The 55537-nt window shown below is 69.4% G+C and carries 55 protein-coding genes (1 of these 55 cut by a window edge); 24 read left to right on the top strand and 31 right to left on the bottom strand.

Annotated elements, in window-relative coordinates:
- Nucleotides 1-426: the 3' portion of an isocitrate lyase/phosphoenolpyruvate mutase family protein gene (locus tag AB0B01_RS18510; protein WP_361719699.1), read on the top strand. It extends 384 nt beyond the left edge of the window; 426 of the gene's 810 nt are visible here — the last part of the coding sequence; its start codon lies off the left edge, out of view; its stop codon occupies nt 424-426.
- A gap of 15 nt (nt 427-441) precedes the next feature.
- Here AB0B01_RS18510 and AB0B01_RS18505 read toward each other — a convergent pair whose 3' ends face one another.
- The 4 genes from AB0B01_RS18505 to AB0B01_RS18490 form a co-directional block, all read right to left on the bottom strand.
- Nucleotides 442-1239 (bottom strand): trypsin-like peptidase domain-containing protein, encoded by a 798-nt coding sequence (locus AB0B01_RS18505; protein ID WP_361719696.1) that lies wholly within the window; start codon nt 1237-1239, stop codon nt 442-444.
- A complete protein-coding gene (locus AB0B01_RS18500; RefSeq protein WP_361719693.1) occupies nt 1236-2351 on the bottom strand; it encodes an alpha/beta hydrolase-fold protein in 1116 nt (371 codons plus the stop codon). The genes AB0B01_RS18505 and AB0B01_RS18500 overlap by 4 nt, the downstream gene beginning before the upstream one ends.
- A gap of 177 nt (nt 2352-2528) precedes the next feature.
- The gene (locus AB0B01_RS18495; RefSeq protein ID WP_361719690.1) at nt 2529-3641 is read right to left on the bottom strand and encodes an alpha/beta hydrolase-fold protein; all 1113 of its coding nucleotides are present in this window, start codon (nt 3639-3641) and stop codon (nt 2529-2531) included.
- A 166-nt stretch (nt 3642-3807) separates the two neighbouring features.
- Nucleotides 3808-4245, bottom strand: a complete 438-nt coding sequence (locus AB0B01_RS18490) for a MarR family transcriptional regulator (RefSeq protein ID WP_361719687.1) — start codon at nt 4243-4245, stop codon at nt 3808-3810.
- A gap of 48 nt (nt 4246-4293) precedes the next feature.
- Between AB0B01_RS18490 and AB0B01_RS18485 the strand changes: the two genes are divergently transcribed.
- Nucleotides 4294-5307, top strand: a complete 1014-nt coding sequence (locus tag AB0B01_RS18485) for an SMP-30/gluconolactonase/LRE family protein (RefSeq protein ID WP_361719684.1) — start codon at nt 4294-4296, stop codon at nt 5305-5307.
- Nucleotides 5308-5324: 17 nt separating this feature from the next.
- Here the strand turns inward: AB0B01_RS18485 and AB0B01_RS18480 are convergent, their stop codons facing one another.
- On the bottom strand, nt 5325-5777 hold the full coding sequence (locus AB0B01_RS18480) for a cupredoxin domain-containing protein (RefSeq protein ID WP_361719681.1): 453 nt from the start codon (nt 5775-5777) through the stop codon (nt 5325-5327).
- Nucleotides 5778-5913: 136 nt separating this feature from the next.
- Between AB0B01_RS18480 and AB0B01_RS18475 the strand changes: the two genes are divergently transcribed.
- Both AB0B01_RS18475 and AB0B01_RS18470 read left to right on the top strand, forming a co-directional pair.
- On the top strand, nt 5914-6483 hold the full coding sequence (locus AB0B01_RS18475) for a sigma-70 family RNA polymerase sigma factor (protein WP_361719678.1): 570 nt from the start codon (nt 5914-5916) through the stop codon (nt 6481-6483).
- Nucleotides 6480-7157 (top strand): hypothetical protein, encoded by a 678-nt coding sequence (locus AB0B01_RS18470; protein WP_361719675.1) that lies wholly within the window; start codon nt 6480-6482, stop codon nt 7155-7157. Before AB0B01_RS18475 ends, AB0B01_RS18470 begins: the two co-directional genes overlap by 4 nt.
- Before the next feature lie 24 nt (nt 7158-7181).
- Here the strand turns inward: AB0B01_RS18470 and AB0B01_RS18465 are convergent, their stop codons facing one another.
- Complete coding sequence (locus tag AB0B01_RS18465) at nt 7182-7382, bottom strand: DUF5988 family protein (RefSeq protein WP_356845375.1); 201 nt, start codon at nt 7380-7382, stop codon at nt 7182-7184.
- A gap of 151 nt (nt 7383-7533) precedes the next feature.
- Here AB0B01_RS18465 and AB0B01_RS18460 point away from each other — a divergent pair, with 151 nt between their 5' ends.
- Both AB0B01_RS18460 and AB0B01_RS18455 read left to right on the top strand, forming a co-directional pair.
- The gene (locus AB0B01_RS18460) at nt 7534-7803 is read left to right on the top strand and encodes a type II toxin-antitoxin system Phd/YefM family antitoxin (protein WP_361719672.1); all 270 of its coding nucleotides are present in this window, start codon (nt 7534-7536) and stop codon (nt 7801-7803) included.
- Nucleotides 7796-8059, top strand: coding sequence for a type II toxin-antitoxin system RelE/ParE family toxin (locus AB0B01_RS18455; RefSeq protein WP_361719669.1), 264 nt, complete (start codon nt 7796-7798; stop codon nt 8057-8059). The genes AB0B01_RS18460 and AB0B01_RS18455 overlap by 8 nt, the downstream gene beginning before the upstream one ends.
- A 679-nt stretch (nt 8060-8738) precedes the next feature.
- On the opposite strand, the gene AB0B01_RS18450 is transcribed toward AB0B01_RS18455, so the two are convergent.
- The 5 genes from AB0B01_RS18450 to AB0B01_RS18430 form a co-directional block, all read right to left on the bottom strand.
- Nucleotides 8739-10733, bottom strand: a complete 1995-nt coding sequence (locus tag AB0B01_RS18450; protein ID WP_361719666.1) for an ATP-binding protein — start codon at nt 10731-10733, stop codon at nt 8739-8741.
- A gap of 209 nt (nt 10734-10942) precedes the next feature.
- A complete protein-coding gene (locus AB0B01_RS18445) occupies nt 10943-11671 on the bottom strand; it encodes a SprT family zinc-dependent metalloprotease (RefSeq protein ID WP_361719663.1) in 729 nt (242 codons plus the stop codon).
- On the bottom strand, nt 11658-14732 hold the full coding sequence (locus tag AB0B01_RS18440; protein WP_361719660.1) for an HsdR family type I site-specific deoxyribonuclease: 3075 nt from the start codon (nt 14730-14732) through the stop codon (nt 11658-11660). The genes AB0B01_RS18445 and AB0B01_RS18440 overlap by 14 nt, the downstream gene beginning before the upstream one ends.
- Nucleotides 14733-14746: 14 nt before the next feature.
- On the bottom strand, nt 14747-15934 hold the full coding sequence (locus AB0B01_RS18435; RefSeq protein WP_361719657.1) for a restriction endonuclease subunit S: 1188 nt from the start codon (nt 15932-15934) through the stop codon (nt 14747-14749).
- Nucleotides 15931-18435 (bottom strand): type I restriction-modification system subunit M, encoded by a 2505-nt coding sequence (locus AB0B01_RS18430; RefSeq protein ID WP_361719654.1) that lies wholly within the window; start codon nt 18433-18435, stop codon nt 15931-15933. The genes AB0B01_RS18435 and AB0B01_RS18430 overlap by 4 nt, the downstream gene beginning before the upstream one ends.
- A gap of 300 nt (nt 18436-18735) precedes the next feature.
- On the opposite strand from AB0B01_RS18430, the gene AB0B01_RS18425 reads away from it, so the two are divergent.
- Together AB0B01_RS18425 and AB0B01_RS18420 are read left to right on the top strand one after the other, a co-directional pair.
- Entirely contained in the window at nt 18736-19200 is a 465-nt protein-coding gene (locus AB0B01_RS18425) for a hypothetical protein (RefSeq protein WP_361719651.1), read from the top strand.
- 252 nt (nt 19201-19452) lie between these two features.
- Nucleotides 19453-19725: a hypothetical protein gene (locus tag AB0B01_RS18420; RefSeq protein ID WP_361719648.1), complete on the top strand. Its 273-nt coding sequence runs from the start codon at nt 19453-19455 to the stop codon at nt 19723-19725.
- 47 nt (nt 19726-19772) lie between these two features.
- Here AB0B01_RS18420 and AB0B01_RS18415 read toward each other — a convergent pair whose 3' ends face one another.
- From AB0B01_RS18415 to ychF, 7 genes are all read right to left on the bottom strand, one after another.
- Complete coding sequence (locus AB0B01_RS18415) at nt 19773-19967, bottom strand: hypothetical protein (RefSeq protein ID WP_361719645.1); 195 nt, start codon at nt 19965-19967, stop codon at nt 19773-19775.
- Nucleotides 19968-20105: 138 nt separating this feature from the next.
- A complete protein-coding gene (locus AB0B01_RS18410; protein ID WP_361719642.1) occupies nt 20106-20327 on the bottom strand; it encodes a hypothetical protein in 222 nt (73 codons plus the stop codon).
- Complete coding sequence (locus AB0B01_RS18405; protein WP_361719639.1) at nt 20327-20539, bottom strand: hypothetical protein; 213 nt, start codon at nt 20537-20539, stop codon at nt 20327-20329. Before AB0B01_RS18405 ends, AB0B01_RS18410 begins: the two co-directional genes overlap by 1 nt.
- A 94-nt stretch (nt 20540-20633) precedes the next feature.
- Nucleotides 20634-21467 carry a helix-turn-helix transcriptional regulator gene (locus tag AB0B01_RS18400; RefSeq protein ID WP_361719636.1) on the bottom strand — a complete coding sequence of 278 codons (834 nt, stop codon included), beginning with the start codon at nt 21465-21467 and terminating at the stop codon, nt 20634-20636.
- Entirely contained in the window at nt 21464-21976 is a 513-nt protein-coding gene (locus AB0B01_RS18395) for a DUF6879 family protein (protein WP_361719633.1), read from the bottom strand. Before AB0B01_RS18395 ends, AB0B01_RS18400 begins: the two co-directional genes overlap by 4 nt.
- Entirely contained in the window at nt 21960-22160 is a 201-nt protein-coding gene (locus AB0B01_RS18390) for a hypothetical protein (protein ID WP_106973255.1), read from the bottom strand. The genes AB0B01_RS18395 and AB0B01_RS18390 overlap by 17 nt, the downstream gene beginning before the upstream one ends.
- Before the next feature lie 395 nt (nt 22161-22555).
- On the bottom strand, nt 22556-23644 hold the full coding sequence (ychF, locus tag AB0B01_RS18385; protein ID WP_356845373.1) for a redox-regulated ATPase YchF: 1089 nt from the start codon (nt 23642-23644) through the stop codon (nt 22556-22558).
- Nucleotides 23645-23905: 261 nt separating this feature from the next.
- Between ychF and AB0B01_RS18380 the strand changes: the two genes are divergently transcribed.
- Nucleotides 23906-24295: a DUF6542 domain-containing protein gene (locus AB0B01_RS18380; RefSeq protein ID WP_361719768.1), complete on the top strand. Its 390-nt coding sequence runs from the start codon at nt 23906-23908 to the stop codon at nt 24293-24295.
- 104 nt (nt 24296-24399) lie between these two features.
- On the opposite strand, the gene ppgK is transcribed toward AB0B01_RS18380, so the two are convergent.
- Nucleotides 24400-25164, bottom strand: coding sequence for a polyphosphate--glucose phosphotransferase (gene ppgK / locus AB0B01_RS18375; RefSeq protein WP_361719630.1), 765 nt, complete (start codon nt 25162-25164; stop codon nt 24400-24402).
- A gap of 25 nt (nt 25165-25189) precedes the next feature.
- The gene (locus tag AB0B01_RS18370; RefSeq protein ID WP_361719627.1) at nt 25190-26194 is read right to left on the bottom strand and encodes a 4-hydroxy-3-methylbut-2-enyl diphosphate reductase; all 1005 of its coding nucleotides are present in this window, start codon (nt 26192-26194) and stop codon (nt 25190-25192) included.
- Nucleotides 26195-26285: 91 nt separating this feature from the next.
- Between AB0B01_RS18370 and AB0B01_RS18365 the strand changes: the two genes are divergently transcribed.
- From AB0B01_RS18365 to AB0B01_RS18350, 4 genes are all read left to right on the top strand, one after another.
- The gene (locus AB0B01_RS18365; RefSeq protein WP_361719624.1) at nt 26286-27671 is read left to right on the top strand and encodes an APC family permease; all 1386 of its coding nucleotides are present in this window, start codon (nt 26286-26288) and stop codon (nt 27669-27671) included.
- Between the two features lie 32 nt (nt 27672-27703).
- Nucleotides 27704-28912, top strand: coding sequence for an exodeoxyribonuclease VII large subunit (gene xseA / locus AB0B01_RS18360; RefSeq protein ID WP_361719621.1), 1209 nt, complete (start codon nt 27704-27706; stop codon nt 28910-28912).
- Nucleotides 28913-28985: 73 nt separating this feature from the next.
- Nucleotides 28986-29231, top strand: a complete 246-nt coding sequence (locus tag AB0B01_RS18355; protein WP_361719618.1) for an exodeoxyribonuclease VII small subunit — start codon at nt 28986-28988, stop codon at nt 29229-29231.
- Between the two features lie 124 nt (nt 29232-29355).
- A complete protein-coding gene (locus tag AB0B01_RS18350; RefSeq protein WP_361719615.1) occupies nt 29356-29946 on the top strand; it encodes a malonic semialdehyde reductase in 591 nt (196 codons plus the stop codon).
- Between the two features lie 72 nt (nt 29947-30018).
- Here AB0B01_RS18350 and AB0B01_RS18345 read toward each other — a convergent pair whose 3' ends face one another.
- The gene (locus tag AB0B01_RS18345; protein ID WP_361719765.1) at nt 30019-30537 is read right to left on the bottom strand and encodes a DUF4245 domain-containing protein; all 519 of its coding nucleotides are present in this window, start codon (nt 30535-30537) and stop codon (nt 30019-30021) included.
- A 252-nt stretch (nt 30538-30789) separates the two neighbouring features.
- Here AB0B01_RS18345 and glpX point away from each other — a divergent pair, with 252 nt between their 5' ends.
- The gene (glpX, locus tag AB0B01_RS18340; RefSeq protein ID WP_356845365.1) at nt 30790-31821 is read left to right on the top strand and encodes a class II fructose-bisphosphatase; all 1032 of its coding nucleotides are present in this window, start codon (nt 30790-30792) and stop codon (nt 31819-31821) included.
- A gap of 180 nt (nt 31822-32001) precedes the next feature.
- Here the strand turns inward: glpX and AB0B01_RS18335 are convergent, their stop codons facing one another.
- Both AB0B01_RS18335 and AB0B01_RS18330 read right to left on the bottom strand, forming a co-directional pair.
- Entirely contained in the window at nt 32002-32400 is a 399-nt protein-coding gene (locus AB0B01_RS18335; RefSeq protein WP_361719612.1) for a WhiB family transcriptional regulator, read from the bottom strand.
- 174 nt (nt 32401-32574) lie between these two features.
- Nucleotides 32575-33267, bottom strand: a complete 693-nt coding sequence (locus tag AB0B01_RS18330) for a DUF1707 domain-containing protein (protein ID WP_361719609.1) — start codon at nt 33265-33267, stop codon at nt 32575-32577.
- 149 nt (nt 33268-33416) lie between these two features.
- On the opposite strand from AB0B01_RS18330, the gene AB0B01_RS18325 reads away from it, so the two are divergent.
- Together AB0B01_RS18325 and AB0B01_RS18320 are read left to right on the top strand one after the other, a co-directional pair.
- Nucleotides 33417-35084 (top strand): fumarate hydratase, encoded by a 1668-nt coding sequence (locus AB0B01_RS18325; protein WP_361719606.1) that lies wholly within the window; start codon nt 33417-33419, stop codon nt 35082-35084.
- Between the two features lie 122 nt (nt 35085-35206).
- Nucleotides 35207-35971, top strand: a complete 765-nt coding sequence (locus AB0B01_RS18320) for a glycerophosphodiester phosphodiesterase family protein (RefSeq protein ID WP_361719603.1) — start codon at nt 35207-35209, stop codon at nt 35969-35971.
- A 107-nt stretch (nt 35972-36078) separates the two neighbouring features.
- On the opposite strand, the gene AB0B01_RS18315 is transcribed toward AB0B01_RS18320, so the two are convergent.
- The gene (locus AB0B01_RS18315) at nt 36079-37605 is read right to left on the bottom strand and encodes a ricin-type beta-trefoil lectin domain protein (protein WP_361719600.1); all 1527 of its coding nucleotides are present in this window, start codon (nt 37603-37605) and stop codon (nt 36079-36081) included.
- Nucleotides 37606-37712: 107 nt separating this feature from the next.
- Between AB0B01_RS18315 and AB0B01_RS18310 the strand changes: the two genes are divergently transcribed.
- The 3 genes from AB0B01_RS18310 to AB0B01_RS18300 all read left to right on the top strand — a co-directional run bounded on the left by AB0B01_RS18310 (nt 37713) and on the right by AB0B01_RS18300 (nt 42667).
- The gene (locus AB0B01_RS18310; RefSeq protein ID WP_361719597.1) at nt 37713-39116 is read left to right on the top strand and encodes a class II fumarate hydratase; all 1404 of its coding nucleotides are present in this window, start codon (nt 37713-37715) and stop codon (nt 39114-39116) included.
- Nucleotides 39117-39219: 103 nt separating this feature from the next.
- Nucleotides 39220-39915 carry a DUF402 domain-containing protein gene (locus AB0B01_RS18305; protein WP_361719594.1) on the top strand — a complete coding sequence of 232 codons (696 nt, stop codon included), beginning with the start codon at nt 39220-39222 and terminating at the stop codon, nt 39913-39915.
- Between the two features lie 799 nt (nt 39916-40714).
- On the top strand, nt 40715-42667 hold the full coding sequence (locus AB0B01_RS18300; protein ID WP_361719762.1) for a SpoIIE family protein phosphatase: 1953 nt from the start codon (nt 40715-40717) through the stop codon (nt 42665-42667).
- A gap of 71 nt (nt 42668-42738) precedes the next feature.
- On the opposite strand, the gene AB0B01_RS18295 is transcribed toward AB0B01_RS18300, so the two are convergent.
- Nucleotides 42739-44994: a transglycosylase domain-containing protein gene (locus tag AB0B01_RS18295; protein WP_361719591.1), complete on the bottom strand. Its 2256-nt coding sequence runs from the start codon at nt 44992-44994 to the stop codon at nt 42739-42741.
- Nucleotides 44995-45226: 232 nt separating this feature from the next.
- Between AB0B01_RS18295 and AB0B01_RS18290 the strand changes: the two genes are divergently transcribed.
- Nucleotides 45227-46144: an SPFH domain-containing protein gene (locus tag AB0B01_RS18290; protein WP_361719588.1), complete on the top strand. Its 918-nt coding sequence runs from the start codon at nt 45227-45229 to the stop codon at nt 46142-46144.
- Nucleotides 46141-46392, top strand: a complete 252-nt coding sequence (locus tag AB0B01_RS18285; protein ID WP_361719585.1) for a hypothetical protein — start codon at nt 46141-46143, stop codon at nt 46390-46392. Before AB0B01_RS18290 ends, AB0B01_RS18285 begins: the two co-directional genes overlap by 4 nt.
- A gap of 31 nt (nt 46393-46423) precedes the next feature.
- Here AB0B01_RS18285 and AB0B01_RS18280 read toward each other — a convergent pair whose 3' ends face one another.
- The gene (locus tag AB0B01_RS18280; protein ID WP_361719582.1) at nt 46424-47923 is read right to left on the bottom strand and encodes a DUF2079 domain-containing protein; all 1500 of its coding nucleotides are present in this window, start codon (nt 47921-47923) and stop codon (nt 46424-46426) included.
- A 201-nt stretch (nt 47924-48124) separates the two neighbouring features.
- Nucleotides 48125-49072 (bottom strand): LysR substrate-binding domain-containing protein, encoded by a 948-nt coding sequence (locus AB0B01_RS18275; RefSeq protein WP_361719579.1) that lies wholly within the window; start codon nt 49070-49072, stop codon nt 48125-48127.
- 135 nt (nt 49073-49207) lie between these two features.
- Between AB0B01_RS18275 and AB0B01_RS18270 the strand changes: the two genes are divergently transcribed.
- The 3 genes from AB0B01_RS18270 to AB0B01_RS18260 all read left to right on the top strand — a co-directional run bounded on the left by AB0B01_RS18270 (nt 49208) and on the right by AB0B01_RS18260 (nt 50587).
- Nucleotides 49208-49762 carry a peroxiredoxin gene (locus AB0B01_RS18270; protein WP_356845352.1) on the top strand — a complete coding sequence of 185 codons (555 nt, stop codon included), beginning with the start codon at nt 49208-49210 and terminating at the stop codon, nt 49760-49762.
- A gap of 3 nt (nt 49763-49765) precedes the next feature.
- Nucleotides 49766-50305 carry an alkyl hydroperoxide reductase gene (locus AB0B01_RS18265; protein WP_361719575.1) on the top strand — a complete coding sequence of 180 codons (540 nt, stop codon included), beginning with the start codon at nt 49766-49768 and terminating at the stop codon, nt 50303-50305.
- A 72-nt stretch (nt 50306-50377) separates the two neighbouring features.
- Nucleotides 50378-50587, top strand: a complete 210-nt coding sequence (locus AB0B01_RS18260; protein ID WP_361719572.1) for a hypothetical protein — start codon at nt 50378-50380, stop codon at nt 50585-50587.
- A gap of 21 nt (nt 50588-50608) precedes the next feature.
- On the opposite strand, the gene AB0B01_RS18255 is transcribed toward AB0B01_RS18260, so the two are convergent.
- From AB0B01_RS18255 to AB0B01_RS18240, 4 genes are all read right to left on the bottom strand, one after another.
- A complete protein-coding gene (locus AB0B01_RS18255; RefSeq protein ID WP_361719569.1) occupies nt 50609-51286 on the bottom strand; it encodes a hypothetical protein in 678 nt (225 codons plus the stop codon).
- Nucleotides 51276-52637, bottom strand: coding sequence for an AI-2E family transporter (locus tag AB0B01_RS18250; protein WP_361719566.1), 1362 nt, complete (start codon nt 52635-52637; stop codon nt 51276-51278). The genes AB0B01_RS18255 and AB0B01_RS18250 overlap by 11 nt, the downstream gene beginning before the upstream one ends.
- A gap of 107 nt (nt 52638-52744) precedes the next feature.
- Nucleotides 52745-53461, bottom strand: a complete 717-nt coding sequence (locus AB0B01_RS18245) for a transglycosylase SLT domain-containing protein (protein ID WP_361719759.1) — start codon at nt 53459-53461, stop codon at nt 52745-52747.
- Nucleotides 53462-53871: 410 nt separating this feature from the next.
- A complete protein-coding gene (locus tag AB0B01_RS18240; RefSeq protein ID WP_361719563.1) occupies nt 53872-55188 on the bottom strand; it encodes a PhoH family protein in 1317 nt (438 codons plus the stop codon).
- Nucleotides 55189-55537 lie beyond the last annotated feature (349 nt).

Below are 55537 nucleotides of genomic sequence, written 5' to 3'. Positions count from 1 at the left end.
GCCGCGGCCCGCGCCGCCGCCGACGCCGCCGGGATCCCGCTCTACATCAACGCCCGCATCGACACCTTCCTCTTCGGCCTCGGCGAGGAGGGGACGCGGCTCGACGAGACCCTCGCCCGTGCCGCCGCCTACCTGCGGGCGGGGGCCTCCGGCATCTTCGTGCCCGGCGTGACCGACCCGGCGACCGTCGCGGAGCTCGCCAAGGGCATCGACGCCCCGCTCAACATCCTCGTCGGCCCCGGCGCCCCCTCCGTCGGCGAGCTCGGCGCCCTCGGCGTGGCCCGGGTGAGCCTCGGCTCCTGGGTCGCGGAGGCCGCGTACCAGCTGGTCCGGCGGGCCTCCGCCGAGCTGATCGCGGGCGGCACGTACGAGACGCTGGCCGATGCGGCCCCGTACCGCGAACTGAACGACCTGCTCAAGGACTGAGGGCCGGGGGCGGCGTCAGTCCCGGGCCGCATGCTCGTACAGCGCCTTCGCCCGCTCGTCGAACAGCGCGGCCGTGGAGTCCACGTCCGTGTCCCCGCCGCTCAGTACCCCGATCAGCCGGCCCGGGTTGCCCGGCCCGCCCCGGTCGGCGATCCAGGGGCTGCCGCTGGTGCCCGTCCAGAAGCCCGCGCAGCTCATGTACAGCATGGCGGGGTCGTCCTGGTCGTGGCCGGTCTGCGTCGTGCAGGAGACGGGCTGGTTCTGCGGGTTGCGGTCGGACTCCGGATAGCCGACCACCGTCACCTCGCGCTCGTACCCCGAGGTCCAGTCGGGCTTCGGGGCCTCCGCCGCGCCGCCGACCGCCTGCTGGACGGAGTGCCCGTCCTCGTCCGGCTCGATGCTGAGGAAGGCGAAGTCGGCGGTGTCCTCGCCCCACCTCGTCCAGCGGTCGTCCACATGGACCGCCCGGACCTTCCACACGCCGAGGGGCCGGCGGCCCGCGCCCCCGCCGGAGAACGCGGGGGCGAAGGAGAGCTCGCCGATGGCGTGCCCGTCGTGCGCGAGCTCGCCCGGTGCGCCGTTCTCCCCGGCCGGGGCCACGCAGTGCGCGGCGGTGGCGACGACGTTGCCCTTCGGGCTGTCGACGACGCTCGCCGTGCACCAGTGCTCGCCGTTCGCCATGAGCACGCCCACGGCGGGGAAGGGGTGCACCCCGCTGCCGTTCGCGTCCGTCGCCTTGACGAAGGCGACGGCGAGCAACGCCGCCAGCCCGGCGGCGGCGGCCGCGGAGGCCCCCTTCACCACTGCGTTCACCGCACGCCGGGAACGGGGTCGGGTGTCGGTGCCAGCATGACCTTGCTGATCCACTCCAGGGAGCCCTCCTTCATACCGCGCACGTAGGACTTTCCGTTGTGCTCCCCATCCTGGATCACCTGGAGCCGGGTGTGCACCGGACCCTTCCCGTACTCTCGCATGAACGTCTCCGTCGCGTCCCGGCCGCCCTCGGCGGTGCCGATCTGGAAGTTGATGTAGACGTCCGGGCCGCCGGCGCGGATCAGCTTCTCGGCGAGCTTCTCCGGGTTGTTCTCGTCCATGGCCTGCTGGTTCCCCTTCCACAGCGGGGAGTCGGGGACGAAGTCCACACCGCTGGCGATGGCCGCCTTGAAGCGTTCGGGGTACTTCAGCACGTGCTTGAAGGCGCCGAACCCGCCCGAGGAGGAGCCCATGAAGGCCCACCCGTCACGGGAGGTGAAGGTGCGGAAATTGGCCCGTGTGAAATCCGGGACGTCATCCGCCATCCAGGTGCCCATCTTGGGCTGCCCGGGGATGTCCGATCCGTCGAAGTGGTGCTTGGTGTCGGCGTTGATCACCGGCATGACGAGGATGAAGGGCAGGCTCTTGCCCGCCTTCGCCCCGTCGATCACGGCCTGCTCCAGGCCGAGCCCGGGGCCCGTCCCCCAGTAGTTCTTGGGGTACCCGCGGCCGCCGGGCAGGGAGATGAGGACCGGGAAGCCGCTCTTGGCGTACCTCGGGTCGTCGTACTCCTTCGGGACCCACACCCACACGTCGCCCGTGAATCCGGACTTCGCCCCGGTGAGGGTCGTCCGGCCGATCTGGGTGCCGTCCGGCATCCGGTGCGTGCGGACGAACGTGGCCTTCGGCCCGGTCGGCATGCTCACCCCCGGACGGATGTCCTCGGCGGCCGCCGACTCCTGGACCTTCCCGAAGGACACCGGATCCCCTATGTCCGAGAAGAGCCCGTACTTGTACGCGGCCGCGCCGCCCCCGGCGGCCAGGGCGAACGCGAGCCCGCCGCTGATCACGAGTCTGCGCAGGCGCTGCGGACGGCGGCGGCCCGTGGTCGTCGGGCCCTCCTCGGTCAGGAGGCTGCCCTCGCCGCCGCCCTGAAGCTGGTCATGCTGCACGGAATTGTCCCGTTCCTTCTCCGGCGCTCGGTCACAAGCGCGGGTCGGACCGATTGGTCCCCCTACACCCCTTACAGAGGTTTCAACGACCACATGGGTTGCCTGGGACCGGTGTGACGTGGTGTGTGCCACGTGGGAACGGAACGTACGAGGGAAGGAGTCGAACAGAACCGGGGCTCAGCCGGTGCCGGGCTCGGCCTGGGGACCCTTCAGGACCTTGCTGATCCACTCCAGGGAGCCTTCCTTCATCCCCCTGACGTAGTGCCAGCCGTTGTGCTCGCCGTTCTGGATGTCGCGGATGGTCATCTTGACCGGACCCTTGCCGAACTGCTGCTGGAAGGCGGTCATCCGCTGCTTCCCGCTCTCCTTGGTGCCGATCTGGAAGTTGATGTAGACCTCGGGCCCGTTGCGGTCGATCAGCTGCTGGGCGAGCTTCTCCGGGTTGTTCGCGTCCATCTCCGCCTGGTGGCCCTTCCAGAGCGGGGAGTCGGGGACGATCTCGCCACCGCTGGCGATCACCGCCTTGAAGCGTTCCGGGTACTGCAGCACGGTCTTCATGCCGACGAAGGCGCCCGAGGAGGAACCCATGAACGCCCAGCCGTCGCGGGACTTGTACGTACGGAAGTTGGCGCGGGCGAAGTCCGGGACGTCCTCGGCGATCCAGGTGCCCATCTTCGGCCGGCCGGGGATGTCGGAGCCGTCGTAGTAGTACTTGTTGTCCGGGTTCAGCACCGGCATGACCAGGATGAACGGCAGGCTGGTGCCGGCCTGGACGCCCTCGCTGACGGCCTTCTGCAGGCCCAGGCTGCGGTCCGCCCAGTAGTTGGTCGGGAAGCCGTTGCCGCCGGGAAGCGCGATGAGCACCGGGAAGGCGCTCTTGGTGTACTTCGGGTCGTCGTACTCCTTGGGCGTCCACACCCAGACGTCGCCCTCGAAGCCGGACTTCGCGCCCGCGAGGCGGGTCTTCGCGATGACCGTGCCGTCATCGAGCTTGGCCGTCTGCGTGAAGTCGGACTTCGGGCCGGCCGGCAGGACCACGTCCGGGTCCCCGCTGGGCTTGGCCGGGGTCTGCGGCGCACCCGGCGACGGCGTGGAGCCGCCCGGGGCGTCCGGGGTGGGAGCGGGGGACGGCGCCTTGCCGAAGCTCACCGCGCCGCCGTTGCCGGAGAACCAGTCGAGCTTCCAGGCGGCGAAGCCCCCGCCGCCGAGCAGGAGGGCGAACGCCACGGCGACGCCGGTCCATATCGCGCGCCGGGAGCGCTTGCGCTGCTGGTACGGGTACTGGTCCACGGACGGTGCTCCGAACGGTCATGCCTGTCCCCCGACGGGACAGAACGGCTGGTTGGCTACGGGGTCTGCGGGGCGCACGGGGGCCGGCGGGCGCGGGTCGGGCCGGCGCGGGGCCTGCTGGGCGGCGGGTCGGACGGGCGCCGGGCCTGCTGGACGGCGGCGGCCCTCACCTCTGCGCTTCGAGCGCCTCCGCGCACCGGCCCAGCAGGCGGATCAGCAGCTCCCGCTCCTCCGCGGAGAAGGCGGCGGCGAGCGCCCGCTCGACCCCCACCGCGCCGGCGTCGGCCAGCTCCATGGCGGCCCGCCCCTCCTCCGTGAGCCGGGTCTCCAGCACGTTGCGGTGCCATTCGTGCGGGCTCCGCTCGATGAGCCCGCGCTCCTGGAGGTTCTTCAACACGGTGTTCATCGTCGGCGGCGTCACCCCGCACAGGCGGGCGAGGGCGGCGGCGGAGATCCCCGGCTTCTCGGCGAGCCAGAGCAGCGCGGCGTACTGCGGAACCGTTACCGCGGCCGGCTTGCAGGCGGCGTTCTTCGCCGCGAGGAGCGCCTGCTCGGCGCGCTTGATGTGCGAGCCGATGCGCTCCTCGGGAGGCATGGAGGTCATCCCCGCATCCTACGGGCCTTGCATGGATTAGAGCTCTAATCTATCTTCGTGGTCACCTACATGGAAGAGGACATCGCCGTGCCGAAGAAGATCCTGCCCGTCGCGCTCCTGACCCTGACCACCGTGCTCGCCCCGGGCGCGGCGCCGGCCGCCCAGGCCGCCGGCCGCCCGCCCGCGGACAGCCGCATCACCACCGCGTTCACCCTCCCCGGCCAGAAGGTCTACCCCGAGGGCATAGCCACCGACCCCCGCAACCACACCGTCTACGTGGGCTCGTACGCGGACGGCACTGTCTACCGGGCCCGTCCCGGCCGGGCCGCCGCCGAGGTCTTCCTGCCCCCGGGCACCGACGGGCGCCACACCGCGAACGGCCTGCGCGTCGACCTGCGCGGGCGCCTGTGGGTCACCGACTCCACCTCGGGCGTCTCCGTCTACGACACCGGTTCCGGCGCGCGCCTGGCCCACTTCGAAGTCACCGGGTCCGAGCCCCTCTTCGTCAACGACCTGGCCATCACCCCGGACGGCACGGCCTACCTGACGGACAGCGTCCGCGGGGTCGTCTACCGGGTCACCCCGGAGCTGCTCGCCGCGGGCTCGGGCCCGCTGACCGCCGCGTACGACCTGCGCCCGTACCTCACCCCGCCCGTCGAGGGCCGCTTCTCCCTCAACGGCATCGTGTCGGACCCGGCCGGACGCTTCCTGCTGGCCGTGGACATGGTGGCGGGCGACCTCCACCGGATCGACCTGCGCACCGGCGCGATCTCGCGGGTCGCGCTGCACGGGGGCGACCTCCTGCACGCCGACGGCCTCGACCTCGCCCCCGACGGCACCCTGCGCGTCGCCCACAACACCACGAACACCCTGACCCGCTGGCGCCTGGCCCCCGACGGCACCGAGGCCCGGCTGAGCCGGACGGTCACGGACCCGTCCCTGCAGATCCCGACCACCCTCAGCCACACGCCGGGCCGGACGCTGGTGGTCCGCTCCCAGTTCGACAAGGGCGGCCCGATGGGCCCGGGCACCCCGACGACCTTCACGGTCGCGTCCGTCCGCGGGCTCTGAGCCCGGGACCGCGGCTCTCAGGAGGCGCCGGTTACGGTGATCTCCGACTCCATCCCCAGGTCCTTGTGTCCGTCGACGGGGCAGTAGAACTCGTACCGTCCGGACTTCAGGGTGATGTCGAGGTGGTCGCTCTCACCGGGAGCCAGGGTCTTGGAGCGCTGCTCCCCGCCCGGACCCTCGATCTCCAGGGCGTGCTCGTGGTGGCCGGTGTTCTTGACCACGAACGTGTAAGGGCCGGCCTTGAACGCCTTCTGCGACAGTCCGATGTGGAAATCGCTCAGATCCGCCTCGACCCGCGTGGCCGCCGCCACCATACTCCCGCCCGCCGGCGGCGGAGCGGTCGTGGAAGTGGCCGACCCGTCCCCGCAGGCGCCGAGCAGCCCGGCGGCCAGTGCTCCGGCCGCCAGGGCCAGGCCCGCCCGGTTGCGCGCCCGCGCCGTTCCCGCTGTTCCCGTCTTCGTTCCCGCCATCACTCAGCCCTCCGGACGTTCCCTCGGAGGGGATACGGCCGGAGTGGAGCTGAGGATTGCGGGCATCTGGGAGAGAATGGGCCAGTGTGCCGCAATCCCATCGCGGGAGCCGCCCGTATCCAGTGATGTGCAGAGAATGGGCCTGCCGCTCGGACGCGCACCGGACGAGGCACTGCTGTCGGGTCTGGCAACCGGCGATCCAGAGATCGCTGTCGCGTTCGTTCGGCGCTTCCAGCGGACGGTGTTCGGCGTGGCCATTGCCGTGGTGGGGGATCCGCAGCTCGCCGAGGACGTCGCACAGCAGACGTTCGAGCGGGCGTGGAAGCATGCCCAGATCTACGACGCCCGCCGAGGGTCGGTACGCACCTGGCTGACGACCATCGCGCACAACCTGGCGATCGACGCGGTCCGGGCCCGCCGGGCCGCCCCCGTCGCCCCCGAGGACCTGGACGCCCTGCTCGACATCGTGACGGAAACCCCCGAGCAGCGGGCCGTGGCCGCGGAGACGTCGGCCGGGGTCCGTACCGCGGTGGCGGCCCTGCCCAGGGAGCAGGCACGCGCCTTGGTGATGGCGGGGATCTACGGCATGACCGCGCAGCAGATCGCCGACATGGAGCGGATCCCGCTGGGCACGGCGAAGACCCGCATCAGGGCCGCGATGCACAAGCTGCGGATCACCCTGGGGGCCGAGGAGAGCCGGCGATGAGCGAGATGACCTGCGAGCACCTGAGGGAACTCGACGCCGAGCTGGCGCTGGGCATTCTCCCGGCCCAGGAACGCGCCCGAGCGGTCGCCCACCTGGACCGGTGCGCCGACTGCCGGGTACGCATCGAGCAGCTGTCCCTGGCCGCCGACGTCCTGCTCGAACTGCTGCCGGGCACGGAACCGCCGGTCGGCTTCGAGTCCCGCGTGGCCAAGGCCATGCGGCAGTCCAACCCGCCTGCACGGCGGCGGCGCCTCCTCCGGCCGCGGATGGCGGCCGTGGCGGCGGCCCTGGCCGTGGCCTGCGGATTCGCCGGCTGGGCGGCCGGCACGGCGATCAACCAGGCCACCGCACCCTCCTCCGTCACGTCCCCGGCGAACGCCGAGCTCGTCCAGGCGCCCCTGATGGCGGACGGGCTGGAGGTGGGCCGGATATTCGTCCACCCCGGTACGGAGGGGTGGGTCTACATGGCGGTGGACCTGGAGGGCGAGGAGCTCGGCGCGGTCCGGTGCGTACTGGTCCACCCGGACGGCAGCACCACCTCGCTCGGCACCTTCGGCCTCAGCGAGGGCTACGGCTACTGGGTGGCGCCGGCCCACGTGGACCCCACGACTCTGTCCTCGGCCCGCCTCCTCGCACCGGACGGCTCGACGGTCGCGACGGCGCGGTTCACCTAGAGCGGCGGCGGACGCCCGGGCCCCTCACTCGGCGATCTCGGTCCGCTCCCACCACTCGTACACCGGCATCCGCCCCTCGGGGCCGTCCTGCTGCCGGGAGGTGGCCCGGAAGTGCTCGTAGCCACCCCGGTGCGGAATCTTCAGGTCTTCTCCGGAAGGGGCGGCGGGAACGACCCGCTCCTGCAGGTCGTCCGGCCCGCCCTCAAGAACTGCCTTGCCAGCCATACCCCCAGTCTCACGACCCGTCCCCCGCCCCGCACCTCGACGCCCCGTCCCAGGACCACCGCATCGCACGAGCCAGCACGCGTGGCGAGGCGCTCTGCCACCGCCACGACACCCCTTGTGTACACATGGGACACTCGGCACCCTTGGGCGCATGACGCAGCCACTGCCCATAGAGTCCATCCGCGACGTGCGCGCGCACCTGGCGGAGGTGGTGGAGCGCGCAGACCGCGACGACGTGCCCACGGTGATCACACGCCGAGGCAAGGAGGTCGCCGCCGTCGTCTCCATCGAGGTCCTGCGCAAGTACCAGGAATGGGAAGAGCGCGAGATCAACCGGATCATCGACGAGCGCATGGCCGGCCCGGCTCCCGGCATCCCGATCGAGGACATCATGAGGGAGACGCTGGCGCGCGGTGAGTGAGTACCGAACCGTCTTCCGCCCTGAGGCGCAGGCCGAGCTTCGGAAGATCCCTCGTGACATGGCGCTGCGCATCCTGGCCAGGCTGAACGAGCTGGAGACCGACCCTCTCGGCTTCAACACCACCGCACTCGTGTCCCAGCCCGAGCGACGCCGCCTGCGCGTCGGCGACTACCGCGTCGTCTACACGATCGACAACGGGGAGCTGGTGGTCTGGGTCGTCCATGGGGGACACCGGTCCACCGTTTACGAGACCTGATTGCCGCTGACGCGCCGTCGGAATATCCAGCACCCATCCAGCACGGGGACGACGAAGGGGTCGGACTCGACAGAGTCCGACCCCCTCTGACCTGCATGTCTGCCACGTCAGCGACGTGGTGTGCCCGAAGCTCAGCGCCGCCCTCGCTCACGTTGGCGGCAGGTGGGTCCGCCGGACGGCCGAAGCGGCGTAAGCCGTGGTGGTGGTGACGCTGCCCCCTTATGGAAATGCTCACCACCACCAGCTACCTCGCTCCGCTCGGCAAGCCTCGCTCCTCCCTCTACTTACGTAAGTACGCCAGCTGTCTGGACGCTGGCGGCCTGCGGCCGGCCAGAACACAGTCCACTGGAGAACTGGAAAGACGGGATCCTGAAAGTGATGGCCCCCCTCAAAAGGGGGCCATCTACAGGGGCAAGACGGCTTACGCGCTGACGAACAGCGGCGAAGCCGGAAGCCTGTGCAGCGGCGAAGAAGGTCAGCCAGGATGCGGCCAAGGCCGCTCTACAGGAAGACGGCTTGCCCGGCCTGACTTCCCCTTGTGCACCAACCTCTTCGCCGCTGCCTTCCTCGGGGCCGTGGGGCGCCCCTCTCGTTAGGAACTGTCCGGGATCACATCCTGCCCTGACGCCGCTGACCTTCCCCGTCGCCGCCGCGTACGACCGTCGGCTCGGTCCGGGCCTCACGGGGTGGAGGCAGCTCCAATCGAACCGCTGCCCCCAGTCCTCGCCACCGGCACCGTGCCGTCGCTGACCAGGTCCACGACCGCATCGGCGTGCTCTCTGATCAGATAGTCCATGGCGTGCTCGGTCGTCGACTGGTACTCAAGCTGATCGCTATAGAAGCGGAGCCGTTCCTGAGCGTCCTCGATGATCTCGCCCCAGGTGCGCACCCAGATCCGGAACGTCGGCTGCTCAACAGCGCATCCGGGGACTCGGCCCGACTGATGGGCGAGTTGCCGAAGGCTGTCATCCATGGCGTTACCGACGAGCCAGAAGTCCCATGTCACCTTCGGATCCCGGAATCTCTCGTCGCTCATAACTGCTTGCGCATAGCTGTTGATCTGCGAAAACTCAGTCATTCCGAGCACGACACTTGACCTCTTGAGTTCCACCACAAGATGGTGGCGCTCGCCCTTCCGCTGCCGGGCGGCGCGAGACAACATCAGGTCGACGATCCCCCGGCTGCCGTCCTCCCTCAGGACAGGGTCCGGAGCCGGCGTGTCCCGGTCGAGAAGACGACAGTGCTGTCTCAGCGCCTCGTTCAGGCTGCGGTCGCTGACATGCAGCCCGTACTCCTCACCGAAGATCCAGCACTCGTTCTCCAGGATCCGGTGCAGCTCTGTGCGTTCCTTGACCCGCCCCTTGGCCACCGGGTCGAAGACAAGGTGCTCCAGAGCCGACAGAAAGTCGAGACGTCCGGTCGTCGCTGTCGACGCCTTGATCAGGGCAGACAGTGGCGTACGGTCAAGGAGACGGCTGAGTTCCGTCTGCTCCTGCTTGGAGAGCGCGAACAACTCCTCGGCGATGCGCAGCACTTCACCCGGCTCGTGGGTCAGGACAGAGCGCAGAAGCGCGAAGGACACCTTCTGGGCCCTCTTGCTCGCCGGCAGGTGCCTGACGACCGCCGTCGCCACGGCGTCGAAGGTCTCGCGCTCCGCACGCTCCTGGTCGTTGGCAGGTTCTCCCGTGTACGGATAGAAACCTTCCGCACGCCATTGATCGACGAGCTCACGACGACGTTCGTCGGCACGGGAGCGGAAGTGCTCACGCATACGCTCTCGGGCTTCGGCCAGCACCTCGGCAGCGGGCCCCTCCGGTGTCCAGTCGGCAAAGGCGAGGTCGCCAACCGAATCGTCCTCGAACCCCGACCAGGACAGGTATGCCGTGAAGTGGAAGCCCGGAGCCTGGATCTCCGGCTTCAGCTGCGCCAACGACATCTCCCGGCCGTCGCACAGGATCAGAGCTCGGGAGTACGGGCGCGACCATTCGATGATCTTCAGCTGAGCCGGCGGGTGAGAGCTGCCCGGCGGGGCCGCCGCCTCGTACGTGTCGACGTGAACCTGCTCCGACGCCGGGTCGAGCCGCCTCCCGTCATAGGTGATGCAGATGTCCGGATACGCCTCCAGGTGGAGCGCGAAGGCGGCAGTGAGCGTGGTACGTGCGGCGTCCTCGGTCAGCTTCTGGAGGTCCTCCCCGCCGAATGCCTCGAAGACGGTCCCTGTCGCGTCTGCTGTCGGCTCGGGGTCGCTGACGTCGAACTCGTCCATGGAGCCACGGTCGGACTCGATGACCACACGACGGCGGACCCCCCGCATCCCGCTCACGCTGGTCCAGCGCACCTCACTTCCGAGAGCGAAGGCCCGGACTCGGCCTCGCCCGTTCTTCCCGTGCAGCACGCGCTTCTTGACCTCGCTGACCTGCGTGCGCTTCTTCCAGGACGTACCGATCTGCTCGAAGTAGTCGCTGCACTTCTCCGCCGCGATACCAGTGCCGTCGTCGATTACGGCTACTCGGTCGACACCGTCGAAGTCGTTGCGCTCAAGCACGACAGTGACGTTCTCGGCGTCCGCGTCGAGTGAGTTCCAGATCAGCTCCTCGATGGCTCCGACAGGATGGCGCAGGCGTGCCAGCTCCTCGACGTGCCCCCGCCCTACGGTCAACCGAAGCTTCGCCATGGGGTCAGCACCTTCCGCGTCATCGTCTCTTGACGGAACCGAGAGGGGAGCTGGACGCCTCCCCCATCATTAACTCGGATACCTGATAAACGTCACTCGACATTTTCGAGCAACGGAAATGCGTTCACGACCACCCTGCTCTTCAGGGCAGATACGAGACTGTTGCCGTGGAGAAGGCCCTGCCCGGCCACGGAAAGTCCTTGGTGTACTCAACGCCCCATCCACAGCTCATCAGAGAGCGGTGCAGCGTTCAGGCCATCTCGGCGACTACGCCAGTCCGGCAGGAAGCTGTCCATCAGCTGGGCAAAGCGCTGGCCATGTCTTCGTTCGAGATAGTGGACCATCTCGTGAACGACGACGTACTCAAGGCACTCTGGATGCTTCTTGGCCAACTCGGAGTTGAACCACAGGCGGCGGGTCTCACGGTTGCAGGAGCCCCACTTGGTCTTCATCCGGCGAATACCCCACCACGGCACCGAAACCCCCAGCTTCGACTCCCAGCGCTCGATGATCGCGGGGATCGCTTGCCGGAGCTGCTCGCGGCACCACTGATCGAGCAGGTCACGACGGCGCTCTTCGCTCGTACCAGTCGGCACGTACAGCAGCATTCGGTCGCCGTCGATCTCGACGTGCGGGCGCCCCGGCCGCTCGATGACCTTCAGGCGGCGTCGCACGCCCCACACGTAGTGGGACTCTCCGCTGACCATCTCACGCACCGACTGCCGTTGGGCCGAGCGTAGTTGATCCTGCTGGCGCTTGATCCACGGCAACCGCTGGATGACGGCCAGGCGGACCTGATCGTCATCCAGCTGCTGAGGCGCGGCCACTCGGACGCGCCCTATGGGGGGGTACACGCCAATGTGCAGGTTCTTGATGTCCTTGTAGACCACGTCGACGTCAATGCCCCGGACAGCGAGACGCGCGTTAGTGGTACTCATGCCTTGCCTTCACCAGTTCCAGGAGCTCATCGAGCCGGTCGAAATCGTCGGGCAGCGCTCGCTTCAGCGCATTCCGGACTTTCCGCTCCCTCAGCGGGTTCCCCACCCATGCATGCGGCTTGGAGTGGAGCACCGCTGTGTCGATCTCGACAGCAAGACGCTCATCGGGGAGGAAGAAGTCGACCAGGGCCCGCTTCGCCCCGTTGTTGGCCCATGCAGGGTACTTGTACGCGTCGTCGGAATCCCCCCTGCCGAGCTGCGCGGCAGTCTCCAGCAGTTTGGCGAGGTAGTCCTGGTACTCGATCGCGCCCCTGCGCCGCTCCTCGATTATGGCGTCGAGCAGCTCCGACATCTTGTCGAAGTACTTCGGATTAGTCGCATGCTCTTCGATGATCAGCTTGCGCATGTTGTTGGCAACCGTCTCGGCGACGGCTTCCGGGCTGTCCTTGATCCCCTTCGGCAGCTTGTCGAGGGCCCCGGCACCCAGTTCGACGATGAGCTGGACGAGACCGGTCTCCTCGAAGTTGGACACGGTCTCGGACGCGTCTGCCTGGATGTAGGTGTCCAGGAGGAACCGCATACCTGCCTCGTACTGCTTGAAGTCGACGTCCTCGCCGGCTCCGAGCTTCACCTCGTCGCGGACATCCGTGTAATGCCGGATCTCGGCTCGGATGTCCTCAGCCTCCTGGCCGGTGTATCCGGCGGCTTCCATGTCGTTGGCCAGGTTGGCGAAGGCCCGCGTTACCGCGGCAACAGCCTTGTAGAGCTCGACACGCTTGGGCTCGTTGGCCTTGAGCTGCTCGGCGTTGCCAGGATCGGCCGCACAGAAGTACTGCTGGTACTGGAGCGTGTTCCGGGGCTGCCCGACCACCTCGCAGAGCGCGCGGATTCGCTCCAGCGCTTCATCGAGGGCCTCTCGCGCCTTACCGATCCGGTCCGTCAGCAGGCCCTCAATGTCCTGCGGCTCGTACCCATCCAGTGCGCCGGAGGTGTAGTCGGTGATGGCGTCCTGGAGGGAGTTGAACAGGTCCCGGTAGTCGACGATGCAGCCGAACTCCTTGTCGTCTCCGTCGAGTCGGTTGACCCTGCAGATCGCCTGGAACAGGCCGTGGTCACTCATCTTCTTGTCAATGTAAAGGTACGTCGCGCTCGGGGCGTCGAACCCAGTCAGGAGCTTGTCGACCACGATGAGCAGGCGCATCCGGCCGGGCTCCTCGACAAACTGCCGCTTGACCTCCTTCTCGAACTGCTCGACCTTCGTCATAGCGGCGTCTTCGGACTCTCCGAAGTGGTCGGCAAGCATCCTGCGATAGATGTCGTACTGGCGAAGCTTCTCCGTCTGGCCTGCGCCGGAGTCCTCTTTGGAGATGTCTCCAGGCCTCGGGGTGTAACTGGTGACGATGGCGCACTTCCCACGGAAGCCCGCGTTGCAGAACAGTTCGTAGAACTTGCACGCCTGATAGATGCTCTCGCCTACGAGCATGGCGTTGCCTCTGCCGTCCATCAGGCGGGGCTTGGTCTCCATGTCGAGCAGGACGTCTTGCACGATCTGCTTCGTCCGCGGCTCGGAGGAGACGACCTTCTGCATCGTGCCCCAGCGCTTCTTCAGCTCTGCCTTGGACAGGTCGGTCATGCCCCGGGTCTTGGCCTCGAACCACTTGTCCACCTGCGCCGGCGATGTCAGGTGCTGGTCGATGGAACGGGCCTCGTAGCAGAGGTCGAGCACGACGCCGTCCTCGACGGCCTCGTCGAACTTGTAGGTGTGGATGAACGAACCGAAGGTCTCCATGCTGGTGGCCTTGTCCGCCTTGAGCAGCGGCGTTCCCGTGAACCCGATGAACATGGCGCCCGGCAGCAGGTCCTTCATCGCGTCGTGCATCTTGCCGGACTGGGTGCGGTGAGCCTCGTCGACGAAGACGAAGAGGTTGCCCTTGGCCCTGAAGCCCTTGGGAATCCTGGCCTTGAGCTCCTTGATGAACTCGTTGCCTGCCTCGTCTCTCTCCTTGTCACCCTCGGAACTACCGAACTTGTGCACAAGAGAGCACATGAGCCACTCGACGGATTTATTCAAAGTGTCAAGGAGGTCCGCGCCGCTACTGGTGCGATAGATCTGCTCGTTGACTCCGTTGAAGACCTTCTCGATCTGCTCGTCCAGCTCGGTGCGATCGGTGATCAGCAGAATTCGCGCGTCCTTCTGATGCTCCCGAATCCACTTCGCCAACCACACCATGGTGAGCGACTTACCCGAGCCCTGGGTATGCCAGATGATGCCGCCCTCGCGCCGACCGATACGTTCCTGCGCGGCCTTGACGCCGAAGTACTGGTTGTGACGGCACGCCTTGCGGATACCGGAGTCGAAGACGGTGAAGTCGTGGATCAGCTCAAGCAGCCGCTCCTTGCCGCACATCTGGAGCAGCGCACGGTCCAGCGGCTCCTCGACATCTGAGGGCTCCTTCCACTGCAACCAGTATTTCTCAGGCGTGTCGATGACGCCGTAGCGCAGGCCCTCCACGTCGTTGCCGGCCAGCACGAGTTGGACGGTGGAGAAGAACGACCGGATGAACTCAGGCTTCTGATTCCCGATGGTCTGCCGGATGCCCTCGCTCACGGCGACCCTGGAGCGCTTGAGTTCCAAGGTCACCAGAGCCAGGCCGTTGACGTAGAGCACGATGTCGGGTCGCTTTGTCTGCTTCCCGACAACGGTCACCTCCTCAACGATGACGAAGTCGTTGGCCTGCGGGTCACTCCAGTCGATGAGCCAGACCGTCTCGTACTGCTCGCCGATTCCCGGCCTGACCTTGACCCCATAGCGCAGGAGGTTATAGACGGCACGGTTCGCCTCGTACAGGTCACGACCGCTACCAAGCGCGGCGGCCTTCTTCAGTTGTTCGATCGCCTTACTGACGAGGGTGCTGTCGTAGCCCCGAGCGCGCAGGTTCGACTCCAGCAGCTCGACCTCGATGTTCGAGTTGCCGGGTCGGTACTCCCAGTTGCCCAGGTAGCGGTAGTTCAGCTGCTCCTTGAACAACCGGACGACCCGGTTCTGCGCCTTGCGTTCCACCTGCCCAACGTCACTCATTCGCCGCCTTCCCCCTGAACAGGCAGGCGCGTCCGTCCGGTGAGGAGCTCCTGCATCATTCCAGTCTTGATCAGACGCGCCTTGCCAAGGCGACGCCCCAGCGCCGCGATTTCAGCGTCGATATCGCTCACGGTGCTCACGATGACATTCTGCTCTTCGATCTCAGGAGCAAAGATCGGAAGCTGCGCGAGCTCCCGGCCGTTGATTCCCGGTTGTCCGCTTCGGACTGAGGTGCTCGCCACCCAGTCCCAGTACTGCTTGGTCTGAGCGAAGAGGGCGAGGTACGCAGGGTTGAGGACTTGCGGGTTTGGGGCAATATTGATCAGGAATCCCGCGTACACCAGCTCACCGTCGTGAGGGTCGCACAGATAGGACTTGCCCACGCTGGCGCCAGTTCGAGCGAAGACCAGCTCGCCTTGATTCAGGTGATAGTTGGCGCTCTTCGGGTGGTCAACACCAACCTTCGGAGAAAACCTACCCGAGTCGTCGATATCCGTGATGCGGATATACGTGGGCGTTGCTGCAGTCAACGGCACCGCTGCCGCATTGATCCCGTAGCGAGGGGGACGGAGGAGCAAGTTCCCGAGTTGTTGTTCTTTACGCACTTCCCTCGCACCGTTCTCACCAACCGGTGCACGCGTCCCCCTGTCGAAGAATCGCTGGAGCATCCCCTTCTTGATCGCCTGCCTCTTAGCGATGACACGCTCTAGTTCTACGATCAGGGCCTCAACATCGCCGAGCGCCTCCGCGACGGCGCGTTGCTCCTCGAGGGAATCGGGCCATGCAATCTTCACATCGTTGAGGATCGATTGCGTGATCAACGGGAGGTCGTTCTTGTTTTTAACATCGTTCAGTCGCGCCGCCTCCAAGGCAAGGGCAAGAAATCGTACATTCAGCGGACGCTTGAACTGGCGCGCATAGAGGGCGTTATCGGTGATCCATGCTGGACCATCGTTTAGATACACAACGCCGCACTTCTGGCCCACCCGACCAAGAATTACCGTTGGCTGACCAATCATCGCCGATGAGGTATAACCCGCAATTCCGTTGCCCCCATAGACAGGTACGGGATTTGATCCTGAGCGGGTAGACAGTCTTGCTACACTGATCAAATCTCCAGATCCGAAGACCGCGATGTCCGAGATTGCAAGACTGAGCCACTGATCGGCTCGTGCCGCACTCATTTAACTACCGTCATGCTGGCGAGGTGAAGTGCCACTTTGTTTGCGAGTTCCTCTAGTTGACCATTGAGGGCTTCGATCGTGTCAGAGTACCGTTCGCCGAGCTGTTCGATCCGGCAAACCAATGCAAATGTTAGCGAATCAGCAATGCGAGCAACGCAACCCTCGAAAGCCGAATACCATTTCCCACCAAGGACGAGCTGCTTAATTTCAGACTCGGTGAGATCTCCGTACTTCTTGAGGGTCGCGAGATCGAGGGCGGCCTGGGCCTCCTTCGCGGCCTTCTTGGCCACCGCCTCCGCGTTGTACAGCTTGATCAGATGCGACAGGGCTGCCACCTCGTCTGCATCCGTACCCTCGTGTCGCGCCTTCTTCAAGCGGGCCGAAGCGAGTGCCTTGTTGATCTTTTCGTCGTCCATCGCTTCCGCCAGGAGCCCACCCTCAACGGCATGCTCCTCGACGTACTCCTCGACCTGGCGACTCGCCTCCTCCCATGCCGACATAAGCTCGTCGACCTCAGCTTGTTCCTTGGCGAAGTAGCGCTCAATGATCAGATTCGGCGGGAGGAGATCCGTCTTGTACTTCTCAGCGCTGCGCCCCGTACCCACCACAAGGTCTGGGGTCTCGGAGAGCTTTCGATCCTTGTCCACCACGATCTTGCGCGGCTTGGCGGCTTCGAGCCAGCCGTCGTTCATGACCATGAAGACGTCATCGTGCATGACGTCGTGCCAGTAGGTCATGAGCTGTTCGTAGACGTCGTACTCGTCCAGCAAAGGAACTGGTTTGAATCGGGCCAGCAAGTCGTCGCCGAGTTCGGCAATGAGGTCATTCGGCCGAGTGGTCTCGTCGATCCCTTCGAGCCTCTCGCGATAGGCGGCGAACCACTCAGTGGTGAGCTCCCGGGCTTCTTGGGTGAACTTCTGGAACTCGGGGGAGTCAAGGATGGCCTGCTGGACCTGGCCGACATCGATGGTCAGGTCGCTGTAACCGGGACGGTTCAGCTGGAACAGCTGATCTCGCAGCTGCGGGAAGGCATCCCAGTAGCCGCTGAGCGCGTCGAGATCACGGTTTGGGATGCCGCCGTGGAGGTGTGCGTGGAGATCTTGGATGTCCTCGGGCTCGGAGGAGTCGATGTAGCGAGGGATGTTGAGGTTGTAGTCGTTCTTCGGATCGGCGATCTCTGACAGCGGAACCATGCGCGAGTAGCGCTCGATCGTGGTCTGTCGTGTGAAGACGTCGACGATCTTGTGGATGTCCTGGCTGCGGAGACGGTTCTTGTTGCCGTCCTTGATGAAGCCCTTGGATGCGTCGATCATGAAGACGCCCGTGCGGCCGACGGCGTTCTCCTTGTCCAGAACGATGATGCAAGCGGGGATGCCAGTCCCGTAGAAGAGGTTCGCGGGGAGGCCGATGATGCCCTTGATGAATCCCTGCTTGAGCAGTCGCCGGCGGATATCTGCTTCGGCGTTGCCGCGGAACAGCACGCCGTGCGGGAGGATGACCGCCGCCTTGCCCGTGCTCTTGAGCGACTTGAGGATGTGCAGCAGGAAGGCGTAGTCGCCGTTCTTCTCCGGCGGTCGACCGTACTCGAAGCGGCCGTACTCCTGCTCCAGCCCATTGCTCCAGGACTTGATCGAGAACGGCGGGTTGGCCACGGCGAAGTCGAACGTCTGGAGGGCGATCCCGTTGGTGAACTGAGGGCTCGTGATCGTGTCGCCCTTGAGGATCTCGGCGTCCTCGTTCCCGTGCAGGATCATGTTCATCTTGGACAGCGCCCACGTGGCGTTGTCCTTCTCCTGGCCGTAAATCGTGATGCCGCGTGATGTCTCGGCAGCGACCTTCAGGAGAAGCGAGCCCGAACCACACGTCGGGTCATAGACCGTCTGGTCCTGGCGGGTGTCCTTGGTGATGCCGACCACCTTGGCCAGCACGCGGGACACCTCGGCAGGGGTGTAGAACTGGCCCTTGCTCTTGCCCGACTCTGTGGCGAAGTGGCGCATGAGGTACTCGTAGGCATCGCCGAGGAGATCGTCGCCCTCTGCTCGGGAGCCTCGGAAGTCAAGGTCGCTGAAGATCGTGACCAGCTTGGACAGCCTGTCCTGGATCTCCTTGCCCTTGCCGAGCTTCTCCTCGTCGTTGAAGTCGGCGAGGTCGATGACGTTACGCAGGTCGTTCGCTTCGGCCAGCCGACTAATGATCTTGTTGAAGCGGTCGCCGATCTCCTTGTCGCCCTTCGCGGCGACCATGTCGTCGAAGGAACCGCCGGGCGGTACGTCGATGAGACTGTCGGGGTCGGCCTTGGCCTTGTCGGAGACGTACTTCACGAAGAGCAGTGTGAGGATGTAGTCCTTGTACTGGCCGGCGTCCATCCCGCCGCGCAGCTCGTCGCAGCTCTTCCAGAGCGAGCTGTAGAGGTCTGTCTTCTTGAGGGCCAAGGCTCTTCTTCCCGGTATGTCATGGCGGTCGCGCCGGCCGCCAACCCTGATGCCCGCGGCGTGACGCACGTCGCGCGGCCGTCTCCAACCGCCGATGCATGCTCCACGCAAGCGGCAGCCGAGTCCACGCAGGAAGCGTAGTAGAGAGAGCGGCCGAGCTGACCTGTATGGGAAGAGAGACACCTCGCGGCCGAGACCAAGCAGAACCGCCCGGCGAGCGGACCACAGAGCGAAGACAGCAATCAGCTGTGGCGGCCAAAGGTTGCACCTTCGCGAAGGCGCGAAGTCGTACGAGCGCCACGGAACCTGATCGGGCGATGTCAGGTGATTGCCTGACAGGCGAGGGATAGGTCCGGTAGATCTGTGCTCGTGACTGACTCCACGCCCCCCGAGGACGGCGAGCCCACCACCTTCCGCGAGAAGGCAAAGGACTGGGCCGAGAAGCACCCCAGGACGATCCTCTTCGCCAAGGCCGCAGGCACGGTTGTAGGCGTAGTCACTGTTGCGGTCCTCGCGCAGCACAACAGGGCCGAGGATGCAGACGAGTACCCCAACCACGCCGAGGGTCTCGCAGACGCCGAGGGCGTGAGGGATGCCGAGGACATCGCCGAGCAGGAACAGCCCTCCGCCTCCGACAGGGCGAGCGGTCCTCGGGACTCCGCCAAAAATCACCTGCGGAATCTCCACCCCGGCTGGAACGCCAGCGAGGAGAAGAAGGCGCAGTACAAGGAGGAGACGGGGGAAGACCTGCCTTCCGGTACCACCTGGGTTTCCCCGAAGCCCGATCTGGATGATTCATCGGAGGACGAGGCCCCGGACGAAGCGGCAGCCTGAGCACCTAGGTGGAGGTCGCCGCGGCCTCCATTCTTGTGCAGTGCTGGCCAAGGCTCTGATCACCCTCGCCCCGCCGCTGACCTGCGGAGATGCGTGCGCCTGACTGCGTGAGCGCGAGGCGCTCGTCGCCCCTGGAACCGTGGCAGAGTCCGAGCTGCTAAGACGCGGCGGTTGGGAAGGCAGGCTCAAGGGGTCATACCCCACCCCCCTCGCCTCTCCCGACTACCTGCTTCCGCCTCTACGATCCGGCTCATGATCAAGCTGTCGTGGGCTTTGGTAGCCGAGCACGTGGACGAGTGGACCGGGGACGACATCGCGCAGGGAGCGGCTGTCCTCGAAGCCAGAGTGAGTGCCGTGGTCGACACGAGCGGTATGAAGCCGGAGACCGTACAGCACTGGCGGACCACCTTCCTCGCGCCCGTGGTCGATTCCCTGCGCGCCGAGGGCACGTGCTCTCTCGCGAGGGGCGAGTTGTGGAGCAAGGCGGCCGGGCCACTCCTAGCCTGCGCATCCCCCGTCGATTGACCGCTGCCTTCTCGCGGCCAGGTCGGGCTGACTACGACGGGCCTGCGTTAGGGAGGTCCCGCATGGCCGCCTCCGTGCTGCTCTACCGTCGCGCGCGCCTCCTTCTCCCGCAGCATCGCTTCGTAGGCCGCCTCCACCTGGTCCGGCGGGAAGCCGAATCTGTTCAGGACCCACCAGATATCCTCGGCCGTCGGCTCCGGGGCCTTGGCCAGCTCGCGCTCGATCCACTCTTCCCTGGTCATCGGCTTCCTGGACTCGGATTCCTCCGCCCCGAAATCTCGTCTTGCTGGGCGCGTACAGCCGTCGACTGCGCCGCCTACTCGGCTGTCGGCGTTACCTGCAACATGTCTTGCTTCAACAGGGTGAGCGCTGAGCCTCGCTCACTCAGCCCTCGCCACCAGGGCGAACGACGTGCACACCCGCCTGAATCCCTGGTGGCCGCTGCGTCTGGTATGTGACATGCACTCGATGTCCACAGCCGCACCGTCCTCCGACGGATGCGCCGTGCATCCGCAGTGGAGGCACTCGGCCTCGAAGGTCACGTCGGTGTCCGGGTGCTGGGTGATCCAGTGCGTCACGTACCGCAGCACGGCGCGGGTCATTACTCGCTCCCGTGCGCGTCGCGCAGGTGTGCCCGCAGAGTCACATTCATGTCCGAGACCTTGGAGTAGTCCCCGACCGACCCCGCATTCACCCGCTGCACCGCAAAGCCGAGACAGTCCCGGCAGCCCGCGACGGGCTCTGGACGTACCGGCGGCAGGGACAGCGCCACCGCCTCGGACATCGTCGTCTGTGCTTCGTACGTATCGCGCATCTCGCACGCCTCCCCGCCTGGGTTCTCCGATGCCACGGCATCATTCCCGCAGACGGGGACGTCATCGAGGTTCAGTCACGTCCTGGACTAAAGATCAGGTTCGGAAGGCCGCGGCCCAGTCCGCAAGACGGTCCCGCGCGTCCTCGCCAAAGAGCGCCAGCTCCTCGTACCCGGCGAACTCGTCGAGGTACATCCGGATGTCCCGTGGGTCGCGGAAGACCATGACCCCTGTCGTCGTCTCCACGGTCGCCAAGCGCTCGTCGTAGACGGTGAACGTGTTCAGCGGGCAGCCCGGCAGCCGAGTGTCCAGGGGCAGCACGCCGAGGCGCAGGTTCGGCAGGTGGGTCAGCGACGCCAACCGGTCCAGCTGCACGGCCATGGCGGCGGGAGAGACGAACGGGGAGCGAGCAGCTTGTTCGGTGACGAGGAACGTGAACTGCTTGCGGCGGTCGTAGAGGACCTCCTGCCGCTCCAGCTTCTTCGCCACCGCGCGGCTGTGGTCACCGGGGATGTGCTCCAGGCTGGCCCGGATGTACTCCGGCGTCGACAACAGGGCTGTGAGCATGGACAGGAGGAAGAACCGGAAGTGGGCCGAGGACGCTTCCAGACCTGCCAGTTCGAGCTGCTTCTTGTCCAGGCCCTTACGACGCATCGAGCGGGCGTCCTGCCACTCCGTCGCGGCTATACGAGCCAACGCCGACACCTCGGCCACCAGCGCCGGCGGGGCCTCCAGGGCGATGAGCAGGCGCTCTATGTCCACGAGCGTGGGGCGCACCCTGCCGTTCTCGATGCGGCTCACCTTCGACTGCGACATGTTGCAGCGCGCAGCAAGCCGGTCCCCGGAGAGACCGGCCTGCTTGCGTAGCTTCCGCAGCGTGGCAGCGAGTTCCTGAGCGGACTGGCCGAGCTGCTCGGGCTCGAACGTCACGCAGTCACGTACTCCTGGAACGGAACCGACTCGGCGAGAGCGATGCGCTGATACTCCAGGAACGGGGCGGGATCACCTTCGTACAGTTCGCGCTCGATCTGCGTCCCGTCGTCGGCGTATTTCATCAGGACGACTGTGGAACGGTCGAACATCCAGAAGTCGTCGATACCTGCCAGAGGGTTCGTCCGGTCCGTGACATCGAGGATGCGGATGTCCTCCCCAACAGGAGCCTGGTGACGGTAGTAGCGCTCGAACTCGAAGCGCAGGTAGTCCGAGAGCGGACGCGTCACCACGTGGACGCGGCCGATCGTCCCGCCGGTCTCGCGGTGCCTGCGGATCAGCGCCGTCCAGTCGTCCTCATACGGGCCGGGGAACCGTTCCCCGGCGAGGAACCGGGAGAACTCGTCCGCCTCCTGTGGAACGCGGTAGACGGGGCGCGTCTCCAGCCGCCACGCCTCACTCGTGAACTCACTGAACTTCGCCTGCCACTTCTCACCAGCCAAGAGCACGGACTGCCTCCCGCAACACGCTCTCCGGAATCTCCACCAGGCCCTCCCCCTGCGGGGGCGTGAAGCCGTCGAACAGGTCTCCCTGCACCACGATGCTCCCCTTCTCGGTGCGGTACACGTTCGGGCAGTCGCCCTGTCCGCACTCCCCGCTTCCGTTGCCGTTCTTGTCGTCTCCACCCGTCAGCCGGGTCAATCCAGTGCGCTCAGACACGTGAACCCCCAAGTCCGCCGCCCCCTGCCGGAGCCGCCCAGAACGACGGTACGGACGCCATGCACGGCCGTCCATGCACTCTCGCGACTATGCGCGTTCTTGCATAAAGATGGCCCGCGAGCGGGCCGCTGAGGGCTTCGTCCCTCCGCTCCTCGCCGGGGCCGTCCCGATGCCCTGGCAGCCCCCTCAAAAGCCCAGGTCACCATCCGCCCAACGCCCTCCACAGGGTCAGCACCAAGTCAGCACGCCCCCAGGAAAAGCCCGGAATCAGCCGGAGAAAACAGGAAGGGGCCAGACCTGAAGATCTGGCCCCTGACCTGGGGTTTCCTACCCTGACCAGCCACTTCGACCGATCAAGGAATCAGGCACTACACGTTGAAGCGGAACTCGACCACGTCGCCGTCCTGCATGACGTAGTCCTTGCCCTCCATGCGGGCCTTGCCCTTGGCGCGGGCCTCCGTGACCGAGCCGCAGGCGACCAGGTCCTCGAAGGAGATGACCTCGGCCTTGATGAAGCCGCGCTGGAAGTCCGTGTGGATCACGCCCGCCGCCTCCGGGGCCGTGGCGCCCTTCTTGATGGTCCAGGCGCGGGTTTCCTTCGGGCCGGCCGTCAGGTAGGTCTGGAGGCCCAGGGTCTGGAAGCCGACGCGGCCCAGCGTGGCCAGGCCGGGCTCCTGCTGGCCCACCGACTGGAGGAGCTCCAGGGCCTCCTCGTCGTCGAGCTCGGCGAGGTCCTGCTCCAGCTTGGCGTTCAGGAAGATCGCCTCCGCCGGGGCGACCAGCGCGCTCTGCTCCGCCTTGAAGGCGTCGTCCATCAGCTCGTCCTCGTCCACGTTGAAGACGTACAGGAACGGCTTCGTGGTCAGCAGGTGGAGCTCGTGGAGGAGGTCGCCCTGCTCGGTGCCCTTCGTGATGCCCTGGGAGAAGAGCGTGTCGCCCGCCTCCAGGATCTTCTGGGCCTTCTCGACCGCCGCCAGGACCGCGACCTTGTCCTTCTGGAGGCGGGACTCCTTCGTCAGGCGGGGGACCGCCTTCTCGATGGACTGGAGGTCGGCGAGGATCAGCTCGGTGTTGATCGTCTCGATGTCGTCCTTGGGCGAGACCTTGCCGTCGACGTGGACGACGTTCTCGTCCTTGAAGGCCCGGATGACCTGGCAGATAGCGTCCGACTCGCGGATGTTGGCGAGGAACTTGTTGCCGAGGCCCTCGCCCTCCGAGGCGCCGCGGACGATGCCGGCGATGTCGACGAAGTCGACCGTGGCCGGGAGGACCCGCTGCGAGCCGAAGATGCCGGCCAGGACGGCCAGGCGCGGGTCCGGGACACCGACGACGCCGACGTTCGGCTCGATCGTGGCGAACGGGTAGTTGGCCGCCAGCACGTCGTTCTTGGTCAGGGCGTTGAACAGGGTCGACTTGCCGACATTCGGCAGACCGACGATTCCGATCGTGAGCGACACGTTGGCGACTTCCCGTAGCTGGAGGGGGCGGCGGCCCAGGAGAGGGCCACCGGACAGTTTACTTTCCGATGAGCTGCTCTCGTTGTACGCGTGTCCCCGCCCCGATCCCGCGCCCGTCGCGCCTAGCGTGGTGGGGTGGAGCAATACAGGACGCGCTCGGTGGATCACCCGCAGCGACAGCGGCAGGGACCGCGGCACTGGCACGGCCAGGTGCCCGCGCAGGGCGGGCGTCCGCGGCCCCGGCCGGCGCCGGTGCGCCGCATGCCGCGGGCCCGGCTGACCGGGCTCGGCGGCGGGCTGTTCGCCTGCGCCGCCATGGCGCTGGCGGCCGGGATCGCCTGGCTGCTCTTCGACAGCTCGCTCTTCGCGTACGGGCTCCTCTTCCTGCCCGTCTGCGCCGCCACGGCGCTGTGGGTCCGGCCCGCCGACCTGATCACGGCGCCGATCAGCGCGCCGATCGCCTTCGCCGCCGGAGTGTGGCCCCTCACGGGCGGCTCCGGCGGCTTCGGCGCCCAGCTCATGGGCGTCGTGTCGGCCCTGTCCCTGCACGCCGGCTGGCTGTACGGGGGGACGCTCGTCGCCGCCCTGATCGCGCTGGTGCGCAAGGCGGTGCTGATCGGGCGCCGCAGGCTCCCCCGCCGGACCGCCTGAGCCCGTACGCGCCGGACCGCCGGAGCCCGTACCCGCCGGACCGCCGGAGCCCGTACCCGCCGGACCGCCGGTGCCTGCCCGCCGGACCGCAGCCCGCCCAGGCTCTAGCGGTCGGCCGCCGACGTCACCCTGGCGGCCTTCGCCGCCATGGCCGCCCCCACGATGCCCGCGTTGTTCTGCAAGGCCGCGGGGACGATCTCGGCCCGGATGCCGTCGATCAGCGGCAGGAACTTCTCCGGCTTGCGGCTGACGCCGCCGCCCAGGATGAAGAGGTCCGGGGAGAACAGCATCTCCACGTGGGCCATGTACTTCTCCAGCCGCCTCGCCCAGCGCTCCCAGGTGAGCTCGTGGTCCTCCTTGGCCTTGACCGACGCCCGCGTCTCCGCGTCGTGGCCCTTCAGCTCCAGGTGCCCGAGCTCCGTGTTCGGCACCAGCCGCCCGTCGGTGAACAGGGCGCTGCCGATGCCCGTGCCCAGGGTGAGCAGGATGACCGTGCCGGTGCGCCCGCGGCCCGCGCCGTACGTCATCTCCGCGACGCCGGCGGCGTCCGCGTCGTTCAGGACGGTGACGGGCAGGCCGCCCAGGCGTTCGCGCAGCAGCGCGGCGGTGTCGACGCCGATCCACGCCTTGTCCATGTTGGCCGCCGAACGGGTGACGCCGCCCGTGACCACTCCCGGGAACGTCACCCCCACGGGGCCGTCCCAGCCGAAGTGGTCCACCACCTCGGCAACGCATCCGGCCACCCCGTCCGGGGTGGCCGGATGCGGTGTCAGCACTTTGTGGCGCTCCTGCGCCAGCTCGCCGCGGTCAAGGTCCACAGGAGCGCCCTTGATCCCGGTACCGCCGATGTCCACGCCGAAGATCTGCATGGAATCACCGTACGAAACGAAGCCGCTACTTGTCGGCGACCAGCGCAGCCGCTTCGGCGCGCAGGTCGCGGCGCAGCTCCTTCGGCAGCGAGAAGACGATCGACTCCTCGGCGGTCTTGACGATCTCGACGTCCTCGAAGCCGCGCTCCGCCAGCCACTCCAGCACCTGCTCGACCAGCACCTCCGGCACCGAGGCGCCCGAGGTCAGGCCGACCGTGGAGACGCCCTCCAGCCAGGCCTCGTCGATCTCGCTCGCGAAGTCGACCAGGTGTGCGGCGCGCGCGCCGGCGTCGAGCGCGACCTCGACCAGCCGGATCGAGTTCGAGGAGTTCTTGGAGCCGACGACGATGACCAGGTCGGAGTCCGCGCCCATGGCCTTGACCGCCGCCTGCCGGTTCGACGTGGCGTAGCAGATGTCGTCGCTCGGCGGGGAGACGAGGAGGGGGAACTTCTGCTTCAGCGCGTCGACCGTCTCCATGGTCTCGTCGACCGAGAGGGTGGTCTGGGAGAGCCAGACGACCTTGGACTCGTCGCGCACCTCGACCTTGTCGACGTCCGCGGGGCCGTCCACGATCGTGATGTGGTCCGGGGCCTCGCCGGAGGTTCCGATGACCTCCTCGTGGCCCTCGTGGCCGATGAGGAGGATGTCGAAGTCCTCCTGCGCGTACCGGATCGCCTCCTTGTGGACCTTGGTGACCAGCGGGCAGGTCGCGTCGATCGTCGCGAGCCTGCCGCGCGCCGCCTCCTCGTGCACCACCGGGGCCACGCCGTGCGCGGAGAACATCACGATGGAGCCCTCGGGCACCTCCTCCGTCCGCTCGACGAAGATGGCCCCCTTCTTCTCCAGGGTCTGGACGACGTACTTGTTGTGCACGATCTCGTGCCGGACGTAGACCGGCGCCCCGTACTGTTCGAGGGCCTTCTCGACGGCGATCACGGCTCGGTCCACGCCCGCGCAGTAGCCGCGGGGGGCGGCGAGCAGGACGCGGCGGGAAGCGGGAGCAGGGGCGGCAGCACTCATGCGGTCCATCGTACGGGGGTCTTGCGAAGGCCGGGCGTCGGCCGCCGCGCACAGACTGGGTGCAGGTGTCGGACGTCCGTACCGACCGCCCCCCGGAGGAATGATGGTGTCCGTGACGGATTCCGGTTCCAGTACGACGCCTGTGACCGCCCTGCGGCGGAGCCTGAGCTTCCGGGACCTGGTCGTCTACGGGCTGCTCTTCATCGCCCCCATGGCCCCGGTCGGGATCTTCGGCACCCTCGACGCGAAATCCCACGGGGCCGTCGCCCTCGTGTACCTCTGCGCAACCGCTGCGATGGCGTTCACGGCCTTCTCGTACGCGCAGATGGTGCAGGTGGCCCCGCAGGCCGGTTCGGTGTTCACGTACGCCCGCAAGGGGCTGGGCGAGGGGCCGGGGCTGATCGCCGGGTGGATGGCGATGCTCGACTACCTGCTGATCCCGGCCGTCGCGTACCTGTTCTGCGGGATCGCGATGAATGCGCTGGTGCCGCAGGTGTCGCGCTGGGTGTGGACGGCGCTGGCGGTGCTGGTGACGACGGCGCTCAACCTGCGGGGCGTACGGGCGGCGGCGCGTGTGGGCTTCGCCGTGCTCGCCATGGAGATCGCGGTGCTGCTGGTGTTCGTCGCCGCCGCGGGGGCCGTCCTGGTCCGGGACGGGGCGCGACGCGGCTGGCTGTCCCCGCTGACCGGGGACGGCGCGGCGGGCGGCTTCCCGGTGGCCGCGGTGCTGGGCGCGGTGTCCGTCGCGGTCCTGTCCTACCTCGGCTTCGACGCGATCGCCTCGTTCGCGGAGGAGGTGACGGGGGGTTCGCAGCGGGTGGCCCGGGCGGTGCTGTTCTGCCTGGGGCTGGCGGGACTGCTGTTCCTCGTGCAGAGCTATCTGGCGGCACTGCTGATGCCGGTGTCCTCGGCGGAGCTGGCGGCGGACCCGGCGCAGCAGGGGCCGGCCTTCTACACCGCCGTGGAGTCCTCGGTGGGCTCCTGGCTGCACGACCTGGTCGCGGTGAGCAAGGCGGTGGGGGCGGCGTTCGCGGCGCTGGCGGGGCAGGCGGCGGCCGGGCGGCTGGTGTTCGCGATGGCCCGGGAGCGGCGGCTGCCGGGGGTGCTGGCGCGGACCTCGGCCGGGACGCCGCGGCCGGCGCTGCTGGTGGCGGCCGCGGTGACCCTGGTGGCGGCGGTGTGGGCGGCCCGGCGCGACGACGGGCTCGACCACCTGGTGTCGGTGGTGGACATCGGGGCACTGGTGGCGTTCACCCTGCTGCACGCTTCGGTGGTGGGGTGGTTCGTCGTGCGCCGGGCGGTGGGCGCACCGGTCTGGTGGCGGCACCTGGTGGTGCCGGTGCTGGGCGCGGCGGTGACGGTGGCGGTGATCGTCGGGGCGTCCTGGACGGCGCAGGTGGCGGGGGCGGTGTGGCTGGCGGCGGGGCTGGGTGTACTGGCCGTCCAGCGCGGCCGACGCGCGGCGGATCCGGGGGACGCCCTCTGACCCGTGTCGGTCCCGGCCGCTAGCCTGCGTGCATGGGTCTGAATACGTCGGCCGAGGCGCCGCTGCCGGTCGGTCAGGTGTCCCGGCTCATCGGGGGCTGGATCGACCGGCTCGGGCAGGTGTGGGTGGAGGGGCAGATCACGCAGCTCTCCCGGCGGCCGGGGGCGGGGGTGGTCTTCCTGACGCTGCGCGACCCGTCGCACGACATCTCGATCGGCGTGACCTGCTTCCGCCAGGTGTACGACGAGGTCGCGGACGCCGTGACGGAGGGCGCCCGGGTCGTCGTACTGGCCAAGCCGGAGTGGTACGCGCCGCGCGGGCAGCTGTCCCTGCGGGCCACGGAGATACGGCCGGTCGGCATCGGGGAGCTGCTCGCCCGGCTGGAGCGGCTCAAGCGGTCGCTGGCCTCGGAGGGCCTGTTCGCACTGGAGCGCAAGAAGCCGCTGCCGTTCCTGCCGCAGCTGATCGGGCTGGTGGTCGGGCGGGCCTCGGCTGCCGAGCGCGATGTGCTGGAGAACGCCCGGCGGCGGTGGCCGGCGGTCCGTTTCGAGGTGCGCAACGTGGCGGTGCAGGGGGTGAATGCCGTGCCGCAGGTGATCCAGGCGGTCAAGGAGCTCGACGCCCTGGACGAGGTCGATGTGATCATCGTGGCGCGGGGCGGCGGCAGCGTGGAGGACCTGCTGCCGTTCTCCGACGAGGAGGTCGTACGGACGGTCGCGGCGGCCCGCACCCCGGTCGTCTCGGCCATCGGGCACGAGCCGGACTCGCCGCTGCTGGACCTGGTGGCGGACCTGCGGGCCTCGACGCCCACGGACGCGGCGAAGAAGGTGGTCCCGGACGTCGGCGAGGAGCTGGAGCGGGTACGCCAGCTCCAGGCCCGGGGGCTGCGCGCGGTACGCGGGCTGCTCGACCGGGAGGAGCGCGGGCTGGCGCAGGCGCTGGCCCGGCCCGTCTTCGTCCATCCGCAGCGGATGGTGGAGAGCCGGGAGGACGAGCTGGAGGCCCTGCTCGGGCGCAGCCGGCGCACGCTGGGGCATCTGCTGGACCGGGCGGACTCGGAGCTCGGGCACACGCTCGCCCGGGTGGTGGCCCTCTCCCCGGCGGCGACGCTGGAGCGGGGGTACGCCGTGCTCCAGCGGGCGGACGGGCACGTGGTCCGCTCCCCGCAGGAGGTCGCGGCGGACGAGGTGCTGCGGGCCCGGGTGGCGGAGGGCGAGTTCTCCGTACGGGTCCGCGAGTGAGGCGGGCCGCGGGGCCCGTCCGCGGCGGGGCGGGCACGGCGGATCAAGAATGCGGACACGGAAGGGCACGGGAATGACGGAAACCGGTACCTCGTTGGGGTACGAGCAGGCGCGGGACGAACTCATCGAGGTCGTCCGGAAGCTGGAGGCGGGCGGTACCTCGCTGGAGGATTCGCTGGCTCTGTGGGAGCGCGGGGAGGAGCTCGCGAAGGTGTGCCGCCGCTGGTTGGAGGGCGCCCGCGCGAGGCTCGACTCGGCGCTCGCGGCCCGTGAGGCCGAGGGCGAGGAGAGCGGCGGGCGGGACGGGCGGGACGCCTGAGGTCGGGCGGCGCGGGCAAAACGTGATTCAAGCCACTCGACGGCAGGTTTAGTTGAAAATTCGACTACTTCGGCCGTAGAGTTTCGGACATCGCTTCACCTCCGTATGGAAGAAGGCTTCCCCGATGTCTCTCGTTCTTGACTCCGCCGCCCAGGACCTGCTGTTCCGCGAGGCCCGCACCGCCAACTCGTTCTCCGACGAGCCGGTGACCGAGGAGCAGGTCCAGGCGATCTACGACCTGGTCAAGTACGGCCCCACCGCCTTCAACTCGACGCCGCTGCGCATCACCCTGGTCCGCTCCCCCGAGGCCCGCGCCCGCCTGGTGGCCCACATGGCCGAGGGCAACCAGGCGAAGACCGCCGCCGCGCCGCTCGTCGCGATCCTCTCCGCGGACAACGAGTTCCACGAGGAGCTCCCCACCCTGCTGCCGCACTTCCCGCAGGCCAAGGACGCCTTCTTCGCCGAGCGCCCGGTCCGCGAGCGGACCGCCCTGATGAACGCCGCCCTGCAGGCCGCGTACTTCATCGTCGGCATCCGCGCCGCCGGCCTGGCCGCCGGCCCGATGGCCGGCCTGGACTTCGCCGCCGTCCAGAAGGAGTTCCTGGACGACGACCACACCCCGCTGATGGTCGTCAACATCGGCAAGCCGGGTGAGGACGCGTGGTTCCCGCGCGGCCCGCGCCTGAGCTTCGACGAGGTCATCACCACCGTCTGAGCGGACATGCGAAAGGCCGCGCAACCCCGGGAGCCCGGGGTGCGCGGCCTTTTGCGCGTCTGCGCGCGCCTCCTACTGGCCCTGCTTGAACTCCAGCGCCGCCGCCATCGTGGCGAGCTCCTCGAAGGAGCCCGTCCCGGTCACCACGGTGGCGTGGCCCTGCTCCTGCCGGACCAGGGCGTCGTACTTCTCGCCCTCCCAGCGCTCCCAGGACAGGTCGCCGACCTGCTGCCGCTCACCCGTGGGCTGCGCCTGGTGGGTCACCTTGGCGACGTGCTTGGCCGAGGCGTCGCTGGTCTGCTCGATCGCCACGTACTGCCCGTGCGGGTCCAGGAAGCCGAGATGCCACGCGTGGGCGTCCTTGCGGTCGAAGCTCACCGAGGTGGCCCGCCACTGTTCGGGGAGTCCCACCGGCGCGGCCACCGGGTACGGCGCCGCGCGCCGGGCCGTGTTCGTCTCCACGCGGTAGTCGACCACGTGCGTCGGGTCGGCCTTCTCGTCATGCGGGACGAAAATGTAGATACCCGCGACCACGACACCGATCACCGCCAGCGACCGGACCATGTCCCAGACCGTCTGCTTGCCCTTCATACCTGCCACGCCACCATCGTCCCCCATGGCGGGAAGCGATCACCGCCGGGGGTCGGCGCGGCGCCCGTGCCCGTGCCCGCCCGCAATCCGAAGGCAGGCCGTACCCGAGACGACCGCAAGACGTCCGCTCAGGCCAAACGACTGACCGATATTCCGCTCATACGTGACCCGCCATGCTCAATTTGTCGACGTACCGATAGAGTCCAGTCACCCTCACTTCCCGGCCGTCGTCGTACAGAAAGGTGCGCTCCGATGACCGAGCACAACCTGCCGCCCCAGCTCGAAGTCTCTCCCGAGGCCCCCGACCGCAACCTTGCCCTGGAACTCGTCCGGGTGACCGAGGCCGCGGCCATGGCCGCGGGCCGGTGGGTCGGACGCGGCGACAAGATCGGCGCCGACGGCGCCGCGGTCAACGCGATGCGGACCCTGATCTCCACCGTCTCGATGAACGGCGTCGTCGTCATCGGGGAGGGCGAGAAGGACGAAGCACCGATGCTCTACAACGGCGAGCGGGTCGGCGACGGCTCCGGCGCCGAGGTCGACATCGCCGTGGACCCCATCGACGGCACCACGCTCAACGCCAAGGGCATGCCGAACGCGATCGCCGTCCTCGCCGCCGCCGACCGCGGCACCATGTTCGACCCGTCCGCGGTCTTCTACATGGAGAAGCTGGTCACGGGCCCCGAGGCGGCCGACTTCGTCGACATCAACGCCCCGGTCTCGGTCAACATCCGCCGTGTCGCCAAGGCCAAGAACATGGCCGTGGAGGACGTCACCGTGGTCATCCTGGACCGCCCCCGCCACGAGGGCATCGTCAAGGAGATCCGCGAGACGGGCGCCCGGATCAAGTTCATCTCGGACGGCGACGTCGCCGGGTCGGTCATGGCGGTGCGCGAGGGCACGGGCGTGGACCTGCTCCTGGGCATCGGCGGCACCCCTGAGGGCATCATCTCGGCGTGCGCGATCAAGTGCCTCGGCGGCACCATCCAGGGCAAGCTGTGGCCGAAGGACGAGGCCGAGCGCCAGAAGGCCATCGACGCGGGCCACGACCTGGACCGGGTCCTGCACACCAACGACCTGGTGTCCGGCGAGAACGTCTTCTTCGTCGCCACCGGCATCACGGACGGCGAGCTGCTGCGCGGCGTCCACTACCGCTCGGAGACCGCGACCACCTCGTCGCTGGTCATGCGCTCGAAGTCGGGCACGATCCGGCAGATCGACTCGACCCACCGCCTCTCGAAGCTGCGCGCCTACAGCGCGATCGACTTCGACCGCGCCCAGTAGGCCGCGGACGGCACACCGAAGGGGCGGTCCCGCGTGCGGCGGGACCGCCCCTTCGGTGTCCGGTGGGGCCGGTGTCCGGTGGGCCGGTGTCCGTGGGCGGAGTGGCGGAGGTGCGGGTGGGCGCGGTCGTCCGGTGAGCGCGGTCGTCCGTCGCGCGGTCCTGAGCGGGAGTCCTCCGCCTCAGCCCGCGGCGGCGATCGGGCCGGCCCCCGGGGCCTGGCGCAGTTCGGCCGCCCTGCGGCGCCGCCGGGCGAGCACGACCCGGCGCTCGGCCGCGGTGAGACCGCCCCAGACCCCGTACGGTTCGGGCTGGAGCAGGGCGTGTTCGCGGCAGGCGACCATGACGGGGCAGCGGGCACAGACGCGCTTGGCGGCCTCTTCACGGGCGAGCCTGGCCGCCGTCGGCTCCTTGGAGGGCGCGAAGAAGAGTCCCGCCTCGTCCCGGCGGCACACCGCCTCCGCGTGCCACGGCCCGTCCTCTTCCCTCGCCGGCACCCGCGGCTTCGGCACGGCCGCCGGACGCGCCCGAAGGCTCGGTATGGCGGCTACCTGCAGGGACTGATGCGGCGGATGCTGCACGGTCTACTCCTGACGACGGGTACGCAAGCGAGAGACGATGCACCTGTCCCTACCCGCTGTGCGCGCCCCTAAGCACTGCGTGCCGCCCGCGTACCGGTCCGGGGAAATGCGACCGAAATCCGCCCCGGGAACGCCGGCCGGGACGCGCACCGGCCGTCGGCCGCCGAGCGTCCGCTACCGACCGTCGAGGCGGTCGCGCTCGGTCCGGGCGAGGTCGACCAAGCGGGCGCCGGGCTTGCGGCGGGCCTCGATGTTGCCCAGGAGCGAGAAGCCCCGCACGATCACCACCGGCGCGTTCGGATCGGTGGCGGCGCCGCCCTCGCCACGCACCTCGAAGTTGCCGAGGACGCCGCCGCCGTAGCCGCGCAGCGTCACGTTCTCCGGCACCAGGACCTCGACGTTCCCGAGGATGCAGGTCACCTGGATCTCCGTGACCTGCTGGGCGAAGACCGCCTCGGTGAGGTCGATGCCGATGTCGCCCATCACGGACACCGCGCGGGTGTGCGGGCCGGGGCGCCAGCGCCCCTTGCGGGAGGCGCTGCTGCACACGGCGAGGACGGTCTCGGCGGTTCCCGCCGTCCCGGCGGACCCGGCCAGGGCGTGGGCGTGGGCGTACGAGGGGACGGCCGGTGCCGCGCCGCCGGGCGCGGGCAGGTCCCGTACGAGCACCTCCAGCTTCCCCACCGTCTTCACCGCGTACAGCGAGTCGAGGCGCTCGGCGTGCTCGTCGGCGGTCAGCCGGCCCTCGGCCAGGGCGTCGGCGAGGATCCGCGCGATCCGGTCACGGTCGGCGTCGGAGGCGCGCACCGCGGCGGGCTCGGCGGGGACGGCAGGGGCAGAGGCGGCAGGGTGCTTTTCCAGGTCCACGACAACCAGCATAGCGAGACACGATAGATCGCGATAGTCGCCGGTGAGCCCTACCTCACAGACACAGCGCTCGGCGGAGGTCCTAGGCTGGTTGACTGCGCTGCCAACGGTCGTCAGCGCTGTCTGCCGAGTGAGGAATGACTGCCGTCATGCCAGAATTTGCGTACACCGACCTGCTGCCCCTGGGCGAGGACACCACCCCCTACCGGCTGGTGACTTCCGAAGGCGTCTCGACCTTCGAGGCCGACGGCCGTACGTTCCTCAAGGTCGAGCCGGAGGCGCTGCGCAAGCTCGCCGAAGAGGCCATCCACGACATCCAGCACTTCCTGCGCCCGGCGCACCTCGCGCAGCTGCGCCGCATCATCGACGACCCCGAGGCCTCCTCGAACGACAAGTTCGTCGCCCTCGACCTGCTGAAGAACGCGAACATCGCGGCGGCCGGCGTCCTGCCGATGTGCCAGGACACGGGCACGGCGATCGTGATGGGCAAGCGCGGCCAGAACGTCCTGACCGAGGGCGGCGACGAGGCGGCCTTGTCCCGCGGCATCTACGACGCGTACACGCGGCTGAACCTGCGCTACTCGCAGATGGCCCCGCTCACCATGTGGGAGGAGAAGAACACCGGCTCGAACCTGCCCGCGCAGATCGAGCTGTACGCGACGGACGGCGGCGCGTACAAGTTCCTCTTCATGGCCAAGGGCGGCGGCTCGGCCAACAAGTCCTTCCTCTACCAGGAGACCAAGGCGGTCCTCAACGAGGCCTCCATGATGAAGTTCCTGGAGGAGAAGATCCGCTCGCTCGGTACGGCGGCCTGCCCGCCCTACCACCTGGCGATCGTCGTCGGCGGCACCTCCGCCGAGCACGCGCTGAAGACCGCGAAGTACGCCTCCGCGCACTACCTGGACGAGCTGCCGCGCGAGGGCTCCCCGCTGGGCCACGGCTTCCGCGACGAGGCGCTGGAGCAGCAGGTCTTCGAGCTGACCCAGAAGATCGGCATCGGCGCGCAGTTCGGCGGCAAGTACTTCTGCCACGACGTCCGCGTCGTCCGCCTCCCCCGCCACGGCGCGTCCCTGCCGGTCGCGATCGCGGTCTCCTGCTCCGCCGACCGCCAGGCGGTCGCGAAGATCACCGCCGAGGGCGTCTTCCTGGAGCAGCTGGAGCGCGACCCGGCCCGCTTCCTGCCGGAGACCACCGACGAGCAGCTGGCCGAGTCCTCCGACGTGGTCTCCATCGACCTGAACCAGCCGATGGACGAGATCCTGGCGACGCTGACCAAGCACCCGGTCAAGACCCGCCTGTCCCTGACCGGCCCGCTGGTCGTGGCGCGCGACATCGCCCACGCCAAGATCAAGGAGCGGCTGGACGCGGGCGAGGACATGCCGCAGTACCTCAAGGACCACCCGGTCTACTACGCCGGCCCGGCGAAGACCCCCGAGGGCTACGCCTCGGGCTCCTTCGGGCCGACCACGGCCGGGCGCATGGACTCGTACGTCGAGCAGTTCCAGGCGGCGGGCGGCTCCAAGGTCATGCTGGCCAAGGGCAACCGCTCCCAGCAGGTGACGGACGCGTGCGGCACGCACGGCGGCTTCTACCTGGGCTCGATCGGCGGCCCGGCCGCGCGCCTGGCCCAGGACTGCATCAAGAAGGTCGAGGTCCTGGAGTACGAGGAGCTCGGCATGGAGGCGGTCTGGAAGATCGAGGTCGAGGACTTCCCGGCCTTCATCGTGGTCGACGACAAGGGCAACGACTTCTTCCAGAACCCGGCCCCGGAGCCCACCTTCACCCACATCCCGGTCCGCGGCCCCGGCCTGGCGTAACACCCCGGCCGGAACCGGTCCGGCAGCTTCGGGCTCCGGGGGTGATCACCCCCGGAGCCATTCGGCCATCCGCGGATGGTGCGGTACCGGACGCTGCACCGCATCCGGTTAACGTCTCCTCCATGACACAGCTGCTCCCCACCGCCCGCGACGTGCGGGTCATCGCCCACCGCGGGGCTTCCCACGAGCACCCCGAGCACACCCTCGCCGCCTACCGGCAGGCCATCGCCGACGGCGCGGACGCGTTGGAGTGCGACGTGCGGCTCAGTGCCGACGGGCGACTGGTGTGCGTGCACGACCGGCGGGTGGAGCGGACCTCGGACGGGCGCGGGGTCGTCTCCGCCATGACCTACGAGGAGCTGTCCGCCCTCGACTTCGGCCGGTGGAAGGGCGAGGAGCACCGCGGGGCGCAGGTGCTGCTCTTCGAGGACCTGCTCAAGGAGGCGCTGGCCGCCGACCGGCCCGTCGGGCTGGCCGTCGAGACCAAGCACCCCACCCGCGCCGGCGGCCGGCTGGAGGCCGAGCTCGTGCGGGTGCTCAAGGAACACGGGCTCGCCGACGGCGCCGACGGCCTCGTCGAGGTGATGAGCTTCTCGCGGACCGCCCTGACCCGGCTGCACCGGCTCGCTCCGGGCCTGCCCGCCGTCTATCTGATCGAGCGGCCGCTGCGGCCCCTGCGCCCGCCGTTCGCGGGCCATGCCGGCCCGGGCATCGACCTCGTCCGCAGGGATCCGGGACTGGTGGGGCGGCTGAAGGCCAAGGGGCTTCGGGTGCGGGTGTGGACCGTGGACGAGACGGAGGACGTGGAGCTCTGCCTGCGCCTCGGCGTGGACACGCTGATCACGAACCGGCCCCGGGAGGTACGGGAGTACCTGCGCAGCCTGTGAGGCACGGGCTGTGGCACGGCTCCGTGGAAGACACCCGGCCGGGGTGCGCCGGCCGGGTGTGGGGGGTACGGATCTCGCGGGTACGGGTCTGGCGACGCGGGCGGCGGTTACGCGAAGCGCTGGTTCGCCGACCCGTTGCAGATCTGCAGCCGCAGCGGCTCGTGCGCCCCCGCCACGGTCAGGCACATGCCCGAGGCGGCCGCGGGCCGGACGGTGGCGCCGTCGCGGACCCACTGCTGGTTGGCTCCGCCGTGGCAGTTCCAGAGGACCAGGCCGGTGCCGGCCCCGTAGTTGGCGCCCGGGGCGTCCAGGCAGCGGTCGTGGGTGAGCTCGATGTGGACGGCCTTCCTGGCGGAGTCGTACCACCAGCCCTGGTTGCGTCCGCCGTGGCAGTCCCAGCCGAGGACCCTCGTGCCGTTGGCGCTGGAACCGCCTTCGGCGTCGAGGCAGTTGCCGTTCGCCTCGTTCTTCAGCGGCTTGTACAGCGCGTCCCAGGCGCCGGCCTGGAGGACCGGTGTCCCGGTGCTGGCCGGGTCGGCGCAGGAGGCCTCGCGCAGACCCGAGGTGTAGAGCTGGGTCAGGCAGGACGCGAAGGCGCCGTGGCCGCGGTAGTTGGGGTGGAAGGACTGCCGGGCGGTGTTCTCGTCCCACGGGAAGTGGTCGCCCAGGTCCAGGTAGAGGCCGCGGGCCCAGGCGTCCTCCATGCACACCTCGTGGCCGTGGAAGAGCCGCGAGTTGTCCAGGTAGGTGGCGCCGGAGGCGAGGGCCGCCTCGCGCATGCCCTTCTCGAAGGTGGGCACCGCGTAGTTGCGGCCCCACGTGGCGTCGGAGTCGTAGCCGGCGCAGCCTCCGGGGAGCTTGCCGGGGAAGCCCGGGTTGTCGTAGAAGTCGGGCCCGATGGGGCTGGGGTAGCCCATCACGACCAGCTTGTAGTCGGAGTCGGCGTAGCCCGCCTCGCGCATCACCGTCTTGAGGTCGACGACGGTCGACTCCACCTTCGGCTTCAGGCCGTCGACGCGCGCCTGCCAGCCGGGGCCGTACTTGGGCTCGCAGGTGCCCTGGCTGAGCACCCAGCGGGTGACGCAGTCGGTCATGACCGGGCCGAACTGGAGGTCGTCGTTGGCGCCCGCGACGAGCAGCACCATCTTGATGCGGGTGTTGCGGGCCTTGATGGCCAGGTTGTCGCTCTGGACCAGCTCGTCGGCGTACTGCTTGCTGCCGCCGATCCTGATGTTGCCGGTGTACGCGCCGGAGCAGGCCACGTTGAAGGTCAGGTCGGCCGGGATGCCGGTGCGGTGGATCGCCGTGTCGGGCGAGCGGTGGCACTGGTTGGCCGAGGTGTTGGTCGCGGGGTCGTAGTTCCCCACGCCCTCACCGGATATCTCGCTGTCGCCCAGCGAGATCAGCCCGGTCTTGCGCTCGGCGAGCGGCCGGATCGCCGGATCGCCGTAGATCCGGGTGGCCTCCGCGGCCCGGACGGCCTCCAGCTCCGGCGAGAGCGGGGTCACGGCCCCGGCTGGTGTGGCCGCCTGGGCCATGGGGGTGATGGCGGTGACGCCCCCGAGGGCGGCCGCGATCGCCGCGACGGCGGCGAAGGTAGATCTGAGCTTGGGTTTCGTGCGTGCACGTCCCATGAACGCCTCCCCGATAGCAGTGTTACCACGGGTATTTACTGGCCGGTAGGGGAGTTGGGAACAGTTTGAACAAGAGAATTGCTCAACTTTTTGAGGAGGATGTGAACATGACCGACGATCAGACCGACGGCGCGTACCGCACCGAGCACGACTCCATGGGCGAGGTACGGGTACCCGCGCACGCCAAGTGGCGGGCCCAGACCCAGCGCGCGGTGGAGAACTTCCCGATCTCCGGGCAGCGCCTGGAGCGCGCCCACATCGAGGCGCTGGCCCGGATCAAGTCCGCCGCCGCCGAGGTGAACGCCCGCCTCGGCGTGGTGGACGAGGACGTCGCGCGGGCCATCCGGTCCGCCGCGGCAGAGGTGGCCGAGGGCCGGTGGGACGAGCACTTCCCCGTGGACGTGTTCCAGACCGGCTCCGGGACCTCGTCCAACATGAACACCAACGAGGTGATCGCCACCCTGGCGACCGAGCGGCTCGGGCGCGAGGTGCACCCCAACGACCACGTCAACGCCTCGCAGAGCTCCAACGACGTGTTCCCGTCCTCCATCCACATCGCCGCGACCGCCGCCGTCACCGGCGAGCTGATCCCGGCCCTGGAGCACCTCGCGACCGCCCTGGAGCGCAAGTCCGACGAGTTCGCCGAGGTGGTCAAGGCGGGCCGCACCCACCTGATGGACGCCACACCGGTGACACTGGGCCAGGAGTTCGGCGGGTACGCCGCCCAGGTGCGCAACGGAGTCGAGCGGCTGCACTCGGCCCTGCCCCGGCTCGCCGAACTGCCGCTCGGCGGGACGGCGGTGGGCACGGGGATCAACACGCCGCCCGGATTCTCCGCGGCCGTCATCGCAGAGGTGGCCGGGGCGACCGGGCTGCCGCTGACCGAGGCCCGCAACCACTTCGAGGCCCAGGGGGCGCGGGACGCGCTGGTGGAGACCTCGGGCGTGCTCCGTACGATCGCCGTCTCGCTCACCAAGATCTCCAACGATCTGCGCTGGATGTCCTCGGGCCCGCGTACGGGATTGGCCGAAATCAATCTGCCCGACCTGCAGCCCGGCTCCTCGATCATGCCCGGGAAGGTCAATCCGGTGATCCCGGAGGCGGTGCTCATGGTCGCCGCACAGGTCACCGGGAACGACACGGCGGTCGCCGTCGCGGGTGCGGCGGGCAACTTCGAGCTCAATGTGATGCTGCCGGTGATGGCGAGGAACCTCCTGGAATCGATCCGGCTCCTCGGCAACGCGAGCCGCCTGCTGGCCGACCGCACGATCGACGGGATCACCGCCAATGCGGCCCGGGCCAGGGAGTACGCCGAGTCCTCGCCCTCCGTGGTGACCCCGCTGAACCGGTACATCGGCTACGAGGAGGCGGCCAAGGTCGCCAAGAAGTCCCTTGCGGAGCGGAAGACGATCAGGGAGGTCGTCCTGGAGTCCGGCTACGTGGACCGCGGGGACCTCACCCTGGAGCAGTTGGACGAGGCCCTGGACGTCCTGCGGATGACCAGGCCCTGAAAACGTCACTGGGCAGGGGCCGGATTCGGTCGTTTCCCGTCCCCGAACACCTCCGTGACCTGCACCGCAGCGGGCGCGGGGGCCCCCGCCCTAAGATCTGCGCATGACAGGGACGGCAGGCCGCGGGGGCGGCGACGCGCAAGGCACCCGCTGGCGGCCGGGGGAGCAGATCCTCTGGCGCTACCGCGACCACGCCCCGGGGTTGAAGGGCGCGGTCCACATCTGCCGTCCGGTGACCGTCGTGCAGGACACCGACGACCTCCTGGCGGTGTGGATGGCCCCCGGCACCGAGTGCGTCAAGCCGGTGCTCGCCGACGGCACTCCCGTCCACGAGGAGCCGCTCGCCACCCGCTACACCGCGCCGCGCACGACCGTGCGCTCGCGCTGGTTCGGCGCGGGGGTGCTGAAGCTGGCCCGGCCCGGCGACCCCTGGTCGGTGTGGCTGTTCTGGGAGCACGGCTGGCGGTTCAAGAACTGGTACGTGAACCTTGAGGAGCCCCGGACGCGGTGGGCCGGCGGGGTCGACTCCGTCGACCACTTCCTGGACATCTCCGTCTACCCGGACCGCACCTGGGAGTGGCGCGACGAGGACGAGTTCGCGCAGGCGCAGCGGTCCGGTCTGATCGACGCGGAGCAGGCGCGGCAGGTACAGGAGGCCGGACGCGCGGCGGTCGACCTGATCACGGCGTGGGGGGCGCCGTTCCGTGACGGCTGGCAGGACTGGCGGCCGGACCCGGCGTGGGGGGTTCCGGTGCTGCCCGAGGACTGGGACCGCACTCCGGCACATATGACCTCATGAGACCCTTGATGCGCCCCCGGGGAGCAACCGTAAGATCTCCCTCCGCAAGGCCGGGCGCGCACGCCGCGACCGGTGGGTGCATCCGTAAAGATCGTGCCGTACGCGGGACTTGACCGGAGGTCAGCGCAGAGCGGGAGGTAACGAGCGGGACGCGGAACCGCGGGTGATGGTGCCCCCGCCGCTGAGCGGGTATACCGCGACTGACCGAGTTGAGTGCAGCGCACATCGAGCGCAAACGGACGGAATTCCACGCGTGACGGAGTACCCCACCTCGCAGGAGGGCCCGCAGCCCGCCGCCATTGCCTCCGGCGGTGGGACGGACGAGCCCGGCCGCGGCACGGCCGGCGCCGCCGGCGGAGGGACCGACGAGCTGGGCCACGGCAAGGCCCCCGTCCCGGCCGCCGAGGCCGTACGCGGCGCTGCCCGCGACGCCGGGCGCCCGCACGCGGAAACCGACGGCGAGGCGTCCTGGCCGGCCCCCGAGGCACCGGTCGGCGGGCGGGGCGCGGAGGTCCCGCGGCCCCGCACCCGCGGCGTCGGCGGCTCCCGGGGACGCGACGGCGCGGCGGCGAAGAACGCGGCCCGCGGCCCGGCGGCACCCGACGGCCAGGACCCCGCGCCGGGCGGCGGCCGGGCGGCCGGTGAGGCGGCGGCCGACGGAGCCGGGATACCGGGCGGCACGCGCGAGCTCGCGGCGGCCCGCAGCGCATCGGCAGCCCCCGGCGGCACGGGCAGCAGCACGGGCGGCGGCGCGGGCGGCAGCGGCGAGGAAAACGCGGTCGACGGGTGGGACCACGACATCGACGTCCAGGGCGGGACAGCCGGGCAGGCCGAGGCCGGGGACGGCCCCGCGGGGCGGGCCGGGCGCACGGCGCAGGAGGTCGCCGACCTGCCCACCGGGCAGGGCGGCCAGGACGGGAGCGGCGGGAGCGGCGCCGCGGCCGGCGGCGGAGTGGCCCGCAGGGAAGGGGACCGGCTGCGCTTCGTCGGGGCCGCCACCCGGCGCATCGCCCGCGGCATCGACCTCGACGAGATCGTGCTCGGGCTGTGCCGGGCCACCGTGCCGACCTTCTCGGACGCCATCCTCGTCTACCTGCGGGACCCGCTGCCGGTCGGGGACGAGCGTCCCGTCGGACCGGTGGTGTTAAGGCTGCGCCGCACCGACCGGCTCCGCCCGATCGACGACCTGACCGGAGCCCTGACCGCGTCGGCAGCGGGCACCCCGGGAGCCGAGGGTGCCGGGCCCGCGGTGGCCGCGGGCGCCGGAGGCGAGCTCGACTTCAGCCAGCTGCCGATGGTCGGCCCGCAGGGTGACCTGCCCGCCGCCGAACTGTGCGAGATCCGCCCCGGCGGGGCACTCGCCGAAGTCCTGCGCGGCGTACGGCCGGTCTTCGAGTCCGCCGTCGGCGCGAAGGACGCCCTTCCGGAACTGCTGGGCGCCGAGCACCCCGTACCGCGCGGCCGGCGGGCCATCCTCGCGCCGCTCCGCGGCCGGCGCCGCGTCATCGGCGCGGCCGTGTTCCTGCGCAGCCCCGAACGGCCCGCCTTCGAGCAGAACGACCTCCTGGTCGCCGCCCAGCTGGCCACCCACACCGCACTCGGCATCGACAAGGCCGTGCTGTACGGCCGCGAGGCGTACATCGCCGACGAGCTCCAGCGCACCATGCTCCCCGACAGCCTGCCCCAGCCGACCGGCGTCCGGCTCGCCTCGCGCTACCTGCCCGCCGCCGAGACGGCCCGGGTCGGCGGCGACTGGTACGACGCCATACCGCTGCCCGGCAGCCGGGTCGCGCTCGTCGTCGGCGACGTGATGGGCCACTCCATGACCTCGGCCGCGATCATGGGCCAGCTCCGGACCACGGCGCAGACGCTGGCCCAGCTCGACCTGCCGCCCGCCGAGGTCCTGCACCACCTGGACGAGCAGGCGCAGCGCCTCGGCTCCGACCGCATGGCCACCTGCCTGTACGCCGTCTACGACCCGGTCTCGCACCGGATCACCATCGCCAACGCCGGCCACCCGCCGCCTGTGCTCCTGCACCTCGGCGGCCGTGCCGAGGTGCTGCGCGTGCCCCCCGGCGCACCCATCGGGGTCGGCGGCGTCGACTTCGAGGCCGTGGAGCTGGACGCGCCCGCCGGGGCCACGCTGCTGCTCTACACCGACGGGCTGGTCGAGAGCCGGCTGCGGGACGTGTGGACCGGCATCGAGCAGCTGCGCGAGCGCCTGGCCACCACCGCGCAGCTGACCGGCCTCGACCATCCGCCGCCGCTGGAGGCGCTGTGCGACGACGTCCTGGACATGCTGGGCCCCGGCGACCGGGACGACGACATCGCCCTGCTCGCCGCCCGCTTCGACGGGATCGCGCCCAGTGACGTGGCGTACTGGTTCCTGGACCCGGAGGAGACCGCTCCGGGCCGGGCCCGCCGGTTCGCCCGCCGCGCGCTGACCCGGTGGGGCCTGGAGGACCTCCAGGACTCGCTGGAGCTGCTGGTCAGCGAGGTGGTGACCAATGCCGTCCGGTACGCGGAGCGGCCCGTCACGCTGCGCCTGCTGCGTACGGACGTACTGCGCTGCGAGGTCGGGGACGACTCCCCGCAACTGCCGCGCCAGCGCCGGGCGCGGGACACCGACGAGGGCGGCCGCGGCCTTTTCCTCGTCAACCGCATGGCCCGCCGCTGGGGAGCGACCCGGCTGAGCAGCGGCAAGGTGGTCTGGTTCGAGCTCCCGCTGCCGGGGGCGAACGACCGCCGCTGACCCGCCCCGTATGCGAAGACCGCCGCCCCGCAGCACGGATGCTGCGGGGCGGCGGTCGTATACGGGCGCGCCTACGGTTCCTGGTTCACCACGGGCGGGAACGGCGGGTTCGGCGGGCTCTTGGTCGGGTCGGGCTTCCCCGAGCTCTTGCTCGGGTCCGGCTTCGGCGGGCTCTTGCTCGGGTCCGGGGACGGCCCGCTCTTGCTCGGGTCCGGGGACTGCGGCGGGTGGCTGCTGCTGCTCGGCGACGGGCTCGACTGGCTCGACGAGCTCGACGGGGAGGTGCTGCGGCTCGGTACGACCGGCGTCCCCATGTCGGCCTCGTCCAGGTCGAACTCACCGGTCTTGACGCCCTTGAGGGCAGCCAGCGTGTACGCCTTCCAGATCTCCGCGGGGAAGCTGGAACCACCGGCTCGGCCACCGCCGGCGGTACCGGTCAGGGTGACCTGCTTGGCGGTGCCGGGCTCCTCGCCGAACATCGCGACGACGGTGACGAGCTCCGGGGTGTACGCGGTGAACCAGGCGGCCACGTTGGACTCGGTGGTGCCGGTCTTGCCGGCGGCCTCGTAGGCGGAGCTCTTGACGGCCTTGCCGGAGCCGTCGTTGACGACGCCGGTGAGCACCTTGGTCACCGTGTCGGCGGTCTCGCGGGTGATGGCCTGGCCCCCGACGGACTCGACCGGCGTGAACTGGCGGTCGGCGTGCTTGGCGCTCTTGATCATGGTCGGGGTGACCTTCTTGCCGTGGTTGTCGAAGGTGGCGTAGACGCCCGCCATCTCCACGGTGTTGGCGCTCATGGTGCCCAGCGACATGGCCGGCTTGTCCTCGGGCCAGCCGTCGCGGTCCTTCATGCCGAGCTGGAGGGCCGTCTTCTTCGCGACCGGCGGCTTCACGTCCACGATCATCTGGGCGTAGACCGAGTTCACGGAGTAGTTGGTGGCCTCCTGGACCGATATCTCCTTGCCGTAGTCCTTGTCGTCCTGGTTCTGCGGGTTGAAGGGGACCTTGCTGCCGACGACGGGGCGCTTGCTGGTGCCGTCGTAGAGCGTGCTCGGCTTGATCGGCCTGCCGTCCTGCGTGGTCGACTTGTTCTCCAGTGCGGCGGCCAGCACGACCGGCTTGAAGGTCGAGCCCGGCTGGAAGTCGGTGCGCAGGGCGTTGCTCGACCAGTGGTCGGACAGGCCGGTGCCGCCGTACATGGCGACGATGTGGCCGGTCTTGGGGTCCACGGAGGTGGCGCCCGCCTGGACGCTCGCGTCGACGGGCCGGTCGTTGCGCTTGAGCTGGGACTCCAGCTCGTCCTGGACGGCCTGTTCCAGCGCCGCCTGTTTCTTCGGCTCGATGTTGAGGACTATCTCCCAGCCGCCGGCCTTGAGCTGAGCTTCCGTCATGTTCGTCTGGCGCCGCAGCTCGGCGTCGGCCGCCTGCTTCAGGTAACCCTTCTGGCCCTCCAGGCCGGGGGTGGCCTTGGGCTTGATCGGCTCCTTGAAGGTCAGGGTCTTGCGCTTCTCGGCGTCGAGCTTGCCCATCTCGACCATGTTGTCGAGGACGCCGTTGAAGCGGACCATCGCCAGCCGCTTGCCGTTGTCGCCGGCCACGGCCCAGTCGTACTGGCTGGGGGCCTGGAGGACGGCGGCCAGGTAGGCGCCCTGCTCCAGGCTCAGCTTGTCGACGTCGACGCCGTAGTACGCCTGGGAGGCGGCCTGGATGCCGTAGGCTCCGCGCCCGAAGTAACTGGTGTTCAGGTACCCCGCGAGGATCTCGTCCTTCTCCATGCGCCGGTCGACCTTGAGGGAGATCACCAGCTCCTTGAGCTTGCGGGTCGGCGTCTGGTCCTGGTTCAGGTAGAAGTTCTTGACGTACTGCTGGGTGATCGTCGAACCGCCGGCCTTGCCCTTGCCGGTGACCGTGTTGAACACGCCGCGTGCGACACCGAGGAAGTCCACGCCGCGGTCCTTGTAGAAGGACTTGTTCTCGATGGCGATGAAGGCGGTCTGGACTTCCTTCGGGACCCGGTCGATCGCCACGATCTCGCGGTTCATCTTCCCGTCGCGGGCCATGAGCGAGCCGTCGGCGTACTTGTAGATGTTGCTCTGCTGGATGGCCTCGGCGTTCGGGTCGGGCTCGTCCACGTAGAAGTAGAGGGCGACCAGCGCGGCCATGCCGAGCAGGATCATCCCGAAGAAGGCCCCCAGGATCTTCTTCCAGGTGAAGAAGCGGCGTATGCCGGTCGGCTTGCCGGCGCGCCCCTCTCCGGTGGCGCGCCCGCGCGGCGCCCGCCGCGCACTGCGCTGCTGCTGCGCCTTGCGCGCATCTGCTCGGCCCATCGCTCCCGCTCCGCTCGATTACCCCCCGACGTCAGCTCAGCAAGCTAACACCGCAGGTTGTGACAAAGGTTGGCCAAGCAAGGCCAATATCGGTCATTTCGGACGTGAGAATCAGCACCCACATCAAGGGAACCGACGCACAGAAAGCGCATAGGGTTGCGGCGCCCCGAAAAAGTGATATCACTTTGCTAGGCGGTCCAAGAGATCGCGACCTAGCGAAACGGGGCAGATGATGACGAACACGGCAGGCACGGCCGGCACGGCCACAGAGGTACGGGAGTTCACGGCCCGCAGCGTGGGCGGCGGGCTGGCGCTGCTGCTCGGCCTGTTGGGCGTGCTCGCCGGGGCCGCGTTGATCGCCCTCGGTACGGGCGCCGACGACAGTGCCGCCCAGCCGGCCCTCATCGTGCCCGGCGTGCTGCTGATCCCCCTCGCGGTCATGGCGATGAGCGGCCTGAACACCGTGGCACCCGGTGAGGCCCGGGTGGTCCAGCTCTTCGGCCGCTACCGCGGGACGATCCGCACGGACGGCCTGCGCTGGGTCAACCCGCTGACCTCCCGCAGGAAGGTCTCCACCCGCGTCCGCAACCACGAGACGGCCGTCCTGAAGGTCAACGACGCGTACGGCAACCCGATCGAGCTGGCGGCGGTCGTGGTCTGGAAGGTCGAGGACACCGCGCGGGCCATATTCGAGGTGGACGACTTCACCGAGTTCGTCGAGACCCAGGCCGAGGCCGCCGTGCGGCACATCGCGATCGAGTACCCCTACGACGCGCACGAGGAGGGCGGCCTGTCGCTGCGCGGCAACGCCGAGGAGATCACCGAAAAGCTGGCGGCGGAGCTGCGGACCCGGGTCGAGGCGGCCGGCGTCCATGTCATCGAGTCCCGCTTCACGCATCTCGCGTACGCTCCGGAGATCGCCTCCGCGATGCTCCAGCGCCAGCAGGCGGGTGCGGTCGTGGCGGCCCGCAAGACGATCGTCGAAGGGGCGGTCGGCATGGTCGAACTGGCCCTGACCCGGCTGGCCGAGGAGGACATCGTGGACCTGGACCCGGAGCGCAAGGCCGCCATGGTCTCGAACCTGATGGTGGTCCTGTGCGGCGACCGCGCCGCCCAGCCCGTCGTCAACACGGGCACCCTCTACCAGTGAGCCCCGCCGGCGAGCCGGAGCAGGAGCCGCAGCAGGGCGCGAAGGCGGCGCGGCAGGCGCGCAAGCAGGTGCTGCTGCGGCTCGACCCGCAGGTGTACGACGCCCTCGCGCGCTGGGCGGGGGAGGAACTGCGCAGCGCCAACGCGCAGATCGAGTTCCTGCTCCGCCGCGCCCTGTCCGAGGCCGGCCGCCTCCCGGGAACGGCCGCCCCGATCCGCCCGCGCGGCCGCCCCCGCTCCTCGGACTGACGGCCGGTCCCCGCGCAGGGGACGGGCGGTCCTAGGAGCGCCGGTCCGGCCGGTTCAGCAGGACGAAGCCGTCCCGCTGGGCGACCGACTTGTAGCCCCGGCTGCGGGCCTGGGCGAGGGAGATGGACTCGTCCCTCAGGGAGAGGGGCCAGCGCTTGTCCGGGGCCACCCGGGTGTCCACCATGATCCACTGCGGCTCGGGGCGGCTCTCGGGCCAGCCGAAGAGGCTCACGCTCGTACGGTTGGCCAGGTGCGGCACCAGCGCGTCCGACGCCTGCACCGTGGCCCCGTCCGGGATCCGGGCCATCAGGTGCTGCGCCACCACCGCCCGGGGGTCGTCGCGCCAGAACTCCGCCTTGGCCATCCGCCCCACCGCGTACACCGGCAGCAGCAGCAGGCACACGCCCGCAATGCCCACCAGGGCCCGCCGCAGGCCTGCCGGGCTGGTGCCGCGGCGGCCGAGGGCGTCGATGAGCGCGGCGAAGACGATCGGCATGAGGGTGAGCGAGTAGTGGTAGCCGGTGGTCCAGTGGGGCCAGTAGTCCGAGACGCCCCGCCACACCAGGGACGGCACGGCCACCAGCACCAGGGGTGAGCGCAGGGCCAGGAAGAGGGTGGGGGCGAACACCATCATCAGGGTCGTCACCTTGGTGTCCGGGGTGACGAGCCCGATGGTGAGCTTGTACAGCAGCGCCCCGAAGCCGCCGCCCCCACCGGCCCCGGAGCCGCCGCCCAGGAACGAGGCGTAGAAGTAGGACCCGTTCGGGTTCAGGGCCGGCAGCACCACCAGCATGGCCAGGGCCGTGCAGGCCGCGCCCGCCACGGCCAGGGCGATCCCGGCCCGGCGCCCGCCGCGGCCCGCGCGCCAGGCGATGACCAGGCCGATCACGGCCACGGTGAGCCCGAGGTCCTCCTTCACCAGCACCAGCGGCACGGCCCAACAGGCCGCGGCGCGCAGCCGTCCGCTGCCCAGCGCGCTCAGGGAGCAGGCCAGCAGCGGGACGGCGAACACCCACTCGTGGAAGTCGAAGGCCGCGGCGTTCGCGATGCCCCACGAGAGCCCGTAGCACAGCCCGATCATCGCGGCGGCCGGCGAGCCCAGCGTCCGGCGCGCCCACAGGGTCAGCGGCAGCACGCTCACGGCGATCAGCCCCGCCTGTGCCATCAGCAGGGTCCTCGCCGACGGCGCCAGCCAGTACAGGGGCGCGAGCAGGGCCAGGATCGGGGAGAAGTGGTCGCCGAGGACGGGGAAGCCCGCTCCCTTGACCTCCGAGACGGGCAGGTGGCCCTCGGCGTAGGAGCGGACGGCCTGTTCGAAGATGGCCAGGTCGAAGCTGTGCGAGCCCAGTTGCTCGTGGATGCGCAGCGACAGGGTCGCGTAGAGGAGGAAGAGTCCCGACACCAGGGCCCACATCCACCACGCGGGCCCGGACGGCTGGTCGGTGGGGCCGGTGGACGGCTCCGGGTTCCGGTACGGGGCACCCGACTGCTGGGGCGGGAGCGCGGGGAGGTCGGTGGGGGGTGCGTGCATGGCGCGCCTTTCGAGAGCAGGGCCCGTTGCCCTCAAACTGCCAGCCGCTCCCGGACCCCGCTCCGAGCCGGGGCGCGGCGGCCCCGAGTCCCTACGAATGGCGCATCCCGACGGCGGGCCGCCCGGCGCGGCAGGCCCTGCGCGGCGGACCGCCCGGCGCGACGGGCCCTGTGCAGCGCCGGCCGCCCGGCGCGACGGGCCCTACGCGGCGGGCCAGACGGGCAGCGGACGCACGGCCTCCCGCAGCGCCGCGGCGACGGCGCGGAACTCCTCCTGCCGGGCGGTTCCCGTCCGCATGGCCAGGGCGATCCGCCGTGAGGGGGCCGGCTCGGCGAAATACCCGGTGGCCAGGTACTCGTTGCGGGCGGTCTCCAGCCGCAGCGCGGTCCGCGGCAACAGCGTCACCCCGAGCCCCCCGGCGACCAGTTGTACGAGGGTGGACAGTCCGGCGGCGGTCGTGGTGACGTCCGCCCCGTCGGCCCTCCCGGCCTCCCGGCAGATGTCGAGGGCCTGGTCCCGCAGGCAGTGCCCCTCGTCCAGCAACAGCAGCTGGAGGTCCCTCAGTTCTTCCCGCGGGATGTCCCTGCGCCCGGCCAGCGGGTGCTCGCGCGGCGCGAGCAGGACGAAGTCCTCGTCGAAGACGGGAAGTTCGGTGACCCCGGGCACCCCCAGCGGCACGGCGAGCAACAGCAGGTCGAGGCGCCCGGCCGCCAAGCCCTCCAGCAGCGAGGCCGTCTGCTCCTCGTGCACCTGGAGGTCCATGCCGGGATAGCGGCGGTGGAAGAGCCCGAGCACCGTCGGCAGCAGGTAGGGGGCCACCGTGGGGATCACCCCGAGCCTGAGCACCCCGGTGAAGGGCGCCCGCACCGCCTCCGCCTCCTCCAGCAGTGCGCCCATCGCGTCGAGCACCGCCCGCGCGCGGGCCGCGATCCGCTCGCCGGCCGGGGAGAGCAGCACCTTGCGGGTGGTGCGCTCCAGCAGCTGGACGCCGAGCGCCTCCTCCAGCGCGGAGACGGCCCCGGACAGGGCCGGCTGGCTCATCCCGATCGACGCGGCGGCGTCCCGGAAGTGCAGGTACTCGGCGACGGCCGCGAAGGCGCGCAGCTGCGCGAGCGTCGCCTGCTTCGCTCCCCTGTTACCGACAGCCACTGATAGGTACCTCCGATCACCTGTCGCAAGAGTAGCTATTTCTGTAATCAATGCAGCTGTGTCAGCATGTGAGATCCGTCCAACCCTCTCGGAAAGCCCCCAAAAGGGTTCCTTTCCTGTCCGCAAGGAGAGCACGTGCTCACTGTCGGTGACAAGTTCCCCACCTACGATCTGACCGCCTGCGTCTCGCTTGAGGCCGGCAGCGAGTTCGCCCAGATCGACCACAAGACCTACGAGGGCAAGTGGCGTGTGGTGTTCTTCTGGCCGAAGGACTTCACCTTCGTCTGCCCGACCGAGATCGCCGCGTTCGGCAAGCTGAACGAGGAGTTCCAGGACCGCGACGCCCAGATCCTCGGCGTCTCCGGCGACTCCGAGTTCGTCCACCACGCCTGGCGCAAGGACCACGCCGACCTGCGCGACCTGCCCTTCCCGATGCTGGCCGACTCCAAGCACGAGCTCATGCAGGCCTGTGGCGTGCAGGGCGAGGACGGCTTCGCGCAGCGCGCCGTCTTCATCGTCGACCAGAACAACGAGATCCAGTTCTCGATGGTGACCGCCGGTTCCGTGGGCCGTAACCCCAAGGAGGTCCTGCGGGTCCTCGACGCCCTGCAGACCGACGAGCTGTGCCCCTGCAACTGGACCAAGGGCGAGGACACCCTCGACGCCGGCGCGCTGCTGGCCGGTGAGTGACGGATGTCCCTCGACTCCCTCAAGTCCGCCATACCGGACTTCGCCAAGGACCTGAAGCTGAACCTCGGTTCGGTCATCGGCAACCAGGACACCCTGACCGGGCAGCAGCTGTGGGGCACGGTCCTGTCCTGCGCGATCGCCGCCCGCTCCCCGCGCGTCCTGCGTGAGCTGGAGCCGGAGGCGAAGGCGGCCCTGTCGCCGGAGGCGTACACCGCCGCCAAGTCCGCCGCCGCGGTCATGGCGATGAACAACGTCTTCTACCGCACCCGCCACCTGCTCTCCGACCCGGAGTACGGGACCCTGCGGGCCGGTCTGCGGATGAACGTCATCGGCAACCCCGGCGTGGAGAAGGTCGACTTCGAGCTCTGGTCGCTCGCGGTCTCCGCCATCAACGGCTGCGGCCAGTGCCTGGACTCGCACGAGCAGGTCCTGCGCAAGGCCGGTGTCGACCGCGAGACGATCCAGGAGGCCTTCAAGATCGCCTCGGTGATCCAGGCCGTCGCGGTCACCCTCGACGCCGAGGCCGCCCTCGCCGCCGAGTAGCCGTACGCGCACGAGCCGGGCCCCCGCAGCCGATCCGGCCGCGGGGGCCCTTTCGCACGTTTCGGGTGGCATATGGCTTGCAGGACACCGGGCGCCGGCAAGAACGTCCGCGTACACCTCCTGACCGATCCCGTCGGCGAGGGCTACGACCACCACACGCTCTACGCCGCCGGCCGGCAGCTCACCCTGCCCGACTCCATCGGCGCCAAGGTCACCCTCGACGCCGCCGCCCTGCTGGAAGCCGGCGGTTGCCGGGTCGCCGGGCCCGACGCGGCCGGCTGAGGGCCTCGGCCGTACGCCGGATCATGTCCTCAGGGCCGTCATCAGCGCGCGCATGTCCTCGATCATCGCCGCCTGGACGGCGTCCACGTCCGGGCTGCTGTCCGCGTCCTCCCCGAACCACTCCACGCCGAGCGTGAAGACAGCGCCGCCGTCGAGCACTTGGAGCCGCAGGCCCTGGGTCCGCCGGTTCATCAGCGCCCGTTCACCGAGCCCGGGGACCTGCTCCGCCGCGACGCCGGAGTCCGCCATCTCCACGATGCCCGCGCCGCCGGCCGGGCTCGCGCCGAACTCCGTACGGGGATCGGCCTTCTTGTGCAGCTGGACCGCCACCTCGGCCTGGTAGGACAGGGCGCCCTCGACGTACGGGGTGTGGTACCCGCAGTACGACCAGTCCAGCACGGGGTGCTCGCCCTGGCGCGCAGAGCTCCCGGTGAGCTGCACCGTGGTGCGGGACAGCGCGGTCAGCGGCATCTCGCACAGGTCATCGCCGTGCCGGTACGCGATCCGCGGCGCATCGGCGTAACGATCCTGCGCCGCCAGGACCCCCGCCCAGACCGCCGAGGCCAGGACGGCACCGCCGAGCGCCCACCACCAGGCGCCCCGCGGCCCCCGTACGCGGTCGGGCACCGTGTCGGGCCGTGCCTCCTCGGGCAGCCGCCCCTCGTCCCACTCCCCCGCTAATTCAGGCTCACTGATCACGAACGGCCTCGTGAGCGGCCGCGTCCAGCGCCGTCGAGCCGTGCGGCGCGGGGCCGACCGGCGCGGCCCCGTGGCGCAACTGGTCCCGGGAGTACGCCCTCAGGTAGACCACCACCGTATTGGTGACGGCGACCAGCGGGACCGCGACGACCGCGCCGCCGATGCCCGCGATCATGCCGCCTGCGGCCACCGACAGCACCACGGCGAGCGGGTGCACCCGTACCGCCCGGCCCAGGATGAAGGGCTGCAGCACGTGCCCCTCGATCTGCTGCACGGCCAGGACCACGGCCAGCACCAGCAGGGCGCTGACCGGGCCCTGGGTCACCAGCGCGACCACGACGGCGAGGGCTCCGGAGACCACCGCGCCCACGAGCGGGATGAAGGCGAACAGGAAGATGAAGACGGCGAGCGGCACCGCCATCGGCACCTTGAGGAAGTAGATGCCGAGGCCGATGAAGACCGCGTCGATGAGCGCGACGAGGACCGTCCCGCGGACGTACGCGGTCAGGGTGCGCCAGGCCCGCGGGCCCGCGCCCGCGACACCCGGCCGGGCCGCGCCCGGGACCAGGCCGAGCACCCAGGTCCAGATGCGCTTGCCGTCGTAGAGCAGGAAGAGGGTCGAGAACATCGAGAGCAGGATCCCGGTCAGCACCTCGACGAGGACGGTGACGCCCTGCAGACCCGCGGAGGTGATCTGCTCGGTGTTGGTGCCGATCGTCTCGCTGAGGTTCTTCGCGATGTCGTTGATCTGCTTCTCGGTCACGTGGAACGGACTGTCCAGCGCCCAGGCCTTGAGCTCGTTGATGCCCTCGCGGACGCGTGCGGAGAGGTCGTCGAGGTTCTCCATCACCTGCCACACGACGAACCAGCCGACCAGCCCGATGACGACGAAGCCGAGGATCGCGGTGACGGCGGTGGCCAGACCGCGGGGCAGCCCGAGGCGGCGCAGCCGGACCACGAACGGCTGCAGCAGGGCGGTGACCAGCAGGGCGGCGGCGAAGGCGAGGACGACCAGGCGGACTTCGCTGATCACCTTCATCAGCACCCAGAGCATCCCGGCGAGCAGCAGCAGCCGCCAGCTGACCTCGGCGGCGACGCGCATGCCCCAGGGGACCACGCTCACCGGGTCGGGGCGCTCGCGCGGGGCGTGGTGGCCCGGGTGTTCGGAGCCGGCTTCGGCGCCGGAACCGTGTCCGGGCGCGGCGGCGTGGGCCGGTACGCCGGCGCGGGCGGTGACCGGGGCTTCGCCGCGGGTCTCCGCGTCCACCTCGGCACGCCACTGTTCGAGCCGGGCCTCCATGCGGCTCAACCTGCTCCCGAGCCGGCCGAGCCAGCCTGCCCTCTTCGCCATCATTTTCCCTCTCCCCCGCCCGTGGACACCTCGGATGACCGTACACGCGGGAAGCCCCGCACCGTAGGACGGTGCGGGGCTCCCGGAGGTTGAGCGACGGCTGTCGGCTAGTACCAGCCGTTGGCCTGGTGGAAGCTCCAGGCGCCACAGGGGCTGCCGTAGCGGCCGTTCATGTAGTTCAGGCCCCACTGGATCTGCGTGGCCGGGTTGGTGCGCCAGTCGTCGGCGACCGAGGACATCTTCGAGCCGGGAAGCGCCTGGACCAGACCGTACGCGCCCGAGGACGAGTTCACGGCCTTGTAGTTCCAGGTCGATTCCTGGTTGACGATGTTGGAGAAGCACTGGAACTGCCCCGCGGGGACGATCTGCTGGGCAATCGCCTTGACCTGGGCGATCGTGTAGGAGCTCTGGACCGCGAAGTCGCCGGCGCTGCGCGTCGCGGAGCGGCTCGCGGCCTGCTCCTTCTCTTCGCGCTCCTTCTTCGCCTTCTCGTCGGCCGCCTTCTGGGCCTCTGCCTTCTTGGACTTGGCGTCCTCGGCGGCCTGGATGCGGGCGGCCTCCTCGGCCGAGCGCTTGGCGTCGGCGTCGGCACCTGCGGAGATGGCGTCGGCCTGCTGCGTCAGGGACGCGTTCTGGACCTGCGCCTGGTCGCCGACCGGGATGTCGGTGAGGAGAGTCGCCCCCGACGCGGTGGTCTCAAGGCTGTTCGAGGCGGGGTCGCCAGTGGCAACGCCCACGACGGCGCCGACGGTGGTGACTGCAGTGGCCGAAGCCACGGCGAATCCCCGGACCGAGATCCGGCTCACACGGTGTCCTTCCAGCAGCGTCCGCAGTGACCGGGCGGGCGCAATAGTGCCCCTTCGACACTGGCCTCCGGTTACGGCGATCACTGGAGACGCGGGCCCGTGGGCAACTCCCTTGCGGGTGCTGCCGCGTGGTGCTCGGGCGGCATGCGGCGAACGACTGTGGAGTTGTGGTGCTGCGCGTACCTCACGGGAGTGGCCTCACGGGAGATACAGGTGTGCCGCATGCGGGGCCTGACGGAAAACAGACTCTGCCGGACCTCGACACCGCAAGGCAATTCTCCGCTGCGTGGGAAAGGTCACACCTGGCATGTCGCCGCTGGTTTCCCCAAAGATCTGTGCAGCACGACGCCGCCCGGCTAAGCTCTGGGACCTTTGCCGGGCGGCGCCAACTCTCTTTGCCGCTATGGGGGATTTACCCCCTTCTCTCCTTAGAGCGTCTCCAGCATCTCCGTGACCAGCGCGGCGATCGGGGAGCGCTCGGAGCGGGCGAGCGTGACGTGGGCGAAGAGCGGGTGCCCCTTCAACTTCTCCACGACGGCGACCACTCCGTCGTACCGGCCGACCCGCAGGTTGTCCCGCTGGGCGACGTCGTGGGTCAGAACCACCCGCGAATTGGCGCCGATCCGGGACAGAACGGTCAGCAGGACATTGCGCTCCAGCGACTGCGCCTCGTCGACGATGACGAAGGCGTCGTGGAGGGAGCGCCCCCGGATGTGCGTGAGCGGCAGGACCTCCAGCATCCCCCGGTTCAGCACCTCCTCGATGACCTCGCGCCCCGCCACTGACGAGAGGGTGTCGAAGACCGCCTGCGCCCAGGGGCTCATCTTCTCGGACTGGTCCCCGGGCAGATAGCCGAGCTCCTGGCCGCCCACCGCGTACAGCGGCCGGAAGACCATCACCTTCTGGTGCTGCCTGCGCTCCAGGACCGCCTCCAGGCCCGCGCACAGCGCCAGCGCCGACTTCCCGGTACCGGCCCGGCCGCCCATGGAGAGGATGCCGATCTCCGGGTCCAGCAGCAGGTCGAGGGCGATGCGCTGCTCGGCGCTGCGCCCGTGCAGCCCGAAGGCCTCGCGGTCGCCGCGGACGAGCCGCACGTTGCCGTCCGCGGTGATCCGGCCCAGGGCCTTGCCGCGCTCGGACTGCAGGACCAGACCCGTGTGCACGGGCAGTTCGGCGGCCTCCGGTACGTAGAGCCGCTCCTCGGAGTAGAGGAGGTCCACCTGTTCCCCGGAGAGGGAGAGCTCGCTCATGCCGGTCCAGCCGGCATCGGTGATCGCGAGCTCCGCGCGGTACTCCTCTGCCAGCAGCCCCACCGAGGAGGCCTTGATGCGCAGCGGGAGATCCTTCGACACGACCGTGACGTCGTAGCCCTCGGCCTGGAGGTTGCGGGCGACCGCGAGGATGCGCGAGTCGTTGTCCCCCAGCCGGAAGCCGGCGGGCAGGACGCCCGGGTCGGAGTGGTTGAGCTCGACACGGAGGGTGCCGCCCAGATCCCCTAGCGGGATGGGTGCGTCGAGGCGACCGTAGCGAACCCGGATGTCGTCGAGCAGGCGCAGGGCCTGTCGGGCGAAGTAGCCGAGTTCGGGATGGTGCCTCTTGGCCTCCAGCTCGGTGATCACCACGATCGGGAGCACCACCTCGTGCTCGTCGAAGCGGCGGATCGCATTGGGGTCTGCCAGCAGGACGCTGGTGTCGAGGACGTAGGTCCGCCTGTCGGGCAGGCGGCGCTTTGTGCTGGTCACCACGGAAGGACGTACCCCCTCGGAAGAGGTCGGGCCATGAAGACCGGACCGGTCATCGGCACCCTGCCAGGGCCGATTTCCGGCCCTCCCACTCCGTCCGTGCGAACCGCACGTGCGTCCTGGTGCAAAGGGCCTCCCGGGCGGACGGCCCCATGCCGCCCGCTGAGACTCGACACCCGTGGATCGGGCATCGACCTGAAAGGGGTATTCCCAGATCAGGCCCAGCCATGCCATGGCATATGACGGACGCTCGGTGAATCCCAGGTGAAGGCCCTGCACGGAGACGGCGCGCCCCGGACGGAGGTCCGGTGCGATCTGAAGCACTAAGAAGGTCCTGCCAGACATGAGCACC

It is taken from the genome of Streptomyces sp. NPDC044571, assembly GCF_040647115.1.
Lineage (GTDB): Bacteria > Actinomycetota > Actinomycetes > Streptomycetales > Streptomycetaceae > Streptomyces.
This window is presented reverse-complemented; position numbering and strand designations above follow the sequence as displayed.

What these genes read in the sequence shown, in the direction of transcription:
- AB0B01_RS18490 (WP_361719687.1), bottom strand. Translation starts at nt 4,245, where the DNA reads ATGACCTCCATGCCTCCCGAGGAGCGCATCGGCTCGCACATCAAGCGC.
- AB0B01_RS18480 (WP_361719681.1), bottom strand. Translation starts at nt 5,777, where the DNA reads ATGGCGGGAACGAAGACGGGAACAGCGGGAACGGCGCGGGCGCGCAAC.
- AB0B01_RS18475 (WP_361719678.1), top strand. Translation starts at nt 5,914, where the DNA reads ATGGGCCTGCCGCTCGGACGCGCACCGGACGAGGCACTGCTGTCGGGT.
- AB0B01_RS18470 (WP_361719675.1), top strand. Translation starts at nt 6,480, where the DNA reads ATGAGCGAGATGACCTGCGAGCACCTGAGGGAACTCGACGCCGAGCTG.
- AB0B01_RS18465 (WP_356845375.1), bottom strand. Translation starts at nt 7,382, where the DNA reads ATGGCTGGCAAGGCAGTTCTTGAGGGCGGGCCGGACGACCTGCAGGAG.
- AB0B01_RS18460 (WP_361719672.1), top strand. Translation starts at nt 7,534, where the DNA reads ATGACGCAGCCACTGCCCATAGAGTCCATCCGCGACGTGCGCGCGCAC.
- AB0B01_RS18450 (WP_361719666.1), bottom strand. Translation starts at nt 10,733, where the DNA reads ATGGCGAAGCTTCGGTTGACCGTAGGGCGGGGGCACGTCGAGGAGCTG.
- AB0B01_RS18445 (WP_361719663.1), bottom strand. Translation starts at nt 11,671, where the DNA reads ATGAGTACCACTAACGCGCGTCTCGCTGTCCGGGGCATTGACGTCGAC.
- AB0B01_RS18435 (WP_361719657.1), bottom strand. Translation starts at nt 15,934, where the DNA reads ATGAGTGCGGCACGAGCCGATCAGTGGCTCAGTCTTGCAATCTCGGAC.
- AB0B01_RS18420 (WP_361719648.1), top strand. Translation starts at nt 19,453, where the DNA reads ATGATCAAGCTGTCGTGGGCTTTGGTAGCCGAGCACGTGGACGAGTGG.
- AB0B01_RS18415 (WP_361719645.1), bottom strand. Translation starts at nt 19,967, where the DNA reads ATGACCAGGGAAGAGTGGATCGAGCGCGAGCTGGCCAAGGCCCCGGAG.
- AB0B01_RS18410 (WP_361719642.1), bottom strand. Translation starts at nt 20,327, where the DNA reads ATGACCCGCGCCGTGCTGCGGTACGTGACGCACTGGATCACCCAGCAC.
- AB0B01_RS18405 (WP_361719639.1), bottom strand. Translation starts at nt 20,539, where the DNA reads ATGCGCGATACGTACGAAGCACAGACGACGATGTCCGAGGCGGTGGCG.
- AB0B01_RS18380 (WP_361719768.1), top strand. Translation starts at nt 23,906, where the DNA reads ATGCCGCGGGCCCGGCTGACCGGGCTCGGCGGCGGGCTGTTCGCCTGC.
- ppgK (WP_361719630.1), bottom strand. Translation starts at nt 25,164, where the DNA reads ATGCAGATCTTCGGCGTGGACATCGGCGGTACCGGGATCAAGGGCGCT.
- AB0B01_RS18370 (WP_361719627.1), bottom strand. Translation starts at nt 26,194, where the DNA reads ATGGACCGCATGAGTGCTGCCGCCCCTGCTCCCGCTTCCCGCCGCGTC.
- AB0B01_RS18365 (WP_361719624.1), top strand. Translation starts at nt 26,286, where the DNA reads ATGATGGTGTCCGTGACGGATTCCGGTTCCAGTACGACGCCTGTGACC.
- xseA (WP_361719621.1), top strand. Translation starts at nt 27,704, where the DNA reads ATGGGTCTGAATACGTCGGCCGAGGCGCCGCTGCCGGTCGGTCAGGTG.
- AB0B01_RS18355 (WP_361719618.1), top strand. Translation starts at nt 28,986, where the DNA reads ATGACGGAAACCGGTACCTCGTTGGGGTACGAGCAGGCGCGGGACGAA.
- AB0B01_RS18350 (WP_361719615.1), top strand. Translation starts at nt 29,356, where the DNA reads ATGTCTCTCGTTCTTGACTCCGCCGCCCAGGACCTGCTGTTCCGCGAG.
- AB0B01_RS18345 (WP_361719765.1), bottom strand. Translation starts at nt 30,537, where the DNA reads ATGAAGGGCAAGCAGACGGTCTGGGACATGGTCCGGTCGCTGGCGGTG.
- glpX (WP_356845365.1), top strand. Translation starts at nt 30,790, where the DNA reads ATGACCGAGCACAACCTGCCGCCCCAGCTCGAAGTCTCTCCCGAGGCC.
- AB0B01_RS18325 (WP_361719606.1), top strand. Translation starts at nt 33,417, where the DNA reads ATGCCAGAATTTGCGTACACCGACCTGCTGCCCCTGGGCGAGGACACC.
- AB0B01_RS18320 (WP_361719603.1), top strand. Translation starts at nt 35,207, where the DNA reads ATGACACAGCTGCTCCCCACCGCCCGCGACGTGCGGGTCATCGCCCAC.
- AB0B01_RS18315 (WP_361719600.1), bottom strand. Translation starts at nt 37,605, where the DNA reads ATGGGACGTGCACGCACGAAACCCAAGCTCAGATCTACCTTCGCCGCC.
- AB0B01_RS18310 (WP_361719597.1), top strand. Translation starts at nt 37,713, where the DNA reads ATGACCGACGATCAGACCGACGGCGCGTACCGCACCGAGCACGACTCC.
- AB0B01_RS18305 (WP_361719594.1), top strand. Translation starts at nt 39,220, where the DNA reads ATGACAGGGACGGCAGGCCGCGGGGGCGGCGACGCGCAAGGCACCCGC.
- AB0B01_RS18295 (WP_361719591.1), bottom strand. Translation starts at nt 44,994, where the DNA reads ATGGGCCGAGCAGATGCGCGCAAGGCGCAGCAGCAGCGCAGTGCGCGG.
- AB0B01_RS18290 (WP_361719588.1), top strand. Translation starts at nt 45,227, where the DNA reads ATGACGAACACGGCAGGCACGGCCGGCACGGCCACAGAGGTACGGGAG.
- AB0B01_RS18280 (WP_361719582.1), bottom strand. Translation starts at nt 47,923, where the DNA reads ATGCACGCACCCCCCACCGACCTCCCCGCGCTCCCGCCCCAGCAGTCG.
- AB0B01_RS18265 (WP_361719575.1), top strand. Translation starts at nt 49,766, where the DNA reads ATGTCCCTCGACTCCCTCAAGTCCGCCATACCGGACTTCGCCAAGGAC.
- AB0B01_RS18260 (WP_361719572.1), top strand. Translation starts at nt 50,378, where the DNA reads ATGGCTTGCAGGACACCGGGCGCCGGCAAGAACGTCCGCGTACACCTC.
- AB0B01_RS18250 (WP_361719566.1), bottom strand. Translation starts at nt 52,637, where the DNA reads ATGGCGAAGAGGGCAGGCTGGCTCGGCCGGCTCGGGAGCAGGTTGAGC.